This is a genomic window from Actinoplanes lutulentus (genome assembly GCF_003259845.1).
GTDB lineage: Bacteria > Actinomycetota > Actinomycetes > Mycobacteriales > Micromonosporaceae > Actinoplanes > Actinoplanes lutulentus.
In genome coordinates, this window is record NZ_QLMJ01000026.1 from 1 (window position 1) to 56074 (window position 56074).

General features: G+C 69.1%; 56 protein-coding genes and 1 rRNA gene (1 of these 57 cut by a window edge). 20 read left to right on the forward strand and 37 right to left on the reverse strand.

Features of this window, described 5'->3' with window-relative positions; genetic code table 11:
• Positions 1–64 (reverse strand): 16S ribosomal RNA (locus B0I29_RS39910); the annotation flags it as partial.
• Between the two features lie 394 nt (positions 65–458).
• Complete coding sequence (tyrS, locus tag B0I29_RS39915; protein ID WP_111654382.1) at positions 459–1715, reverse strand: tyrosine--tRNA ligase; 1257 nt, start codon at positions 1713–1715, stop codon at positions 459–461.
• A 60-nt stretch (positions 1716–1775) separates the two neighbouring features.
• Between tyrS and B0I29_RS39920 the strand changes: the two genes are divergently transcribed.
• Positions 1776–2558 (forward strand): polyphosphate kinase 2 family protein, encoded by a 783-nt coding sequence (locus tag B0I29_RS39920; RefSeq protein WP_111654383.1) that lies wholly within the window; start codon positions 1776–1778, stop codon positions 2556–2558.
• A 52-nt stretch (positions 2559–2610) separates the two neighbouring features.
• On the forward strand, positions 2611–3141 hold the full coding sequence (locus tag B0I29_RS39925; protein WP_146617045.1) for a hypothetical protein: 531 nt from the start codon (positions 2611–2613) through the stop codon (positions 3139–3141).
• Between the two features lie 89 nt (positions 3142–3230).
• Here B0I29_RS39925 and ptsP read toward each other — a convergent pair whose 3' ends face one another.
• The 12 genes from ptsP to B0I29_RS39980 all read right to left on the reverse strand — a co-directional run bounded on the left by ptsP (position 3231) and on the right by B0I29_RS39980 (position 12623).
• Positions 3231–4880, reverse strand: coding sequence for a phosphoenolpyruvate--protein phosphotransferase (gene ptsP / locus B0I29_RS39930; RefSeq protein ID WP_111654525.1), 1650 nt, complete (start codon positions 4878–4880; stop codon positions 3231–3233).
• On the reverse strand, positions 4873–5148 hold the full coding sequence (locus tag B0I29_RS39935; protein ID WP_111654385.1) for an HPr family phosphocarrier protein: 276 nt from the start codon (positions 5146–5148) through the stop codon (positions 4873–4875). Before B0I29_RS39935 ends, ptsP begins: the two co-directional genes overlap by 8 nt.
• Positions 5149–5160: 12 nt before the next feature.
• Positions 5161–6201 (reverse strand): zinc-dependent dehydrogenase, encoded by a 1041-nt coding sequence (locus B0I29_RS39940; protein WP_111654386.1) that lies wholly within the window; start codon positions 6199–6201, stop codon positions 5161–5163.
• Entirely contained in the window at positions 6198–6641 is a 444-nt protein-coding gene (locus B0I29_RS39945; RefSeq protein WP_111654387.1) for a PTS mannitol transporter subunit IIA, read from the reverse strand. The genes B0I29_RS39940 and B0I29_RS39945 overlap by 4 nt, the downstream gene beginning before the upstream one ends.
• Positions 6634–6942 carry a PTS sugar transporter subunit IIBC family protein gene (locus B0I29_RS47190; protein WP_181558222.1) on the reverse strand — a complete coding sequence of 103 codons (309 nt, stop codon included), beginning with the start codon at positions 6940–6942 and terminating at the stop codon, positions 6634–6636. Before B0I29_RS47190 ends, B0I29_RS39945 begins: the two co-directional genes overlap by 8 nt.
• 18 nt (positions 6943–6960) lie before the next feature.
• Positions 6961–8124 (reverse strand): mannitol-specific PTS transporter subunit IIC, encoded by a 1164-nt coding sequence (gene mtlA / locus B0I29_RS39950; RefSeq protein WP_245973139.1) that lies wholly within the window; start codon positions 8122–8124, stop codon positions 6961–6963.
• Positions 8125–8311: 187 nt separating this feature from the next.
• A complete protein-coding gene (gene pfkB / locus B0I29_RS39955) occupies positions 8312–9253 on the reverse strand; it encodes a 1-phosphofructokinase (RefSeq protein ID WP_111654388.1) in 942 nt (313 codons plus the stop codon).
• Entirely contained in the window at positions 9250–10011 is a 762-nt protein-coding gene (locus B0I29_RS39960; protein ID WP_111654389.1) for a DeoR/GlpR family DNA-binding transcription regulator, read from the reverse strand. The genes pfkB and B0I29_RS39960 overlap by 4 nt, the downstream gene beginning before the upstream one ends.
• 185 nt (positions 10012–10196) lie before the next feature.
• On the reverse strand, positions 10197–10775 hold the full coding sequence (locus B0I29_RS39965; protein WP_111654390.1) for a hypothetical protein: 579 nt from the start codon (positions 10773–10775) through the stop codon (positions 10197–10199).
• 10 nt (positions 10776–10785) lie between these two features.
• Positions 10786–11433, reverse strand: coding sequence for an adenylate kinase family protein (locus tag B0I29_RS39970; protein ID WP_111654391.1), 648 nt, complete (start codon positions 11431–11433; stop codon positions 10786–10788).
• A complete protein-coding gene (locus B0I29_RS39975) occupies positions 11426–12001 on the reverse strand; it encodes a hypothetical protein (RefSeq protein ID WP_111654392.1) in 576 nt (191 codons plus the stop codon). The genes B0I29_RS39970 and B0I29_RS39975 overlap by 8 nt, the downstream gene beginning before the upstream one ends.
• A 58-nt stretch (positions 12002–12059) precedes the next feature.
• A complete protein-coding gene (locus B0I29_RS39980) occupies positions 12060–12623 on the reverse strand; it encodes a type II toxin-antitoxin system PemK/MazF family toxin (RefSeq protein ID WP_245973153.1) in 564 nt (187 codons plus the stop codon).
• Between the two features lie 110 nt (positions 12624–12733).
• On the opposite strand from B0I29_RS39980, the gene speB reads away from it, so the two are divergent.
• On the forward strand, positions 12734–13786 hold the full coding sequence (gene speB, locus B0I29_RS39985) for an agmatinase (protein WP_111654527.1): 1053 nt from the start codon (positions 12734–12736) through the stop codon (positions 13784–13786).
• Here speB and B0I29_RS39990 read toward each other — a convergent pair.
• From B0I29_RS39990 to B0I29_RS40005, 4 genes are all read right to left on the reverse strand, one after another.
• The gene (locus B0I29_RS39990) at positions 13733–14320 is read right to left on the reverse strand and encodes a TetR/AcrR family transcriptional regulator (protein ID WP_111654393.1); all 588 of its coding nucleotides are present in this window, start codon (positions 14318–14320) and stop codon (positions 13733–13735) included. The two genes, speB and B0I29_RS39990, sit on opposite strands and share 54 nt — an antisense overlap.
• Before the next feature lie 24 nt (positions 14321–14344).
• Positions 14345–15121, reverse strand: coding sequence for a CAP domain-containing protein (locus B0I29_RS39995; RefSeq protein ID WP_111654528.1), 777 nt, complete (start codon positions 15119–15121; stop codon positions 14345–14347).
• A gap of 129 nt (positions 15122–15250) precedes the next feature.
• Entirely contained in the window at positions 15251–15460 is a 210-nt protein-coding gene (locus tag B0I29_RS40000) for a DUF397 domain-containing protein (RefSeq protein WP_111654394.1), read from the reverse strand.
• Between the two features lie 14 nt (positions 15461–15474).
• Positions 15475–16356 carry a helix-turn-helix domain-containing protein gene (locus B0I29_RS40005; RefSeq protein WP_111654395.1) on the reverse strand — a complete coding sequence of 294 codons (882 nt, stop codon included), beginning with the start codon at positions 16354–16356 and terminating at the stop codon, positions 15475–15477.
• Positions 16357–16724: 368 nt separating this feature from the next.
• Between B0I29_RS40005 and B0I29_RS40010 the strand changes: the two genes are divergently transcribed.
• A complete protein-coding gene (locus B0I29_RS40010; protein ID WP_111654396.1) occupies positions 16725–16976 on the forward strand; it encodes a hypothetical protein in 252 nt (83 codons plus the stop codon).
• A gap of 701 nt (positions 16977–17677) precedes the next feature.
• Here B0I29_RS40010 and B0I29_RS40015 read toward each other — a convergent pair.
• Together B0I29_RS40015 and B0I29_RS40020 are read right to left on the reverse strand one after the other, a co-directional pair.
• Complete coding sequence (locus tag B0I29_RS40015; protein ID WP_111654397.1) at positions 17678–18541, reverse strand: dioxygenase family protein; 864 nt, start codon at positions 18539–18541, stop codon at positions 17678–17680.
• Positions 18538–19017, reverse strand: coding sequence for a MarR family winged helix-turn-helix transcriptional regulator (locus B0I29_RS40020; protein WP_111654398.1), 480 nt, complete (start codon positions 19015–19017; stop codon positions 18538–18540). The genes B0I29_RS40015 and B0I29_RS40020 overlap by 4 nt, the downstream gene beginning before the upstream one ends.
• A gap of 84 nt (positions 19018–19101) precedes the next feature.
• Between B0I29_RS40020 and B0I29_RS40025 the strand changes: the two genes are divergently transcribed.
• Together B0I29_RS40025 and B0I29_RS40030 are read left to right on the forward strand one after the other, a co-directional pair.
• Positions 19102–19476 (forward strand): DoxX family protein, encoded by a 375-nt coding sequence (locus tag B0I29_RS40025; RefSeq protein ID WP_111654399.1) that lies wholly within the window; start codon positions 19102–19104, stop codon positions 19474–19476.
• A gap of 165 nt (positions 19477–19641) precedes the next feature.
• Positions 19642–20250: a DNA-3-methyladenine glycosylase gene (locus B0I29_RS40030; RefSeq protein WP_111654400.1), complete on the forward strand. Its 609-nt coding sequence runs from the start codon at positions 19642–19644 to the stop codon at positions 20248–20250.
• A 156-nt stretch (positions 20251–20406) separates the two neighbouring features.
• Here B0I29_RS40030 and B0I29_RS40035 read toward each other — a convergent pair whose 3' ends face one another.
• From B0I29_RS40035 to B0I29_RS40045, 3 genes are all read right to left on the reverse strand, one after another.
• Positions 20407–21654 (reverse strand): vanadium-dependent haloperoxidase, encoded by a 1248-nt coding sequence (locus B0I29_RS40035; RefSeq protein WP_111654401.1) that lies wholly within the window; start codon positions 21652–21654, stop codon positions 20407–20409.
• A gap of 105 nt (positions 21655–21759) precedes the next feature.
• Positions 21760–22710 carry an SIS domain-containing protein gene (locus B0I29_RS40040; RefSeq protein WP_111654402.1) on the reverse strand — a complete coding sequence of 317 codons (951 nt, stop codon included), beginning with the start codon at positions 22708–22710 and terminating at the stop codon, positions 21760–21762.
• Positions 22710–23801 carry a phosphotransferase gene (locus B0I29_RS40045; RefSeq protein ID WP_181558223.1) on the reverse strand — a complete coding sequence of 364 codons (1092 nt, stop codon included), beginning with the start codon at positions 23799–23801 and terminating at the stop codon, positions 22710–22712. Before B0I29_RS40045 ends, B0I29_RS40040 begins: the two co-directional genes overlap by 1 nt.
• 206 nt (positions 23802–24007) lie before the next feature.
• Between B0I29_RS40045 and B0I29_RS40050 the strand changes: the two genes are divergently transcribed.
• From B0I29_RS40050 to B0I29_RS40065, 4 genes are read left to right on the forward strand one after another with little or no spacing between them, the layout of a single operon-like run.
• Complete coding sequence (locus tag B0I29_RS40050) at positions 24008–25129, forward strand: polyamine ABC transporter substrate-binding protein (protein WP_220091552.1); 1122 nt, start codon at positions 24008–24010, stop codon at positions 25127–25129.
• A gap of 1 nt (position 25130) precedes the next feature.
• Entirely contained in the window at positions 25131–25982 is an 852-nt protein-coding gene (locus B0I29_RS40055) for an ABC transporter permease (RefSeq protein ID WP_111654404.1), read from the forward strand.
• Positions 25975–26733 (forward strand): ABC transporter permease, encoded by a 759-nt coding sequence (locus B0I29_RS40060; protein ID WP_111654405.1) that lies wholly within the window; start codon positions 25975–25977, stop codon positions 26731–26733. Before B0I29_RS40055 ends, B0I29_RS40060 begins: the two co-directional genes overlap by 8 nt.
• Positions 26730–27809, forward strand: a complete 1080-nt coding sequence (locus tag B0I29_RS40065; protein WP_111654406.1) for an ABC transporter ATP-binding protein — start codon at positions 26730–26732, stop codon at positions 27807–27809. Before B0I29_RS40060 ends, B0I29_RS40065 begins: the two co-directional genes overlap by 4 nt.
• Here the strand turns inward: B0I29_RS40065 and B0I29_RS40070 are convergent.
• Positions 27775–28413, reverse strand: a complete 639-nt coding sequence (locus tag B0I29_RS40070; protein ID WP_245973140.1) for a TetR/AcrR family transcriptional regulator — start codon at positions 28411–28413, stop codon at positions 27775–27777. The two genes, B0I29_RS40065 and B0I29_RS40070, sit on opposite strands and share 35 nt — an antisense overlap.
• 145 nt (positions 28414–28558) lie before the next feature.
• Here B0I29_RS40070 and B0I29_RS40075 point away from each other — a divergent pair, with 145 nt between their 5' ends.
• From B0I29_RS40075 to B0I29_RS40090, 4 genes are all read left to right on the forward strand, one after another.
• Complete coding sequence (locus B0I29_RS40075; RefSeq protein ID WP_245973141.1) at positions 28559–29812, forward strand: glycosyltransferase; 1254 nt, start codon at positions 28559–28561, stop codon at positions 29810–29812.
• Positions 29809–31203, forward strand: a complete 1395-nt coding sequence (locus tag B0I29_RS40080) for an NAD(P)/FAD-dependent oxidoreductase (protein WP_111654408.1) — start codon at positions 29809–29811, stop codon at positions 31201–31203. The genes B0I29_RS40075 and B0I29_RS40080 overlap by 4 nt, the downstream gene beginning before the upstream one ends.
• Before the next feature lie 234 nt (positions 31204–31437).
• The gene (locus B0I29_RS40085; protein WP_245973142.1) at positions 31438–32883 is read left to right on the forward strand and encodes an aldehyde dehydrogenase family protein; all 1446 of its coding nucleotides are present in this window, start codon (positions 31438–31440) and stop codon (positions 32881–32883) included.
• 242 nt (positions 32884–33125) lie between these two features.
• On the forward strand, positions 33126–33641 hold the full coding sequence (locus tag B0I29_RS40090) for a hypothetical protein (RefSeq protein WP_111654410.1): 516 nt from the start codon (positions 33126–33128) through the stop codon (positions 33639–33641).
• Between the two features lie 215 nt (positions 33642–33856).
• Here B0I29_RS40090 and B0I29_RS40095 read toward each other — a convergent pair whose 3' ends face one another.
• Genes B0I29_RS40095 through B0I29_RS40110 form a run of 4 tightly spaced genes read right to left on the reverse strand, consistent with a single transcriptional unit; the run spans position 33857 to position 37754 of the window.
• Positions 33857–34672: an ABC transporter permease gene (locus tag B0I29_RS40095; protein ID WP_111654411.1), complete on the reverse strand. Its 816-nt coding sequence runs from the start codon at positions 34670–34672 to the stop codon at positions 33857–33859.
• On the reverse strand, positions 34669–35526 hold the full coding sequence (locus tag B0I29_RS40100) for an ABC transporter permease (protein ID WP_111654412.1): 858 nt from the start codon (positions 35524–35526) through the stop codon (positions 34669–34671). The genes B0I29_RS40095 and B0I29_RS40100 overlap by 4 nt, the downstream gene beginning before the upstream one ends.
• Before the next feature lies 1 nt (position 35527).
• Positions 35528–36727 (reverse strand): ABC transporter substrate-binding protein, encoded by a 1200-nt coding sequence (locus B0I29_RS40105; RefSeq protein ID WP_111654413.1) that lies wholly within the window; start codon positions 36725–36727, stop codon positions 35528–35530.
• Entirely contained in the window at positions 36717–37754 is a 1038-nt protein-coding gene (locus B0I29_RS40110) for an ABC transporter ATP-binding protein (protein WP_111654414.1), read from the reverse strand. The genes B0I29_RS40105 and B0I29_RS40110 overlap by 11 nt, the downstream gene beginning before the upstream one ends.
• A gap of 139 nt (positions 37755–37893) precedes the next feature.
• On the opposite strand from B0I29_RS40110, the gene B0I29_RS40115 reads away from it, so the two are divergent.
• Entirely contained in the window at positions 37894–38607 is a 714-nt protein-coding gene (locus B0I29_RS40115) for a FadR/GntR family transcriptional regulator (RefSeq protein WP_111654415.1), read from the forward strand.
• Positions 38608–38631: 24 nt separating this feature from the next.
• Positions 38632–39354 (forward strand): cache domain-containing protein, encoded by a 723-nt coding sequence (locus B0I29_RS40120; protein WP_111654416.1) that lies wholly within the window; start codon positions 38632–38634, stop codon positions 39352–39354.
• 429 nt (positions 39355–39783) lie between these two features.
• On the opposite strand, the gene B0I29_RS40125 is transcribed toward B0I29_RS40120, so the two are convergent.
• A complete protein-coding gene (locus B0I29_RS40125; RefSeq protein ID WP_375790597.1) occupies positions 39784–40002 on the reverse strand; it encodes a hypothetical protein in 219 nt (72 codons plus the stop codon).
• Positions 40003–40152: 150 nt separating this feature from the next.
• On the opposite strand from B0I29_RS40125, the gene B0I29_RS40130 reads away from it, so the two are divergent.
• The gene (locus B0I29_RS40130; RefSeq protein WP_111654418.1) at positions 40153–41193 is read left to right on the forward strand and encodes a hypothetical protein; all 1041 of its coding nucleotides are present in this window, start codon (positions 40153–40155) and stop codon (positions 41191–41193) included.
• A 33-nt stretch (positions 41194–41226) separates the two neighbouring features.
• Here the strand turns inward: B0I29_RS40130 and B0I29_RS40135 are convergent, their stop codons facing one another.
• Positions 41227–41466 (reverse strand): hypothetical protein, encoded by a 240-nt coding sequence (locus B0I29_RS40135; RefSeq protein WP_146617046.1) that lies wholly within the window; start codon positions 41464–41466, stop codon positions 41227–41229.
• Between the two features lie 178 nt (positions 41467–41644).
• Between B0I29_RS40135 and B0I29_RS40140 the strand changes: the two genes are divergently transcribed.
• Positions 41645–43978: a putative bifunctional diguanylate cyclase/phosphodiesterase gene (locus tag B0I29_RS40140; RefSeq protein WP_111654420.1), complete on the forward strand. Its 2334-nt coding sequence runs from the start codon at positions 41645–41647 to the stop codon at positions 43976–43978.
• 8 nt (positions 43979–43986) lie between these two features.
• Complete coding sequence (locus B0I29_RS40145) at positions 43987–46398, forward strand: putative bifunctional diguanylate cyclase/phosphodiesterase (RefSeq protein ID WP_111654421.1); 2412 nt, start codon at positions 43987–43989, stop codon at positions 46396–46398.
• On the opposite strand, the gene B0I29_RS40150 is transcribed toward B0I29_RS40145, so the two are convergent.
• The 6 genes from B0I29_RS40150 to B0I29_RS40175 all read right to left on the reverse strand — a co-directional run bounded on the left by B0I29_RS40150 (position 46387) and on the right by B0I29_RS40175 (position 52533).
• Positions 46387–46935 carry a DinB family protein gene (locus tag B0I29_RS40150; protein WP_111654531.1) on the reverse strand — a complete coding sequence of 183 codons (549 nt, stop codon included), beginning with the start codon at positions 46933–46935 and terminating at the stop codon, positions 46387–46389. The genes B0I29_RS40145 and B0I29_RS40150 overlap by 12 nt on opposite strands.
• A gap of 81 nt (positions 46936–47016) precedes the next feature.
• Positions 47017–47979, reverse strand: coding sequence for an ornithine cyclodeaminase family protein (locus B0I29_RS40155; RefSeq protein WP_111654532.1), 963 nt, complete (start codon positions 47977–47979; stop codon positions 47017–47019).
• A gap of 96 nt (positions 47980–48075) precedes the next feature.
• Positions 48076–48993 (reverse strand): ABC transporter permease, encoded by a 918-nt coding sequence (locus tag B0I29_RS40160; RefSeq protein ID WP_111654422.1) that lies wholly within the window; start codon positions 48991–48993, stop codon positions 48076–48078.
• Entirely contained in the window at positions 48990–50033 is a 1044-nt protein-coding gene (locus B0I29_RS40165; protein WP_111654423.1) for an ABC transporter permease, read from the reverse strand. Before B0I29_RS40165 ends, B0I29_RS40160 begins: the two co-directional genes overlap by 4 nt.
• On the reverse strand, positions 50030–51550 hold the full coding sequence (locus B0I29_RS40170) for an ABC transporter ATP-binding protein (protein WP_220091553.1): 1521 nt from the start codon (positions 51548–51550) through the stop codon (positions 50030–50032). Before B0I29_RS40170 ends, B0I29_RS40165 begins: the two co-directional genes overlap by 4 nt.
• Positions 51547–52533 carry a BMP family ABC transporter substrate-binding protein gene (locus B0I29_RS40175; protein WP_111654424.1) on the reverse strand — a complete coding sequence of 329 codons (987 nt, stop codon included), beginning with the start codon at positions 52531–52533 and terminating at the stop codon, positions 51547–51549. The genes B0I29_RS40170 and B0I29_RS40175 overlap by 4 nt, the downstream gene beginning before the upstream one ends.
• Positions 52534–52768: 235 nt before the next feature.
• Between B0I29_RS40175 and B0I29_RS40180 the strand changes: the two genes are divergently transcribed.
• A complete protein-coding gene (locus B0I29_RS40180) occupies positions 52769–53467 on the forward strand; it encodes a GntR family transcriptional regulator (protein ID WP_111654425.1) in 699 nt (232 codons plus the stop codon).
• Between the two features lie 1002 nt (positions 53468–54469).
• Here the strand turns inward: B0I29_RS40180 and pulA are convergent.
• Positions 54470–56074: the 3' end of a pullulanase-type alpha-1,6-glucosidase gene (gene pulA, locus B0I29_RS40185; protein ID WP_221402232.1), read on the reverse strand. 3798 nt of this gene lie beyond the right edge of the window; only the last 1605 of its 5403 coding nucleotides appear in the window; its start codon lies beyond the right edge, outside the window; it ends in the stop codon at positions 54470–54472.

A 56074-nucleotide genomic window follows, 5' to 3' on the forward strand; every position in this document is an offset into this window, starting at 1 on the left:
CGACTTGCATGTGTTAAGCACGCCGCCAGCGTTCGTCCTGAGCCAGGATCAAACTCTCCAACAAAATCTTTGGAAAAGCGTCCCGGCAACAAAAAAGTTGCCAAAGGAATTTCCCTACCCATCCCAAAAGGACAGGCCGGGGTAATGCCATAAATGGCACTGGCTTATCAAGCACCCTGTTGAGTTCTCAAAGAACAACCGCACACCGAATCATCATCGCTTTCGCGACAAGAAGCCGGGGCTTTGTTCAACCCGCTGAACATTACACGATGAAGCACCGTGATCATTTCTTGGGGTGTCCCCCAGGCCGGCCGCGCCGGGCCTCTTTCGAGTCCCGCTCGCTCGCCCGTTTCCCTGGCGGCTTGGAAAACATTACAGGCACATGTCCGGGATGCCAAATCGGCCCGCCGCGACGTGGGTCACAACGGGCCGATTCTGAAAAACCTCAGGTCAGAGCGCTATTTGACGATCTCCACGCCGGCGAATGTGCGCTTGCCGCGGCGCAGCACCAGGAAACGGCCGTGCAGCAATGCCGACTCCGGCACCGCGGCCTCACCGTCGGTGATCCGCTCGTTGTTCAGGTAGGCGCCACCCTCCCCGATCGTGCGGCGAGCCTCGTTCGCGCTTGCCACGAGACCCGCGTCCCTCAACAGGGCGCCCACGGTCGGGAGCTCCCCGCGTACCTCAAGAAGTCCTGCCTCGCCCAAGGCGGCGCGCAACGTGTCCGCGGAGAGTTCCTCCAGGGAGCCTCGGCCGAAGAGCGCCTGACTGGCAGCGACCGCCTGGTTCGCCTCGTCCTCCCCGTGCACCAGCGCGGTGACCTCGAGAGCTAGCGCTCGCTGCGCGAGCCTGGCCTGCGGCCGCTCCGCGGTCGCCTTCTCCAGCTCCTCCAGTTCCTCGCGGGACTTGAAGCTGAAGTACCGCAGGTACTTGCTCACGTCCCGGTCGTCGCTGTTGATCCAGAACTGGTAGAAGGAGTACGGGCTGGTCATGGCCGGGTCGAGCCAGACCGCGCCACCCTCGGTCTTGCCGAACTTGGTGCCGTCGGCCTTGAGCACCAGCGGGGTGACGAACGCGTTCACCGGGCCGGCGCCGCGGCGGCGCACGAAGTCCACGCCGGCGGTGATGTTGCCCCACTGGTCGGAGCCGCCGAACTGCAGCAGGCAGCCGTGCTGGACGTGCAGCTGGTAGAAGTCGTTGGACTGGAGCAGCTGGTAGCTGAACTCGGTGAAACTGATCCCGCTTTCGAGGCGGTTGCGCACCACGTCGCGGGCCAGCATCTTGTTGACCGGGAAGTGCTTGCCGACGTCGCGCAGGAACTCGATCACCGAGGTCGGGCCGGTCCAGTCCAGGTTGTTGACCAGGGTCGCCGCGTTCTCCCCCTCGTAGGTGACGAACGGGGAGAGCTGGGTGCGGATGCGCTCCACCCAGCCTTCCACCACCTCGGGCGGGTTGAGGCTGCGCTCGCTGGACTCCCGCGGGTCACCGATCTGGCCGGTGGCGCCGCCGACGAGCAGCAGCGGCCGGTGGCCGCCCTGCTGGAGGCGGCGGGCGGTGAGCACCTGCATGAGGTGGCCGACGTGCAGCGAGGCGGCAGTCGGGTCGAAGCCCACATAGAACGTGATCGAGCCACCATCGAGTGCTTTGCGCAGCTCGTCGGGGTCGGTCGAGTCCTGGATCAGTCCGCGCCACAGCAGGTCGTCTACAAGAGTCACGCACGGATTGTCCCGCACTCCCTGCTGCGGATCACAGCGGGTTTGACGGATGCTAGGCGCATGGGTCACCTGGGAAGCGCGAAAGCACCGATCGACATCTCGAAGAAGAAGGCCGAGGAGCGGCTCGAAGCCGCGCAGGAACGCCTGCTCCGGCTGCGGCTGCTGGTCGGCGGGCAGATCGGCGAGCAGAAGATCGGGCCGCCGCTCTGCGTGCTCTTCGAGGGCTGGGACGCCTCCGGCAAGGGTGGCGCCATCAAACGGCTGGTCACCATGATCGACCCCCGGCACGTCCGCGTCTCCCAGTTCGCCGCACCCACGTACGACGAGAAGCGCCACCACTTCCTCCAGCGGTTCTGGCAGGTGCTGCCCGGCAACGGCGGGATGACCGTGCTGGACCGTTCCTGGTACGGCCGTGTCCTGGTCGAACGGGTCGAGGGTTTCGCGACGACCGAGCAGTGGAAGCGGGCGTACGACGAGATCGCCGAGTTCGAGCGCACCCTGACCGCCGAGGGCATGGTCCTGATCAAGTTCTGGATGCACGTCTCCGAGGAGGAGCAGCTGCGCCGCTTCGAGGACCGGGCGAACGACCCGCTGCGTTCCTGGAAGCTGACCGACGAGGACTGGCGCAACCGGAAGAAGCGCCCGGAGTACGAGGCCGCGGTCGAGGACATGCTGGAGAAGACCGACAAGCCCCGCGCCCGCTGGAAGGTCATCCCCGGCGACAGCAAGCCGTACGCACGTCTCGCCGTGGTCGAGCACGTCTGCCACGTGCTGGAGAACAAGCTGACGAAGCGCGGCTACGACCTGGGCGCCGCGGATCAGACCGGCAACCCACACGTCTGACTTTTGGGCGTTTTGCCCGAAAGATACCAAGTTAGAGGCTATCGTCGGCGCCATGAGCAGGTTCTCCCTACGCATGGCCACACTGTCGCTGGGACTCGCCGGCGTCGCCCTGACGACCGGCCAGGCCTTCGCGGCGCCGGTCGCGGAACCGCCGCCCACAGCCCCCGCGGTGGTGGCACCACCAGCAGAACCGCCGGCCAAGCCGGTAGCCAAGCCGCCCAAGAAGCCCGCCGGTCCCGCCCAGTCCGTCTCGGTGGTCCGGACCGGCGGCATCGCCGGCGGCACGTCGATCAACACCTTGGTCAGCACCGGGGGCGGCAAGGGCCACAACGCGCAGGTCATCCGGCTCGCGTCGAGCCCGGAGTTCCGCACGCTGAAGTCCCGGTACGTCCCGAAGAACACCTGCTGTGACCGCTTCGAGTACAAGGTCGAGGTCGGTTACCGCAACGGCGTGAAGAAGACGATCACCGTGCTGCAGGGCACCCCGGGTACGCCGAAGGTGCTGCTCGACGTCATCCACCTGATGGAGACGATGCCGGAGCCCAAGCCGATCGTGTTCCCCAGCGGCTTCCCGTTCAACTAGGTCCCACAAAAGCTGACTCCGCTGGATCGGCCAGCGGAGTCAGCAGCTCCAAAGAGGCGGCCCCCAAGAGGCGGCTTCAGCAGAAACCCCTAGAGCACCAGCTTCCGCGCCTCGACAGCATCAGGCGCCGCCACCGCGAGCCGCGCCAGCCGCCGGCATTCCTCCTCGCTCACCCCGGCCAGCGCCGCCCGCACCGCCGGCAGCGCCCTCGGTGACATCGACAAGCTGGTCACACCGAGCCCGACCAGGACCGGCGCGAGCCCCGGATCGGCGGCCGCCTCGCCGCACACTCCGACCGGCTTGTCCACCGCACGGCCGGCGTCACCGCAGATCCCGATGAGCTGGAGCAACGCCGGCTGCCACGGGTCCAGCAGGTCGGCGAGCGCACCGCACATCCGGTCGGCCGCGAAGGTGTACTGGCTCAGGTCGTTCGTACCGATGCTCAGGAAGTCGACCACCTGGAGCAGGTCGGCGGCGCGCAGGGCGGCGGCCGGCACCTCGATCATCACGCCGGCCTTGGGCAGGCCGGCGTCGCGTACCGCGGCCGCGAACGTGGTGGCCTCGGCCAGGGTGGAGACCATCGGCGCCATCACCCAGACGTCGGCTCCGGTCTGCGACCGGGCCTCGGCGATCGCCGCGAGCTGGGTGGCGAGCACCTCCGGGCGCTGCCGGGCGATCCGCAGGCCGCGTACGCCCAGCGCCGGGTTCGGCTCGCCCTCCTGGTTCAGGAACGGCAGCGGCTTGTCAGCGCCGGCGTCGAGGGTCCGGATGACGACCCGGCGACCGGACATCGCGGTGAACACGTCCCGGTACGCCGCGATCTGCTCGTCGAGCCCGGGTTCCTGGGTGCGGTCGAGGAACAGCAGTTCGGTACGGAACAGCCCGACCCCTTCGGCGTGCACCTCGTCGGCGGCCGGCACGTTCTTGGCGGATCCCACGTTGGCGAGGAGCTTGATCCCGTACCCATCGGAGGTCTGACCGGGACCGGTGAGGGTGGAAGCCGCGGCAGCGAGCTGGGCCGCGTCCCGGGTCGCGGCCTGCGCGGCGGCCTCGTCGATGCCCGCGTCGACACGCCCGGCGGCGCCGTCCACCAGCACCAGCGTCCCGTCGGCGATGCCGAGCACGCCGGGGCAGGCCACCACGGCGGGCAGACCCAGCGCGCGGGCCAGGATCGCGGTGTGGCTGGTCGGCCCGCCCACCTCGGTGACCAGGGCTTTCACATAGGCGGGGTCGAGGTCGGCGGTGTCGGCCGGCGCGAGGTCGCGGGCCGCGAGCACGAACGGGTACCCGGGATGCGGCACGCCCGGCATCGGCAGGTCGAGCAGCACCGCGACCGCCCGGTTACGCAGGTCGTCGAGGTCGGCGACCCGTTCGGCGAGGTAGCCGCCGGCGTCGAGGAACATCTCCCGGTACGCGCCGAAGGCCCGGTCGACGGCGTGCACCGCGTCGGCGCCGTCCGCGACGTGCTCGCGGACGGCATCCCGCAACGCCTCGTCGTCGGCCATCATCGCCTCGGCCCGCAGCACCTCGGCAACCGTGGCGTCAGTGGCCCGATCCGCGCGTCGCGACAGGTCGGCGACCACCTCGCCGAGGGCGACAAAAGCGCGATCGATCTCCGCTTCCGAGGAGTCGAAAACACCGACCGGAGGCAACGCCGGCACGTCGGCGATCCGCAGCAGCGGACCCGCCGCGATCCCGGCGCAGACCCCGATGCCGGAAAGGCTGACCACCTCAGGCATCGGAGGCGTCCAGGTCACGGGCGAGCAGTGCGGCGAGACCGTTCAGGGCCTCCTCGGCGCCGTCGCCGTCGGCTTCGAGAATCACCTCGGTGCCCTGTTTGGCGCCGAGGGCGAGCACCCCGAGCATGCTCTTGGCCGGTACCGGCTTGCGGTCGCCGACCCGGATGGTGACCTTGACCGGCGCCGCGGCGGCGGCCTCGACGAACAGCTTGGCCGGCCGGGCGTGCAAGCCGCTGGCGGAGCCGACGGCAACGGTGCGCGTGGGCATGGAAGGACCCTCCTAAGGCTCGATGGTGACCTTGATGGCTTCGCCGCGGGCGACGATCCCGAAAGCGTCGATCGCCCGGTCCAGCGGCAGACGGTGGGTGATCAGGTCGGCGACCGGCACCGCGCCGGTGGCGACCAGCTGGAGCGCCTCGGCGTTGTGTGCCGGGCTGGACCCGTTGGCGCCGACGATCATGAGTTCCCGGTAGTGCACCAGGTTGGAGTCGCAGGTGATCGTCGGGTTGTCCTTGGGCAGGCCGCCGAAGAAGCTGATCCGGCCCTGCCGGGCGGCCATCTCGATCGCCTGTTCCTGCGCCTTGCCGGACGCGGCCGCCGTGATGATCACGTCGGCGCCCCGGCCGTCGGTGAGCTTGCGGATCTCCTCGATCGGGTCCACCTCGGCCGCGCAGATGGCGGCGTCCGGCTTGACCAGGTTCGCCGCCATGTCGAGGCGTTCCCGGTTCAGCTCGACCAGGAACACCCGGGCCGCGCCGCGAGCCCGCGCCAGCCGGACGTGCAGGCAGCCGATCGGGCCGGAGCCGATCACCACGACGTCGTCGCCGTCACCGACGCGGGCCAGGTTCTGCGCGTTGAGAGCGCAGGCCAGCGGCTCGGCGACAGACGCCTCGGCGAACGAGACACCGTCCGGGATCCGGTTCAGCCCGTCGACCTTCAGGACCTCTTTCGGTACGACCATGAACTGCGCGAAGCCGCCCTCGAAGTGGTAACCCATGGATACCTGGTTCGGGCAGACCGTCATCCGGCCGCGCTGACACTCGGCACACTCTCCACAGGGGATCGCGGCGATGACCTGGACCCGGTCGCCCGCCGCCCAGCCCTCGACACCGTCGCCGACCGTGACGATCTCGCCGGCGATCTCGTGGCCCATCACCCGCGGCGGGTGGATGTGGTGGTGGCCGAACTTGGAGATCTTCACATCGGTGCCGCAGGTGGAGCAGTTCCGGACGCGGATCTTCACCTCGCCCGGGCCGGCCTCGGGTTCCGGCACGTCCTCGAAACGGACGTCACCGGGGGCGTGGAAACGGACGACCTTCATGCGGTGCCTTCCTCAATTTTTCCCAATAAACGGATCACGGTGTCGGCGTCCGTCGCGGAGCGCAACGCAAGCGCCTCGTCCTCGTCCAGCAGGATCTCGGCGAGGGCGGAGAGCAGCTCGATGTGCCCGTCGCCGGCGGCGGCGATGGCGACGCAGACGGTCACCTGCTCGCCGTCCCAGTCGACGCCGCCCGGGAAGCGGAGCACCGCGAGGGCGTCCCGCTTCACCAGCGCCTTGCCGTCGAGGGTGCCGTGCGGAATCGCGACACCCTCGCCGACGTACGTGGAGATCGACTTCTCCCGGTCCAGCATCGTGCTGACGTAACCCGGCTCGGCGGCGCCGATCTCCACCAGCGCCGCACCGCACTGCCGGACGGCGTCCTCTTTGTTCGCCGCCTCCTGGTTGAGCAGGATGGCCCGGCGGTCCAGCAGGTCAGACATTGATGTCGGTTCCCTGCTGGATCGCCTTGACGACCTTGGTGACGGCGGGGTCGCCCAGGAAGACCTGGAACGGCACGATCGGCTTGGTCGGCGCGACCGAGCGGGCCCGGGCGGCGAGTCCACTGTGGCAGACCACCAGGTCGGCGTCGGCGGGGATCGAGTTCACCGGGCTGTGCTCCACGGTGACACCACTCTTGCCGAGCTGCTTGCGCAGCGTGCTGGCGAGCATCACGCTGCTGCCCATGCCGGCGTCACAGGCGACGACCAGCTTGTGAATGTCCTTGCCGTTGATGGTTGCCATGAGTGGAACCTCCCTGGTTTAGGCGTTCTCTTTGCTGCTGGCGTCGGTGGTCGCGCCCTCTTCCGAGGAGCGCTGGTGCGGGATCTCCGCCTCGGTAGCCACCTCTTCCTCGGCCGCGTCCAGCTCCTGATCGGACTTCAGCTTGCCGAAACCGAGCAGCAGGGATGCCACACCGAAGGTGACCAGGGCGGCGATGACGACACCGAGGATCATCCCGACGTAACCGTCCTTCGCGGTGACCGCGGCGAAGGCGAAGATGCTGCCCGGCGCCGGGGACGCGACAGTGCCGGTCCCGGTGACCATGAACGTGGCGACACCGGCCATCCCACCGGCGATCATGGCGAGAATCAGGCGCGGCTTCATCAGCACGTACGGGAAGTAGATCTCGTGGATGCCGCCGAGGAAGTGGATGATCATCGCGGCCGGTGCCGACGGGCGCAGCGACTTCGGCCCGAAGAGCAGATAGGCCGTGAGCAGGCCCAGACCCGGGCCGGGGTTCGACTCGATCATGAACAGGATCGATTTGCCCTGCTCCTGCACCTGCTGCACACCGAGCGGGCTGAACACGCCGTGGTTGATGGCGTTGTTCATGAACAGCACCTTGGCCGGTTCCACCAGCACCGACACCAGCGGCATCAGGCTGTGGTCGAGCAGCCAGTCGACGCCGTTGCCGGCGGCTTTGGTGAGTCCCTCGACGATCGGGCCGATCGCGAGTTTGCCGAAGATGGCGAACGCGCCGCCGACGATACCGGCCGAGAAGTTGTCGATCAGCATCTCGAAACCGGGACGGACCTTGTCCTCGATCGCGGTGTCGAACAGCTTGATGACATAGGCGGCCGACGGGCCGATGATCATCGCGCCGAGGAACATCGGCACGTCGGCGCCGACGATGACGCCGAAGGTGGCGACCGCGCCGACCACCGCGCCACGCTGGCCGTGAACCATCCGGCCACCGGTGTAACCGATCAGCACCGGAAGCAGGTACTTGATCATGGGGTCGACCAGCTGGGCGAGATTCTCGTTCGGAATCCAGCCGACCGGGATGAACAACGCGGTGATCAGACCCCACGCGATGAGCGCGCCGATGTTCGGCATGACCATGCCGGCGAGGTAGCCACCGATCTTCTGGACCCGGGCCTTGAAACCGGTCCCGGAAACCTCAGGTGTGTAGGTAGAAGCCATGACGATCTCCATTCGTCGCCAGGGAGGCGGCTCGCTTACGCTTGCCACAAAACCCGATTTGTACGGGTAAATGGGTACGGTTTTGAGTAGGAGGATGAGAGGGGTCCGCTGGTGAGCGGCAATGCACAATGCCGTGACAATCCGGTGGGACGGTCGCGCCGTCCCGGCGCGCGGTCGCCGGTGCGCCTCAGTCGCGGCGCAGCGGCCGGCCCGGGTCGGGGTCTGGATCGATGCGAATACGCGTACGGTCGAGATCGTGGGGGCCGGGCATCCGGCTGCCCGGAAGGCTGACCGCTGCCGCGCCCCACGCCAGGCCTTCGACCAGTGCGGCCTCGCCGCGCGCACCGGCGGCGAGGAACCCGGCCAGCAGGGCGTCGCCGGCGCCGACGGTGCTGCGTGGCACGCTGACCGGCGAGACACCGGCGAGCACGCCCGCGTCGTCGACAAGCACCGCACCGGCCGCGCCCAGGCTGGCCAGGACCGTGCCCGCGCCGGCCTCACGCAGCCGCTCACAGGCGCGGATCACGTCGCCGAGCGTCGCCAGATCGGTGCCGGCGGCTTCGGCGAGCTCTTCCCGGTTCGGCTTGATCAGCGCGGCGCCGGCCGCGACACCGGCCAGCAGCGCCGGACCGCTGCTGTCCACCGCGAGGCGCGAACCGGACTTGACCAGGCGCTCGCACAGATCGGTGAAAGCGGCGATCGTCGGGCCCGGAGGAAGGCTTCCGCAGATCACCACCCAGTCGGCGCTGCCGGCCGCTGCCAGCACCGCCTCGCTGACCTGCGAGAACTCGGCGTCGGACAGGGTCGGTCCGGCCTCGTTGACCTTCGTGACGGTGCCGTCCGGCTCGGCCAGGGTGATGTTGGAACGTGTCCGACCGGCGATCGGCACGGCCAGCATGTCGACACCCTCGCCTTTGAGGAGGTCGACGAGCTGATCGCCCTCGGCGCCGCCGGCCGGCACCACAGCGGTCGAGCTGACGCCGTTGGCGAGCAGCGCCCGGGAGACGTTGACACCCTTGCCGCCCGGGTCGATGTGCGAGTCGGCGGCGCGGATGACCTCGCCGCGGATGAGGGCGTCGACGTCGAGGGCACGGTCGACGCTGGGGTTGAGGGTGACGGTGAGGATCATGCCTGCACCACGCGGACGCCCGCGGTCTCGACCTCGGCGGCGAGCTCGTCGTCCAGGCCGTTGTCGGTGATCAGCAGGTCCAGCTCGGCGAGGCCGCCGAAACGGGCCAGGTAATCGTTGCCGATCTTGGTGTGATCGGCGAGCAGCACCACCCGGCGGGCCGCGGCGATCATCGCCCGCTTGACCGCCGCCTCGGCCGGGTCCGGAGTGGTCATGCCCCGCTCGACGGAGCATCCATTGGTGCCCATGAAGGCGACGTCGACATACATGTCGGCGAGCGGCCGCAACGCCCAGTCGTCCACGGTGGCCAGCGTCTTCCCCCGGACTCGACCACCGAGCAGCAGCACGGTGAGGTTGGGTTTGAGGCCGAGCGTCGAGGCCAGAACCGGCGAGTTGACCACGACGGTCAGCTCGCGGTCGGCCGGCAGCAGCTGAGCGAGGCGTGCCGTCGTGGTCCCCGCGTCCAGGATGATCGCGCCATCCTCGGGGACCTCGGCGAGCGCCGCCTTGGCGATCCGCTCCTTCTCACTGATCAGCACCGCGTCCCGGGTGGCGAGCGCCGGCTCGAACCCGAGACGCTCCACCGGGATCGCGCCGCCGTGCACCCGGCGCAGCACACCGGCTCGCTCCAGAACGGTCAGATCCCGGCGGATCGTCTCCGCGGTCACGCCGAAGGTGTCGGCCAGCGTGACCACGTCGACCCGGCCCTCGGCACGGGCTCGCTGGACGATCTCCTGCTGGCGTTCCTCCGCGTACATCCGCTCACCGCCCGGCTCGTTTTGGCTTTGTCTTTGTTTACGCCCGCTTGTGTCCGAACGCAATATGTCAAAGAGATTTCGGTCTCCTTACGCGGCATATTTTTCGATCGATGTCCGTTCTGTGGCGGAAAACAGAACGGCCGGCGGTCACCGAGGTGACAGCCGGCCGGATGCGACGGACAGGATCAGTTCTTGGCGCGGGCCCTCATCATGGCGAGCATGCCGAGGCTGGACGAGAGCGCGCCGTCCTGGGCGAGGGCCAGGAAGTCCGCCTCCACCTCGGTGAGCAGCAGCGTGCCGGCCAGCACCGCGTGATAGCGGATCAGCGACCAGACGAAGACGTCGAGGTTGTCGAAGCGGGTGTTCGCCTCGATCACTTCTTCCTCGTGGAACCAGACGGCGACCTGGCCGTTGGTCAGCACCACGTAGTAGTTGCCGCCGCCGTCCGCGCCGATCGAGTACACGTCGTCGTCGGACAGGGCCGTCTCGTAGTCCGAGTCCAGGATCCCGCAGTCGTTACCGGCGAAGTCGAAACCGTAGGACCAGTCGGAGATGTCCAGATCCTCGGGGATGCGCTTCGTGCGTACCCGAAGGTCGAAAGCCGCGAGGGCGGCAGCGGCCGGCGGCGGCAGACGGTCGAGGAAGGGAGCGACCGGCTTGGCCTCCCCGACGTCGGCGGGATCCGCGCCGGGGAACCAGCGGGCGAGGTCGGCGTCGAGATCGCGCTCGACGTAACCGGTCAGCGCATCAACAGTGATCGTCACCGGCGGAATGCTAACCCTTGTACGGAGGCAGGCCCAGTGTCGTCCGGATGGCCTGCTGCACCTCTTCCAGCGGCGGGCGACCGTCCACATCGTGCACGACCTCCTTGCGCCGGAAGAGCTCCAGCACCGGCCGGGTCTTCTCGTGGTAGTCGCGCAGCCGGGCCTCCAGGGCCTCGGGTGTGTCGTCCGCACGGGTGACCAGCTCGTGGCCGCAGATGTCGCAGCGGCCCTCCTGCTCGGGGCGGTCGGCGATCAGGTTGTAGTCCATGCCGCAGTTCGGGCAGAGCCGGCGGCTGAGCACCCGGCGCCGCACCTCGTCGTCGGGCAGTTCGAGGTGGATGACGGCGTCGATGTCGTAGCTCTCCATGAAGAACTCGGCCTGCCGCCCGTTGCGCGGGAACCCGTCGATGACGAAGCCGTAGTTCCAGTCGTGGTCGTCGAGGCGCCGCCGGACCACCGACTCGACCAGGTCGTCGTCGACGAGCTCGCCGGCCGACATGATCCGGCGGACCTGCGCGCCCAGCTTGGTGTGGTTGCGCACGTGCCAGCGGAAGATGTCGCCGACGCTGATGTGCACGAGGTCGAACTCCTCGCACAGCAGCTGGCTCTGGGTGCCCTTGCCGCTGCCCTGAACTCCCATGATCACGTACTTACGCATCCAGCGCTCCCAGTCGCAGGGGTCCGGGGGCCACCCCGGTCAACGTGGTCGGGTCGATGCTCCACGCCGCCGCCACCTTGAACACGTCGCGTTCCGCGACCAGCACGGTGGCCTCCTCGTCGAGCTCGCCGGGCAGGCCGGCGTCGCGTTCCGCCGCGTCCGGGTCGCCGAACCACGACGTCACCTCGCCGGTCTGTCCTACGTATCCGAACGATCTGACCAGATCACCATCGGCGGCGCGCTGCCACCGGTGCAACTCGGTGACCCGGTGAGTGGCGAAGAGCTGCACTTCGGTGCCGAGCGTGGCCGAGATCCCGGGCAGGTCGAGCGTGGGCCTCAGCAGGCCGCGGCCGACCGCGAGCACCCAGGAGATGCCGCGGGCGCCGGGCAGCGGCGGGGTGATCGCTATCCGGTCGTCGGTGAGATGCGCCAGGTCGAGCCCGTCGCGCCAGGAGACCGTGCCGAGGTCGCGGAGTTCGAGTGCGGCCAGAACCGCGTCCGGCTCGCCGCCGGCGACGGCGAGCCAGGCCTGTTTTCCGCCGAAACCGGTCATGACGTCCACATCCATGGTGGCAACGCTATCCGGACAACGCGGCGACTGTCCGGTTACGTCGGTTACATAAGGCTCAGGGCCAGCCGTACGTGCGCCGCAGAATGGCCGCGACCCGGTCGAATCGGGCACGGTCCAGGATCGCGCCCTCACGCCGGATGCCGTCCTCGTCGACCTCGACGACCCGGTCCAGGCGTACCCAACTGGGTCGCGACTCGCGGTCCCACTCGCCGGGGCCGAGGGCGAGCCAGTGCCGCTGACCGTCGCGCTCGCTCTGGCTGGACAGCATCAGGCCGAGCAGCGTGCGCGCGTCGCGCCCGACCACCAGCACCGGCCGGTCCTTGCCCTGGCTCGGGTCCTCCTCGTACGGCACCCAGGTCCAGACGATCTCGCCCGGATCGGCGTCGCCGTCGAGGTTGGGGGCGTAGGCGAGGTGCCGCCCGGCGGGCTTGGGAACCACGCGCGACTTGGATCCGGCCGGCCGCGGTTGCGCCTCGGCCTTCGGCCTCGCGGGCGGGGCCGAAGGCTTCGGCGCCGGTTTCGGAGCGGGCTTCGGCGCCGGCTTCTGCGGCCTTGCGCTCGGCTTCGTGGGTACGGGGTCGGGGGATCCCAGCAGCCGCTTCAGGAACGACTTCAACATTTCCAGCACCGCGTCACCTTAAGGGCGCACGATCATGTTCGCTTCTGTACCGCCGTACAGTATGAAGATACAGTCCACCCCGGTGACGTTCCCCGGGAAGGATGACCTGCATGACCCGTTACGGACCCATGTTCGGGCCGGACTACACGTTCCTCGGTGTGCCCGCCTGCGACTGGCAGACACCCGCGACCTACGCCGACACCGACGTGGTGATCGTCGGCGCACCCTTCGACGGCGGCACCTCGCACCGGCCGGGCGCCCGCTTCGGACCCCAGGTGATCCGCGGGACCGATTACCTGCCGCACGACGGCTCCCGCCCGCACATGGCCATGCGGGTCGACGCGCTCACCGGCGACCTCACCGTGAAGGACGCCGGCGACCTGGAGGTGTTCAGCGGCGAGATCCAGCGCAGCTGCACGGTCATCGAGGACGCCGTCGCGTTCATCTCCGCCAACGGCGCGATCCCGCTGATCCTCGGCGGCGACCACACGATCACCTGGCCGGACGCCACCGGGGTGTCCCGTACCCACGGCAAGGGCCGGATCGCGCTCATCCACTTCGACGCGCACGCCGACACCGGGGACATCGAGTTCGGCTCGCTCTACGGCCACGGCCAGCCGATGCGCCGCCTGATCGAGTCCGGCGCGGTACGCGGTGACCGGTTCCTGCAGCTCGGCCTGCGCGGGTACTGGCCCGGCCCGGAGACCCTCGACTGGATGGCCGACCAGCGGATGAACTCGTTCCACATGAGCGAGATCGTCGAGCGCGGCCTGGACGCGGTGCTGGACAGCGCGTTCGAGATCGCGATGGACGACTGCGACGGCGTCTTCCTCTCGGTCGACATCGACGTCTGCGACCCGGGCCACGCGCCCGGCACCGGAACGCCCGAGCCGGGTGGTCTCACCGCGCGTCAGCTGCTCGACGCGGTCTCCCGGATCTGCCAGGAGCTGCCGGTGGTCGGCATGGACATCGTCGAGGTGTCGCCGCCGTTCGACCACGCCGAGATCACCGCGATGCTCGGCAACCGGGTCGTACTCGAAGCGCTGTCCGGGATCGCCCGGCGGCGCAAGGACGGCGACGGGCCGCGCTGGAAGCGGTCCACTCCCCTGCTAGAGGGCCGTGGAACCCGGCCGGAGCAGCCGGGACAGTCCGTCGGCGAGTAGGTCCCGCGCGGCGGCCCGGGACAGACCCGGGTCGCCGAGGACCACCGGCAGCGCCAGCCCGTCGATCAGCGCGAGGACCAGGCGCGCGGTGTTCATCGGGTCGTCGACACCGCAGGCCCGCACCTCCGCGGCGATCAACTCGTGCCATTTCCGGTAGTCGTCGAGCACGTCCGCGCGTACCGAAGAATCGCGGGACGCCCACCGCCAGCTCTCCACCCACAGGCGCCAGGCAGCATCGCTGCCGACGGCGCCGGTCAGATGAACCGCGACCGTGAGCAACCGCTCCCAAGGGTCGGTGAGCGCCGCGAGGCGCTCGCCGACCAGGTCGAAGTCGCGCTGCGCGGCGTGCCGGAAGACCGCGATGAGCATGTCCTCGCGGGTGCCGAAGTAGTACTGGAGGGTGGAGACGCCGACGCCGGTCGCCTCGGTGACGTCGCTGAACCGGGTGGCGTCCGCGCCGCGGGCCGCGACCACCTCACCGGCGGCCGCGAGCACTTCGGTACGCCTGCTCGCGGACCTGCGGCGATCGCTCACTCAGTGATTTTGTCAGGTGTGTTCTCAACCCACGAAATCTTGGGTCATCCAGGTGATGCCGTCGGCGTCGCGGACCACGCTGAGTCCGATCCGGGTGAAGCTTCCGTTGAGCAGGTTCTTGCGGTGGCCGTCGTTCGGCGGCACCTCGGCCAGCATCGAGTCGGTCAGGCCGTTCGCGGCCTTCACCTTCGCGGCGTCGCTGCTGCCACTGGAGCCGTACCCGATGTTCTCGCCCGCGGAGCTCCACTTCACGTCCTGGGCGGAGAAACGGTCGCCGAGACCGGCCTCGCCCGAGCACTGATGCGACAGGCCACAGCCGTCGATCATCAGCTGGGTGTGGATGGCGGCGGCCTTGGAGAGGTTCTCGTCCAGGGTCAGCGCCTTGAGGCCCTCCGCGACGCGCGCGTCGTTGATGTGCGCGAGAACCTGTTCGAGGACGCTGCCACTGGTCGACGCGGCGGTCACGGTCTTCTCCGCGGTCGGGGTCGGGGACGCGGTCTTCGTCTTGCTGGGGCTGGGCTTCGCACTGGGCGACTTGCTCGGCTTTTTCGTAGCCTTAGCCGATTTGGAGGGTGACGGTTTCGCCGACGGCGACGTCGTGTCCGCTGACGGGAGAAGGTCCTCGCCCTCGCCGCCGCCGGGGGACGCGGCGGCGGCGAGCGGGACGTCCACCGAGGTGGGGGATGGGGTCTCGATGGGACCTCGCGTCAGGCCCGCCACCGTGAAGGCAGTACCGATCACGACTGCTGTCGTGCCCGCCACCAGGGTGTAACGGAATTTGGCAGCAGCGGTTAACGGCACAGGGGGATCCATCTCAGTGAGGCGGGCAGAGTAACGCCCGATCACTATGCGCGAGGGTTACGCCGGGATCGCTCCCGCAAAGGATTCCTTAAGGTTGCACTCAACGAGTTCTAAGCCTGGCCATGATTTTTATGGCTGGATGTCGAATTCGCCGTCGCGGACGCCGGCCAGGAAGGCCTTCCACTCCGCGTGGGTGAAGACCAGGGTCGCGCCGTCCGGGTCCTTGGTGTCACGGATCGCCACGATGCCTGGGAGATTGCCGGCGACCTCGACACAGTCGCCTCCGTTGCCGCCGCTCCGCGTGCTCTTGTGCCAGACGGCACCGGTCAGGTCGACCACGGCTCCCCCTCTTTCTAGAGGTCACTGTCGCTGGTTTTGATGATCTCGCCGATCAGGTCGTCCGAGTCGGCCTGGCTCAGCGCAGCCGCTTCGAGTTCGCCCCAGACCGACTCGTACGTCTCCACCTCTGCGAGCTTATCCAGGTAGAGCGCGCCGGTGAGGTTCTCGCAGTAGATGGTTGTCGGCTCCGGCGAGGCGGTGCCGACGGCCGGGAACTCCAGGATCGTGAACTGCCCCGAGCTGGCCGCCTTGTGCGGCCCGGCACCGAACGGGATGACCCGGACACCGATGTTCGGCCGGGTCGAGGCGTTCACCAGATGGGCGAGCTGCTTCTGCATGCCGAGGGTGTCCGGCGTGGCCCGCCGCAGCACACCCTCGTCGATGATCACTTCCAGTCGCGGTGCCACGGGGCGGCGCCTGTTCAGCAGGGACTGCCGCTCCAGCCGGACGGCCACCGCGTTCTCCACGGCCGCCTCGTCCTCGCCGTGCCAGCCGCGGAAGACACACTCCGCGTACTCCCGGATCTGCAGCAGGCCGGGGATCACGCTCGGCGCGTACGACCGGAGCTGGCTCGCGGCCTGCTCCATGCCGACGTAGAGCTCGAACCAGGCGGGGACCACGTCGCCGTACGCATGCCACCAGCCTTTCGCCTTGGACTCGGCGGCCAGGCCGATCAGCACCTCGGTCATGTGGCCGGGGGCCGCGTAGACCGAGCACATGGCGATCACGTCGTGCTTGCGGACCGGCACTTCGCCGTTCTCTATCCGGTACATCCTGGCGCGGGAGAACTCCAGCTCCTGTGCCGCCGCCATCAGCGAGATGCCGGCTTGCTCACGCAACTCGCGCAGCAGCCGGCCGACCTGCCGCCTCGGTACGGTCGACCCGATCTCGGTCATCGTTCTCCTCGTCCCAGCCCGGCCGGTGTTCCGCCCGGGCCTCAGTCCGGCCGGTGTTCCGCCCGGGCCTCAGTCCGGCCGGTGTTCCGCCCGGGCCTCAGTCCGGCCGGTGTTCCGACCGAGCCTGCGCCCAGCGGGTGTGTCGACCGAGCCTTTAGCCCGGCGGGTGTGTCGACCGGGGCCTCAGTCCGGCGGGTGTCTCGACCGGGCCTTAGCCCGGCGGGTGTCTCGAACGAGACGATCCGATCGCTCCGCGCGAGACGGCGAGAATCCATTTCCGGGATTCTCGCCAGCTGCGCTTGAGCCCGAGCCTAAGGCAAGCGAGGCTCCATTGTGTAGTCGGTGAATCGCTCATGGTGAGGATTGGCATGCTGGTTCCGCGGACCGAACACGTCGGAGACCGCCCGTCGTGGGACTGCCGGGTCTGCGGCAAGCCGTGGCCGTGCGCCACCGCGAAGGTCGAACTCTCCGAGCAGTACCAGAACTTCCCGCACGGCCTGGCCGTCTATCTCGGATCCTGCATGCTCGAAGCGATCGACGACTGGGCCGCCGGATCGGGCGGCCCGCCGGCGGACCTGTACGAGCGTTTCCTCGGCTGGAGCGGCAGCAGCCTCAACTGAGGCTGTTCGCGCTGGGTTTGTGCTGGGTTTTCGTGCCGGGTTTGTGCCGGGCTTCGCGCTGGGTTCGTGCCGGGTCTTCGTGCTGGCTTAACGGTGTGGTCGCCGTAGGTGACAGCTGGCAGCCCTGTTTACGAGAGCCTCGAAGCTGTCTGAGCTGTCTTGAGCTACGGCGCGCTCAATGTTCGGCTCGCCAACGGTCGGCTCGGCCAGTGGTGGGGCCTGCTTTCCGCCAAGCCGAGGCCGACGTTGAAGCGCCGTGGACGAATCGCCGTTGCGTGTCGAATTCGGGTGCGTATCGAACCTGAAGTCGACACGGAGCGGGCTACCTGCGGTGTGCGTGTCGAATTCGGGTGCGTATCGAACCCTTAATCGACACACTCGCACTGGCCGGCGCGATGTTGGGCCGCCATTCCCACTCCGCTGTGGTCAGGGGACCAAGATCGCGGAGGAAGGACAGGAGGGCCGACGCAACGGGCTGCGGGAGGGCGCGGTGGAACGGGCTGCCGGTAGGGGCGCCCTCCGTGCGACGACGCTTCTACCTGTGAAAACGTCGATTTGTCAGTAACGCCAGCCAGCCGCCGCACGTGCCAGCCGACGGCTCCCGGTGACCCGCAAATGCCCGCAAATGCCCGTCAACACCCGCCAAGAATCGCAAAACCGCCAAGAACTCGCCCCGGCCCGCCTACCAAGACCCCGCCCCATCACGGCAGCGTCTGGAACGACCTCCTCGAAAACCCGATCATGTACCCGTCGATCGTCGTCCGCACCCCGGCATCCGGACGATCCGCCGCACCCAGCGTCACAAACAACGGCGTGAAATGGTCCGGCGTCGGATGGGCGAACGGCATCCCCGGTGCCCGATTCTGATAAGCCGCCAACTCGTCCACATCCCCGCGCCCCAGCGCCTCCGCCGCCCACGCGTCAAACTCCGACGACCACGCTGGGACAGCACCGTTCAGCACCATGTCACGCGTCACGAACGGCAACCCGTGCACCATGAACCCGGACCCGATCACCAGCACCCCCTCGGCGCGCAGCTCGCGCAGCCGCGCGCCGATCTCCAGCAGCCGGCTCGGGTCCTGGGTGGGCATGCTGAGCTGCCGGACCGGCACGTCGGCCAGCGGGTACATGGCCATCAGCGGCACCCACGCTCCGTGATCGAGACCGCGGGACGCGTGCTGGTGCACCGGCAGCAACGATGACACCTGACGGGCCAATGTGGACGCGTCCGGGGTGTCGTACCGCATCGAGTAGTACCGCGGGTGGAAGCCGCCGAAGTCGTAGACCAGCGGCCCGTCGGCGGACAACGACAGCGGCGCGCTCTCCCAGTGCGCGGAGACGATCAGGATGCTGCGGGGTTTCGGCATCGTCAGCGCCCAGTCGAAGAGCTGCCGCAGCCACGGACCGTCGTCGAACAGCGGTGGCGCTCCGTGACTGAGGTAGAGCGCGGGCAACGGACCGTCGGCCGGCTCCCAGGCCCGCTGCGCGCGGGCGCGGGGCAGGGCTTCGAGCAGAAACTGATCGTACGCACCCGCGGGCACCGCGGGGTTCAGGACCGAACTCATGAGGGGCATGCTCCGTCCGGGTCGACGGCGCTCATGATGCGCCGGCCGATCTCTCGCAATTGACGTACTTGACTCTTGGTCAGCTGATCGAAGACCAGTGCGCGGGCCGCCTCGACGTGGCCGGGCGCGGACTCGACCACCTTGTCCCAGCCGGAATCGGTCAGCTCGGCGAGCGTGTAGCGCCCGTCGGTCGGGTCCGGGAAGCGGCGCACCCAGCCGCGTTTCTCCAGCCGCCCGACGGCCTGCGAGAGCCGGGCGAGCGACCCCTCGGCGAACGCGGCGAGCACGCTCATCCGCAGCTGGCGGCCGGGTGATTCGGAGAGGCCGGCGAGGATGCCGTACTCGAAGTGGCTGACGCCGGCGTCGCGCTGCAACTGGGCGTCGAGCGCTGCCGGAAGGCGCATGAAAACGCTGGTCAGCGCCATCCACGCGGCCCGCTCCTCATCGTCGAGCCAGCGCGGCTCATTCGTCTCCATCACCTCATCCTAACGCTTGCATGTTTAAGTCAACGTACTCTACGTTTCACTCAACTGTTGAAGTCAAATCCTGAAGGAACCGATATGAACATCGCCCTGTGGATCGTCGCCGGTCTGCTTGCTCTCGCCTTCCTCGCGGCCGGCGCGATGAAGCTGCTGCAGCCGAAGGAGAAGCTGATCGCTTCCGGACTGGGCTGGACCGAGAACTACAGCGCCGGCGCGGTCAAGGCGATCGGCGCGGTGGAGATCCTCGCCGCGATCGGCCTGATCCTCCCGGCCGCGCTGGACATCGTCCCGATCCTGGTCCCGCTGGCCGCGCTCGGCCTCGTGATCATCATGATCGGCGCGATCGTCGTGCACGCGCGCCGCAAGGAGAACCAGGCCCTCGTCCCCAACATCGCCCTGCTCCTGCTGTCCGCGTTCGTCGTCTGGGGACGCTTCGGCCCGCACGCCTTCTAAGCCAAGGTCAAACCCCAAGTCAAAGGCCGCTTTGCGTACGCACGAAGCGGCCGCACACCACGGTCACCATGAGCGACAGCCAGCAGCCGTGGCGTACAGCCGTCCCGCGCGGCGATCATGCCGACCCGGCGGTCGAGGCCGGGGGTGGCGTGATTGGGTTGCCGGGTGACCTCGTGGTTCGACCTGCCCGCAGCCCAAGTGGACAAAGCGGCCAAGCTGCTACTCAACTGGCAGCTGTCCGCCAACGACGTGACCGTACGGATCACCGAGGTCGAGGCGTACAGCGGACTCGGCGAGGATCCCGCGAGCCATGCGCACCGCGGGATGACCAACCGCAACGCGGTGATGTTCGGGCCGGCCGGGCGGCTGTACGTCTACCAGATCTACGGCATGCACTTCTGCGCGAACGTGGTCTGCGGTGAGACCGGCCGGGCCGCTGCCGTGCTGCTCCGCGCCGGCGAGGTGGTCGACGGCCTGGAGATCGCGAGGCAGCGCCGCCCGGCCGCTCGGCGTGACACCGACCTGGCCGCCGGTCCGGGGAAGCTCATGCAGGTTCTGGCGCTCAACACCACCGCCACCGACACTCCCCTGCTGGACGGCTCCGGCCCGGCCACCCTGCACTCACCCGCAAAGCCGGAGTACGCCGCAAAAATCGAGTCCGGCCCGAGGGTCGGAGTGACGTCGGCCCACGACGTGCCGTGGCGCTTCTGGATCAGCGGCGACCCGACCGTGAGCACCTACCGCCGCCACACACCCCGCCGCCGCGTCGGCTGAGCCCGGTAACGCCGGCACCGAACCGGCAACGGCGCCGACGGGTGACCGATCTTGTGAGCTTCGGCCCTCACCGCAACCAGAAACTCACAAGATCCACAACCGCCGCCCGATCGCGCCAGCCACACCGTCCACGCCAGACCCCGCCGGCCGAAAACCCTACGAGCGACGGAACTCGTGCGTGAACACGTACGTGCTCGCCTCGATCCCGACCCTCGCCCCCTGAATATCCGCGCTGCGGAAGTGGATCCCACCCCACACCCGTGCGTTGATCAGCTCAGTCAGCGCCTGCGAGAACGCCCCATACGTCCGCGTACTCCCGGTATCCGCGCTGGTAGCACTGAACCCGATCCGATCACGCCCGAAGAACAGCAGCAGCGCGGTCATCGACGCACCGGTCGCGCAGGCGTGCCCCGACGTGTAATCCGGACTACCCGGCGTGACGAGCAGCGGCGTCCACTCAGGATCAGCGACCGTAGCCGCGTTGCCATCGGTGTCCGCGAGCCGCACCGCGGTGACCGGACGCCAGAAACCCCAGTGCCGCTTCTCGTTGAAGCACGCCGACGTGGCATCGGTGACGGCCATGTTCACCAGAGCCAGCAACCGGGCGGCCTGCACGCCACCGAGCCGCTGCGAGACGATCAGCTGCCGGTTGATCTCCCATTGGGTCATCCGCCGGTCGTGCCACCAGCGCGCGGCGTCAGCCTGGTCGGCGGTACGGACCGTGCTGTTCACGCCTCCGACCTCTTTGACCTCGTTCAGATCACGGGCGTACGCCGCGCTGCCGAGCGCCGGCGGCCCAGCGGTGCGATAGATCGACGTGCTCGGGATCGAGAACGGCTTGAGGTCGGCGGTCCACGCACCGAGGTTCGCGAACGTCGGCGGCGTCGGACGCCACTGGCCGGGCAGCGTCCCGACCGGGAACTCCTCGACCCCGAACGCGCCGTCACCCTGCCGTTCGGCGAGCATGGCCGCCGCGGTTCGTTCGCCGATCGCGATCCCGCCGCGCTCGGCCGCGCCGTCCGGGATCCCGGCCAGGAACGTGTCGTACTGCGCGCGGATCCGGTCGTGCTGCTCCGGGAAGATCCCGGTCAGGACCTGGTACGCGGCAGCGGCAACCGCCGCACCACCCGACTCCCGCCCGGTCGCGGGCACCGCGGTCAGGTACGGCCGGTACGGCTTACCCGCGATCGAGTTGACCGCGTCGTAGACAGCGCCCTGCACCATCGAGAAGCTGCGCCCCTGCACCCACGGGTTCTGCCGGGCGACGGTCCAGATCGCTTCCTCGGCATGCAGGTTCCAGGTGATCACCGCGTCCGCCGGGATCGCCCGCCCGGACGCCTCGACCGGTGCCGGTGTCAGGACCAGCGCCGCGACTACAACGGGCACGAACAGAGATCGAGCCATCTTTTCCCCCTGTGTAGACGGTCGTCAGACTCATCGAACCTGACGCCGGCACCACAGGAACATCGATAGCTATAACTTGTAGCGGCCTTCGGGGAACCACACGTTTCAGGCCGCCCACCACGTAGCGGCCACCAGCTCCGCCACCAGCGTCTCGGTCAGCAGCCGGACGTCCGCGTCGTCGTCGTGCGGATAACGGATCACCCCGGCCGCGCCCTCCACCGGCCCGCCCACCGACAAAACGGTCGAGCCCCGCTGCCGGATCCACTCCATCGCCTGCTCGTCGTACCGCGACCCCGGGAACAACAACGCCCGATAGTCCAATGTCTTGGTCAGGTAGACGTCCACATGCGCCCAGTCACCGGTTTCGGTCGCGTCAGCCCGGCGACGCGGCCCCTCGCGGACCATCAGCGCGGACTGCTCGGCCGACGAGATCCGCTCCACCGGCGCGATCGTGTAGAGGTCCCCGTCGAGCATTTCCAGCGCCATCGGCAACCAGTCACGACGCGTGTCGAGCAGATGCGCGGTCGCCTCAGCGGCACGCCGCAACAGTCCCGCACCATCGAAGGCCACCCCGGTGAGCTGCGCGTTCATCATCAGCAGCAGCGCCAGCGTGTGCTGAAAACTGCGGCACGCCACCCCACCGCGCTCCGGCCCGGCCAGCATCGGCACGGTCAGCAGCGCGTCTTCGGCGATCGGCGTCGGATCAGCGCTGTTGGTCAGCGCCACGATCGGCGACGTGCCGCGATACCGCGCGACCGCGTCGACCGTCTCGCGACTGCCGCCGGTCGCGGAGATCGCCACCACGAGCGTCTCCGGCGTGGCGGGCAGCGATGCCTCCGCCGAGGCGTACTCCGCGATCGCATCGATGCCGGCGGCGCGCAGCCGCAGCGCGCCCACCCGCGCCGCATAGCGCGAGCTGCCCATTCCTAAGATCAAAACCCTTCTTGGGTACGCGGAAAGCCCTGCGAACGGGTCAGCGCCCACCAGCGAGCCGGCGAGCCGGTCCAGCGCCTCCGGTTTCTCCTCAAGGTCACGCAGGAACAGGGCGGCGTCCATCAAAGCTCCTCGGTGAAGCGCGAGTCGGTGCGGTATCGGTAGTGCAGAACTTCCATCGGTGCGTATCGCCACCGGGGCAGAAACCGGGCCGCGTAGATCAGCTCCCGGCACAGTTGCGCGGCCTCGAACCCGGCCAGCAGAGCCTCGTCGAACAGCCCTCCGGCAACCGGCCGATAGGCGCCGAGCAACGCGTCACGTTCCCGATCAACCCACGCCGCGACCTGCGCGGAGTACGCATGGCCGGTGCGCTTGTTGGCAATCGCGCCGACGTTCCCGAGGCTGACAAGCAACTGCGCGACGTCCCGCGCGGCCGGCTCGGCAGAGTCCTGCGGCGCGGCCGGATTCCCGTCAAAGTCAACAACGGCATACCCACCGTCCCACCGCAGAATCTGCCCGACATGCAGGTCCCCGTGCAGCCGCTGCACCGGCGTCCCGCCGAGTCCGGCCCGGATCGGCGGCAGCGCGAGATCGGCCCGGATTGCCTGCGCGACCGAGTCCAGCCACTCGCCGTCGTCACCGTCGGTCAGCTTGAGCGCCTCGTCGAGAGCGTCGAGCCCCTGCGCGGTCCAGCCGGCGACGTCAGCCGAGGTGGCCGCTCCGACGGGGTCCGGCAGCACGGACGACGGCGCGGCAAGGGCGACGTGCAGCTCAGCGGCCAGCTCACCGAGCAGCCCACCGATCACCGCCGGTGCACCACCACCCAGCTCAGCGAGCAGATCGTCGACAGCCCACTCCCACCCGTCCACCGCCCCCGGCAGAAACGCGACGACCAGAGCGACGAGATTCTCCTCGTCGTAGAGAGCAGCGAAGGGCTGCGGCGTCCGCCCGAAACCCACCTCCGCGAGGTGGGCCAGCAGCTCGGGCGTGCGCTGCGGCGCCGGCAGCGGCGGCTGGAGCCACTTCACGACCACGCTCTCGCCGACCACGACCGAGCGGTGCGTCTGGTCGACGGTGATCGGCCGCTCGACCGGCGAGCCCAGCACCGGCTGCGGACCGGGGAAGCGATGCAGCCACCCGGGCGACGACGCCTGACTGCCGGACGCGATGAGACGCACCAACGCGACCGAAGCGCCCGTTTCGTCGGCTTCCATGAGCTCCCTCCCCCGTACCGAATTGATCTTTGACTGACACCCTGCCAGGTGGAGCATCACCCTCGCAGGTCAGGCCATGTTTCTGAATCGCGATTCAAAGTAAAAAGGAAATTACCAGGTCAGCAGGCTGGTTTTTAGTCTTGTTTCCGCTGACGCGTGCTGCAACACTCGGCGGCCAGGCCGGAACTCCACCTGGAGGAAACCACGTGTCACGCATCCCCCCGATCCGCCGAGCCCTCGCCGGCGCGGCGGCAGCCGCCCTCGTTCTGGCGGCAGCCGCCTGCGGTGGCGGCGACTCCGGCGCGACCGCGCAGGCGACGCCCGACGCGCTGAACCCGAGCGCTGACCTCACGAAGCAGACACTCACCGTCTCGAACTGGGACGCCTACATGCCCGAGGATCTGCCGACGACCTTCGAGAAGGCGGTCGGATCCAAGGTCACCGTCACGAAGCACGCCACCAACGAAGAGATCATGGCCAAGCTGACGGCCGGCGGGGACAGCGGCATCGACGTCGCGTTCGTCTCCGGCCCGTTCGCTCAGGCGCTCGCCGAGCAGGGTCTCGTCGAGCCGATCCACGCCGATCTGATCCCGAACCTCGCGAACCTCTACCCGGAGGCGACGAACCTCGCCTACGACCCGGGCAACAAGTTCTCCGTGCCCTACACCTGGGGAACCACCGGGCTCTGCTACCGCAGCGACCTGACCGGGTACGAGCCGGACAGCTGGAACGACCTGCTCAGCCCGAAACCCGAGCTGGCCAAGAAGATCACCATGCTGCAGACCGACCGGTGGCTGATGCTGCCGGCGCAGAAGTCCCTCGGATACTCGGCGAACACCACCGACCCCGCCGAGCTGGCGAAGGTCAAGGAGAAGCTGACCGCCGCGAAGCAGTCGCTGCTCGCGTTCGACGACACCACGTTCTACTCCCGGCTGGTCTCCGGTGAGGCGGCGCTGGTCGAGGCGTGGGACGGCTGGTGCAACTACGGCATCACCGACAACGACAAGATCAAGTTCACAGTGCCGAAGGAGGGCAGCGACCTCTGGGTGGACACCATGGTCGTGCTCAAGACCTCCAAGAACAAGGAGGCCGCACACGCCTTCATCAACTACATCCTGGACCCCAAGATCCACTCCTGGGCCGTGCAGAACATCCTGTACAAGGTGCCGAACAAGGCCGCCATGGAGTCGATCGACCCGGCCCTGATCAAGCAGTACCCGAACCTCGCCACCACACCGGCCGACCTGCTCAAGGGCGAGACCCTGGTCGACCTCGGCGAGGGCGCAACGGATTACAGCCGGATCGTCACCGAAGTGGCGGCCAGCTGAGATGAAACGGTCGCTGGAGCGGCTCACGCTGCTCGGCCCCGGGCTGGGATACCTGACGGTGCTCATGGTCGTGCCGCTGGCCCTGGTCCTGAGCTACACCATCTTCCAGCGGGGCCGCTTCGGCGGGCTGGTCTACGAGCCCACCACGGAGAACTTCCTCCGGGCCGTCGACCCGCTGTACCTGGACGTGCTGGTCACCTCGGTGGAGATCGCCGGGGTGACCACAGTGCTCGCGCTGCTGCTCGGCTTCCCCACCGCGTACGTGATCGCCCGCCTCCCCGGCAAGTGGAAGACGATCGCCCTGGTCGGGCTGGTCCTGCCGTTCTGGACCAACTTCCTGATCCGTACGTACGCGTGGATCGTCCTGCTCAGCCCGGCCGGGATGATCAACGACGCGCTGACCGGATGGGGCCTGATCGACGAGCCCCTCCAGCTGCTCTACACGAAGCCGGCGATCGTGGCCGGTCTGCTGTACGCGTACCTGCCGCTCATGGTCCTGCCGCTCTTCGCCGCGCTGGAGAAACAGGACGACCAGCTGCTGGAAGCGGCGGCGAACCTGGGCGCGCGGCCGGCGAAGGCGTTCCTCACCGTCACGCTGCCGCTGACCCTGCCCGCCGTGATCACCGGGTGTGTCTTCGTCTTCGTGCCCAGCATCGGCAACTTCGTGGTGCCGGAACTGCTCGGCGGCGGGCAGACCGCGATGGTCGGCAACCTGATCCGCGACCAGTTCCTCAAGGCCCGCGACTGGCCGTTCGGCGCCACCCTCGCGCTGATCCTGGTGGCGATGCTGATGCTCCTGCTGATGCTGCAGGCGTGGAGCGCCCGCCGGCTGACGGGAGACAAGAATGCTTAAGAAGATCCCGTTCTGGATCACGTACGTCTTCCTGTACGTGCCGATCGTCGTGGTCGTCGCGATGTCGTTCAACGCGGGCGACTCGCCGTACAGCTGGAGCGGTTTCAGTTTCAGCTGGTACGCCGAGCTGGCGAAGGACGAGCAGATCCGCATCGGGCTGGGCAACACGCTGCTCGTGGCGACCGGCTCGACAGTGATCGCCACCGTGCTCGGCACGCTGCTCGCGGTCGGCCTGGCCCGGCACACCCGCTCGAAGATCCTGGACGCGATCGCCACGCTGCCGGTGATCCTGCCGGACATCGTGCTCGCGATCGGCCTGCTCGCGTTCTACTCGCTGATCCAGCTCACCCTCGGGCTGTACTCGGTGCTACTGGCGCACGCGGTCTTCGGGACGGCCGCGGTCGCCGCCGTGGTCCGTACCCGGCTGAACGGCACCGATCCGTCGCTCGAAGAGGCCTCGCGCGACCTGGGCGCGAACGGATTCACCACGTTCCTGCGGATCACCCTGCCGACGCTGGCACCGGGCATCGTGGCCGGTGCGCTGCTGGCGTTCACGCTGTCGGTCGACGAGTTCGTGATCGCGTTCTTCACGGCCGGGCCGCAGTCGCCGACCCTGCCGATCGTCATCTACTCGATGGTGCGTTTCGGCGTCACCCCCGAGATCAACGCCCTCGCCACGGTGCTGCTCGCGGTCACGTTCACCGCGATCATCGCCGCCGCCCGATTGACACGACTGACGGAGCGCCGATGACCGCCTTCCTCTCCCTAGACGGCGTGCGCCGCAGTTTCGGCGACGTGACCGCCCTGGACGGCGTCAGCCTCGACGTCGCCGAGGGCGAGTTCTTCGCGCTGCTCGGACCGAGCGGCTGCGGCAAGACCACGCTGCTGCGCATCCTGGCCGGATTCGAGACGCCGGACAGCGGCACGGTCACCCTGGCCGGCGAGGACCTCACCCGGGTGCCGGCGCACCAGCGCCCGGTGAACCTGATGTTCCAGTCCTACGCACTCTTCCCGCACCTCAGCGTCGAGAAGAACATCGCCTACGGCCTGCACCGCGAAGGCCTGCCCAAGGCCGAGATCACCCAGCGGGTCGGCGAGGTCCTCGAACGCGTCGGTCTCGCCCCGGCGGCCAAACGCCGTCCGCACCAGCTCTCCGGCGGCCAGCGGCAGCGGGTGGCGCTGGCCCGCGCCATCGTGAAACGACCCCGGCTGCTCCTGCTCGACGAGCCGCTCTCCGCCCTCGACCGCAAGGTCCGCGCCGAGATGCAGCTCTGGCTCAAGCAACTGCAGCACGAGGTCGGCATCACCTTCGTCGTGGTCACCCACGACCAGGAGGAGGCCATGTCGATGGCCGACCGGATCGCGGTGCTCCATCAGGGCGCGGTGGAACAGGTGGATTCGCCGGTCGCGCTCTACGGCGCACCCCGCACCTGGTTCGTCGCCGACTTCATCGGCGGAAACAACTTCTTCTCCGGTACGGCGACCGAGGCCGGCCTGTCCTCCGAGGCGCTGGGCCAGCTCCCCGGCACGACGAGCGACCAGAGCGCGGTCAGCGTCGGCGAGCCGGCGGTGCTGGCCGTGCGCCCGGAGCAGATCACGCTGAACGACGGTGACTCCGTGCTCAGCGGCACCGTGCTCGACGTCAGCTTCTACGGCGGGACGTCGCGGATCGCGGTCGAGGTGCCGGGGCACGGGACGCCGGTTTTGGTACATCGACACGGGGCCCCTGTCGTCGTACCCCAGCAAGCAGTTGATCTGAGCTGGGGGACGGCAGATGCGGTGCTGGTGCCGCCTAGCTCCGCGACCGCGGCTTCCGCCGCGGCGTGACGGGCAGCGGATGTCCGGTCATGCCCCGCGCGTAGCTGAGGATCAGTTCCTCGGCCTCGGCGACGCCGATCGTCGGGTGACGCGCCACGATGCGGTAACCGTAAGCGTCCTCGAGCGCGACCAGGTTGCGGCCGATCGTGGTCGAGCTGTCGGCCAGGGTGAAGGCGCCCTGCGTCGCGCCGGATTCGAGAATCCCCTGGTACATCGAGACCTGGCGGTCGTAGAGCGTGGTGAGCAGGGCGGCGTAGACCCGGTTGCGGCCGGCCGCGCCGCCGAGCTCGCAGAGCAGGCGCACGTCGACGTCGTCGGAACCGGCAGGCAGGCCGGAACGGACAGTGACGACGAGGCGCTCGGCCGGGTCCTCCACCGCTTCGATCTCCCGGACCCGGTGCTCGTAGAAACGCTCCATGCCCGCGTGGTGCGCGTCGAGCAGCAGGTCCTGCAGGTCGGCGTAGTGGTAGAGCACCGCGCCGGACGTGAGGCCCGCCTCGGCGGCGACCTGCTTGAGGTGCACGCCGTCGGTGCCGTGCAGAACCATCGCCCGCTGAGCGGCCTCGATCAGGTCCTGCTGCCGGTCGGCGCGGCGCTTGCGGGGAGTCGTCACTGATGTTCGTCCTGCCTGAAGAAAAGTTGACCTCAGTTAGCCTACCGGCCGCCCTTGACGGCCGGAGCCCACGCTATTTGAATTACAATTCAAATCCGAGTCAGGACGGTGTCGCATGTCGGAACGCAAGCTGACCATACTCTTCATGCCCGAGAGCGCCTACGGACCGACCAATAACTGCATCGGGATTGGAGACATCCTGCGGCAGCGCGGACACCGTGTGGTGTTCGCCGCGGAGGCCTCCTGGAAAGGCAAGCTGACCGCCCTCGGCTTCGACGAGGACCTCGTCAACCTGGCGCCCCCGCCCGAGAACCCGGACGAGCAGGACGCCGGTCAATTCTGGAAGGACTTCATCCGCGACACCGCGCCGGAGTTCCGCAAGCCGACCATCGAGCAGCTCGACACCTGGGTGAAACCGGTCTGGGAAGAGCTGATCGTCGGCGCGAAGTACTGCCAGCCGCAGCTGCTGGAGATCATCGAGCGGGTGAAGCCGGACGTCATCGTCGAGGACAACGTGGTGGCGTTCCCCGCGCTGAACACGGCCGGGGTTCCGTTCGTACGCATCGTCTCCTGCAACCCGCTCGAGGTCCGCGGCGACGGCATCGCGCCGGTCTTCTCCGGATACCCGCAGGACGACCCGTCGGGCTGGCCGGCGTTCCGCGAGGAGTACGACCGTACCCATCGGCAGCTCTGGACCGACTTCAACGCGTGGGTCGTCGAGCAGGGCGCGCCGCCGCTGCCCGACCTGGATTTCATCCACCCGGGTGACCTGAACCTGTACGTCTTCCCGGAGGCCGCCGACTACACGGCTGCCCGGCCGCTGGACTCGTCGTGGCATCGGCTCGACTCGTCGGTGCGCGAGACGGACGCGGTGTTCTCGCTGCCGGCGGCGATCTCCGATCTTCCGGGCAAGCTGATCTATTTCAGCCTCGGCTCGCTCGGCTCGGCCGACGTCGAGCTGATGCGCCGGGTGATCAGCGTGCTCGCCAAGACCCCGCACCGCTACATCGTCTCCAAGGGCCCGCTGCACGAAGAGATCGAGCTCGCCGACAACATGTACGGCGCCGAGTTCCTCCCGCAGACCTCGATCCTCCCCCAGGTCGACCTGGTGATCACCCACGGCGGCAACAACACGGTCACCGAGGCCCTGCACTTCGGCAAGCCGATGGTGCTGCTCCCGCTCTTCTGGGATCAGTACGACAACGCCCAGCGGGTGCACGAGCTCGGCCTCGGCGTGCGGCTGGACACCTACGGGTTCACCGACGAGGAGCTTTCCGCTTCTCTGGAGAAGCTGCTCGGTGACACCGATGTGCACGCACGCCTGGCCACGATCAGCGCCGACATCCGCGGCCGCGACGGCCTGCGCAAGGCTGCCGACCTCATCGAGAAGCTTCCGTGACCGATATAGATCGCGCCCTGGCCGATGCGGCTCCGGCCGTCTTCTGGACCGATCGGCCGGGCGCACCGGATCGTCGACCACCCGTACCGGACGGCGCGAGCGCGGATCTGGTGATCGTCGGCGGTGGATTCACCGGCCTGTGGGCCGCCATCCAGGCGAAACACGACAACCCGGACGCCGACGTGCTGCTCCTGGAGGGGCAGCACGTCGGTTACGGGGCGAGTGGCCGCAACGGCGGGTTCGTCAGCGAATCGCTCACCCACGGACTCTCGCACGGCCAGGCCCGCTGGCCGGGCGAGTTCGAGCAGCTCACCGAGCTGGGCCGGCGCAACCTCGCGGAGATCGCCAAAACCGTCGCGGAACATTCCATCGACGCCGACCTACGCCTGGTCGGCAAGACGACGCACGCCACCGCGCCGCACCACCTCGCCGAATTGGCGTCGCTGGCTGAGGTGCACGCCGCGGCCGGTGATCAGGTCACGTTGCTCGACGCGTCGGCCGCGCAGGCCGACGTGCACTCCCCCACCTACCTCGGTGGCCTGCGCATTCACGAGTCAGGCGGCCTGGTCGACCCGGCCGCGCTCACCTGGGGCCTGGCCCGCCTCGCCGACTCACTCGGCGTCCGCCGCCACGACGAATCCCCGGTGCTCACTCTCCGGCGTTCCGCCGGCGGCATCTCCGTGGGTACGCCCAATGCGACGGTACGGGCCGGCAAAGTACTGATCGCCACGAATGCGTACCCATCGCCGCTGCGTCGAGTCCGGCCCTGGGTGCTGCCCGTTTACGATCACGTGCTCGTCACCGAGCCGCTGACCGACGCGCAGTGGGATTCGATCGGCTGGGCGTCGCGGCAGGGTTTGACGGACAACGGCAACCAGTTCCACTACTACCGGCCGACCGCGGACGGGCGCATCCTCTGGGGTGGCTACGACGCCATCTATCACTTCGGTGGCCGGGTCGCCGCGTCCTATGAGCAGCGGCCGGCGACGCATCAGCTGCTCGCCCGGCACTTCTTCGAGACGTTCCCCCAGCTCGACGGGCTGCGGTTCACCCACCGCTGGGGCGGCGTGATCGACTCCACCAGTCGTTTCACGCCGATCTTCGGAACGGCGCACGGCGGGCGGGTGGCGTACGCGGTGGGCTACACGGGCTTGGGCGTGGCGTCGTCGCGGTTCGGCGCGCGGGTCGCGCTGGATCTGCTCGCCGGGGAGCCGTCGCCGCTCACCGAGCTGGCGATGGTACGGCGGCGCGGCATGCCGTTCCCCCCGGAGCCGGTTCGATATCCGGTGGTGGCGCTGACCCGTCACCAGATGGTTCGCGCCGACGTCGACGGTAGGCGGGGCGCGTGGCTGCGACTGCTCGACCACTTCGGGGTCGGCTTCAACAGCTGATCCAACGGCCGCATCCGCCAATCAAGAATTGCCGGGTCAACACATGAGCACGTGTCGACCCACCCGCCAACCACCAAGAGTCGACCAGTCAACACAACTCCACAGGTTGATCCGCCCGTCCACCACCAAGAGTTGACCCGTCAACACGTCTGCACATGTTGACTTGCCTGGTTGACGTCAACTGTTGACTCGTCAACGCGTACATCTGAAAGGGCTGCAACCATGTCGCCTCGCGTGATTATCAATCCGGCCGATGGCGGCGTAGCCGCCGAGGTCGTTGACACCGACCCCGCGGATGTTGCCGCAGCGGTGGCTCGTGCCCGCGACGCTTACCAGATCTGGCGTGACGTGACGCCGGGTGACCGAGCGCGAGTGTTGCTGCGACTCGCCGACCTGGTTGAAGCCTCTGCCGACGAGTTCACCCGGCTTGAGGTCGCCGAGACCGGTAAACCGGTTCCGGTGTTCGCCGAGGGTGAGTTGCCGTTCGCTGTCGACAACCTGCGGTTCTTCGCGGGTGGGGCGCGTTCGCTGGACGGCACCGGCGCCGGAGTGCTCTCAGCCGGATATACGTCATTGATGGTTCGCCGCCCGATCGGTGTCATCGGGGCGATCGCGCCGTGGAACTTCCCGCTGATCATGGCGATCTGGAAGATCGGGCCGGCGATCGCGGCCGGCAACGCTGTCGTCATCAAGCCGGCGCCGCAGACGCCGAGCAGTACGATCCTGCTCGCCTCGTTGATCGAGAAGGCCGGCGCTCCGGCCGGGCTCGTCACCGTCGTCACCGGCGGTGGCGACGTCGGCGAAGCCCTGGTCACCGACCCGGGCGTCGACATGGTCAGCCTCACCGGATCGTCGGAGACCGGCCGCCGGGTGATGTCCGGCGCGGTCACCGGGCTCAAACGGCTGCACCTCGAACTCGGCGGAAAGGCGCCGGCGCTGGTCTTCCCGGACGCCGACCTGACCGCGATGGCGACCGGCGTGGCGATGGGCGCGACCTACAACACGGGGCAGGACTGCACCGCGGCCACCCGGGTCTACCTGGAACGCGGCATCTTCGACCAGGGCGTCGAGGCGCTGCGCTCGGTGCTCGCGTCGATCAAGGTCGGCGACCCGGCGGCGAGCGGAACCGATATCGGGCCGATGATCTCCGGTGCTCAGCGTGACCGTACCCACGGATTCGTCACTCGCGCGCAGGCGGCCGGCGCCACCGTGGTGACCGGCGGTGCCGTGGCCGACGGGCCGGGCTTCTACTACCCGCCGACGCTGGTCGTCGACGCCGATCAGGCCAGCGAGATCGTGCAGCGTGAGGTGTTCGGGCCGGTGCTGGTGGCGGTGCCGTTCGACGGCTCCTCGTCCTCAGCGTCTTCCTCGGCGTCTTTCTCGGCCTCCTTCGAGGACGAGGCCGTGCGGCTCGCGAACGACACGCCCTACGGCCTGGCGTCGTCGATCTGGACGCAGGACGTGTCCCGGGCGCTGCGCGTCGCGCACCGGCTGGACTTCGGCGTGACCTGGATCAACGACCACCTGCCGATCGCCTCGGAAGCTCCGCACGGCGGTGTGAAGGGCAGCGGTTTCGGCAAGGACATGAGCCAGGAAGCGATCGGCGAGTACTCGGTCACCCGCCACCTGATGATCAAGCACGCGGCTCCGGAGCCGCACACGTCGTTCCGCCCCGCCTGACCCGGCGGGTCCTGCCCTGACCCGACGGGTCCCGCCTGGCACGGCGGTCCCGCTCGGCACGACGATCCAGCTCGGCACGACGGTCCCGCTGCGGCGGGTCCCGCCTGACCCGGCGGGTGATCCGCGATTTTGGCGAGGATTGGTCGTGATGTGGGCGGTGGTTGCCTGGATCGTGGCTATTGGGGCTACCGGCGCGGGGAAAAGGCCACCGGGGGATGCGCGGGACACTAGCGTTTCTCTTGATGATCTCGCGTCGGGGACTCTTGCTGCTCAGCGTGATGTGTGGGGCCGGTGTGTTCTGGTCGGCCGGTCTCATCATCGCCCTGGCCGCTGGCGCGCGCCCGTTCGACGCCGCCGTCGCGGTCGGGGTCGCCGCGTTCCTCACGGTGCCCGGGTTCGCGGCCGGCATTCTCAGCAACCGGCGTGGGTACCGCACCCAGCAGCCCCGGCGTGCCTGGCGGCTGGCTTCGTGGGTGCCGCCGCATGTGCCGCACTGGGCGGCGATCGCTGCCGGGGTCTTCGTGTTCGGGTTCTGGCTGACCGTGGTGCTGGCGTTCGCGTCGCTGGACGGGAACCCGTCGATGCGGGACGGGCGGTACGTGCTTGAGGATCATGACCGGGTGATCGAGGTCAACCAGGTCACTTATGACCGGCAGACCGATCACCAGCAGCAGATTTCGCTCGGGGTGCTGGGCGCGTTCGCGGTCGGAGGCTCATTCCTGTGCGCCGCCCGCGCGACAGATCACGAGCACCACTGAAGCGCCGCGAACCAATCGCCTAGCTCGGTGCCGGAGCACCGAGCACCGAGCACCGAGCACCGAGCACCGAGCACCGAGCACCGAGCACCGAGCAGATCTTGTGAGTTTGCGGTCAGCGTGACGGCACAAACTCACAAGATCGCCCCCGCAACCCCGCAACCCCGCAACCCCGCGACCCCGCGGCCCCGCGGCCCCGCGACCCGCGACCCCGCGGGTCAGGTTCGGCTTGTGCCTGCTGATGGGCCGGCCAAGCGCTGAGCCAACCAAACCGGCAACACCGACAGAACAATCAAAACCGCCGCCACCACGTTCACCACCGGCGCCTGATTCGGCCGGAACAGATTGTTGAAAATCCAGATCGGCAGCGTCGTCACCCCCGGCCCTGCCGTGAACGTCGTGACGATGATTTCGTCGAAGGACAGGGCGAACGCCAGCAACCCGCCCGCGAGCAGCGCCGACCGGATCATCGGGAATGTCACGTACCGAAATGTCTGGAAGGGTGACGCGCCGAGGTCGGCCGAGGCGTCCTCGAGGTTCGTGCCGGTGCGGCGCAGCCGCGCCAGCACGTTGTTGTAGACCGTGACCACGCAGAACGTGGCGTGGCCGACCACCACCGAGAACAGGCCCTTGCTGACGCCGAGGTCGCCCATCACCGAGCGCCACGCGCTGTCCAGCGCGATGCCGGTGACGATGCCGGGCAGTGCGATCGGCAGGATGATCAGCAACGAGACGGTGTCGCGGCCGAAGAAGGCGAAGCGTTGTACGGCGAACGCCACCATGGTGCCGAGCACCAGAGCGATGCCGGTGGCGGCCAGGCCGGCCTGCACCGAGGTGAACAGGGCCGAGCGGGCGCCCTCGTTCTCCCAGGCGGCGGACCACCAGCGGGTGGTCCAGTCGTGCGGCGGCCAGGCGAAGGTGCGGTCGCCATTGAACGAGTTGACCAGCACCAGCATCAGCGGGACATAGATGAACAGCAGGCCGAAGCCCATGAACAGGCGCAGCGCCCAGCGCGCCGGCAGGGACAGCGTCACAACTCCTCCAGAGCGCCTGAGCGGCGGACCGCGACCAGGTAGATGACCATGATCAGGACCGGGATGGTGGCGATCGCGGCGGCGAACGGCAGGTTGTTGGCGGCGCCGATGTTCGCGTACACCAGGTTGCCGATCATCTGGGTCTTGCCGCCGACGATCTGGACGGTGATGTAGTCGCCGAGCGAGAGCGAGAACGTGAAAATCGATCCGGCGATCACCGAGGGGATCAGGATCGGCAGGACCACGGCGCGGAAGGTACGCCCGGCGCGGGCGCCGAGGTCGGCCGAGGCTTCCAGCATCGAGTCCGGCAGGCGTTCCAGACCGGCGTAGATCGGCAGGATCATGTACGGCAACCAGAGGTACGACAGCACGATGATCGTCGCGAACAACCCGTACCCGGGACCGTTGCCGGGACCGCCGAACAGCGTGTCGATCGGGCCGCCGTTGGCGAGCAGAATCCGCCACGCATAGGCCTTGACCAGGTACGAAGCCCACAACGGGGTGAGGATCGCGATCACCAGCCAGTTGCGATACTTCGACGAGGCCACCTTCGCCATGAAGAACGCCATCGGCGTCGCGATCACCACGCAGATCCCGGTGACCGCCGCCGCGACGCCGAGGCTGCGCAGCGTCACGGCCCGGTAGACCTCTTCGGAGAGAAGGGTCCGGAAGTTCTGCAGTGAGAACTCCCGGACCACCTCTCCGGTGAAGCCGTTCACGGTCCAGAACGCCGACACCAGCAGCACCGCGAGAGCGCCAAGGTAGGCAACGACCAGCCAGAGCAGGGGCGCTGAAAGAAGGCCGGCCAGCCGTAGACGCGGATGCCGGTGCAGGTAGGAACCGAGAACGGACACGTTATCCCTTGATCGTCGTCCAGGCCTGGGTCCAGGCCGCGTAGTCCTTGCAGGTCACGTCGGTCCGGCCGTCGACACACTGCGCCAGCGGGGTGGTCCAGTACCAGATCTGGTCGAAGTAGGCCTCGTCGTCGGCGTGGAACGTGGCGCAGTGGCTCTTGTCCGCGGTCAGCGCGCAGGACAGCTTGTTCGACGGCGCCTCACCGAACCACTCGGCGACCCCGGCGTTCGCCTGCGGGCTGATGATGTGGTTCATCCAGAGGTACGCGCAGTTCGGGTGCTTGGTAGAAGCCGAAACCATCCAGGTGTCCGACCAGCCGGTCGCACCCTCGGTCGGCAGGATCGCCTCGACCGGCGCGCCGTCCGCCTTGGTCAGGTTCGTGATGACCTGCCAGGTGGTGCCGAGCACGGAGTTGCCGGCCTTGAACGCCTGCACCTCCTTGGTGTAATCCGACCAGTACTCGCCGATCAGCTCGTTCTGCGCCTTGAGCAGGTCGACGGCCGCCTGGAACTGGGTGTCGTCCAGCGCGTACGGGTTCTTGATGTTCAGTTCCGGCTTGGTCTTCATGAGATAGAGCGCCGCGTCCGCGATGTAGATCGGCGAGTCGTACGCGGTGATCTTGCCCTTGTACGGGGAGTTCGCGTCGAAGACCGCGTTCCACGAGGTGGGCGCCGGGGTGACCGAGTCGGTGCGGTACATCAGCAGGTTGGCGCCACGTCCGTGCGGGACGCCGTAGGCGGCGCCGTCGACCGAGTTCCACTGCTTGTTCTTCAGGCCGTCGAAGACGTCCTTGTAGTTCGCGATCAGGTCGGTGTTGACCGGGGCCACGTCACCGCCGTAGATCAGCCGCAGCGACGCGTCGCCGGAGGCCGAGACCACGTCGTACTCGCCGGTCTTCATCAGCGCGACCATCTCGTCCGAGGTGCCCGCGATCTTGTTGTTGACCTGACAGCCGGTCTCCTTCTCGAAGCCGGTGACCCAGTCGACAGCCTTGTCGGTGGAGCCGTCCTCGACGTACCCCGCCCAGGACACGATGTTGACCTCGCCCTCGCCGGCACCGAGCGCCGCGAGCTTGTCGATCTTCGGAACCTCAAGGCCGCCGGGCCCCGACGCCGAACCACCCGAGTCGCCGCCACCACCACACGCCGCGAGCGTCAGCACGCCCGCCGCCAGCACTGCCGTCATCCATCTATTCCGCATGCGCGTTCTCCTTCAACTGGGGGATTTCGATCACGTGCTCGTCAAGCCAGTCGAGCCGCACCCGCTGACCACGCAGCTCGGAGAGCGCCGCGGTGCCGGTGCGACGGTTCTGCTCCACCACGACGACCCGCGCCCCCGCGTCCAGGTCCACCACATACCTGGTCACCGGACCCGCATAGATCACCTCGGCGACGACCCCGTTCGTCTCTTGCGCTTTGCGCAAATTGATCTTTTCCGGGCGTACGGAGAAAGTGCCCGCACGACCGAAAAGCGTCCTCGCCGTCTCGCCCGCAAACACATTGGAGGTCCCGACGAAACCCGCCACGAACGGGCTGGCCGGCTTCTCGTACACGTCCTCCGGCGTTCCCACCTGGACGATCCGTCCCGCCTCGAAGACGGCGACCCGGTCGCTCATGGTCAGCGCCTCGTCCTGGTCGTGCGTCACGAAGACGAACGTGATGCCGACCTCGCGCTGGATCGCCTTGAGCTCGACCTGCATCTGCTCACGCAACTTGAGGTCGAGGGCGCCGAGCGGTTCGTCGAGCAGCAGCACCTTGGGCCGGTTCACCAGGGCGCGGGCCAGTGCCACGCGCTGCCGCTGACCACCGGACATGGCTGCCGGTTTCCGATCGCCGAAGCTCTCAAGGCGTACCGAAGAAAGGGCTTGCTCGGCGCGCTCGCGCCGCTCCTTCCTGCCGACCTTGCGGACCTTGAGGCCGTATTCGACGTTCTCCCGGACGGTGAGGTGCGGGAAGAGCGCGTAGTCCTGGAAGACCGTGTTGACGTCGCGCTCGAACGGCGCGAGCCGGGTGACGTCCTTGCCGCCGAGCTCGACCGTGCCGGCCGTGGGCAGCTCGAAGCCGGCGATCATCCGCAGCACGGTGGTCTTGCCGGAACCGGACGGGCCGAGCATCGAGAAGAACTCGCCGTCGGCGATCTCCAGGTCGACGCCGGCCACCGCATCGACGTGGCCAAATGATTTGCGGAGTCCGGTGAGACGGATCGCCGGGGTGGATGACTCGGTCACGTGAGGTCCCTACCTGATCTGTCGCCCGGTCTTCGGTGCTGTCGCGGAGCGAGGTGACGAAAAGGTATGGCGTTAGACTTTAAAGGTCAAGGCTCCCCGGTAACCGCTTCGTTAACAGCCGTAAGGAACAATCAAGGCCATGGGGACGGACCGAGCGAGCGCGCGATCCGTGGTCTTCGCGCCACTCGACCCGCACAGCCGCGCCGAGACGGTGGTCCGCCGGCTCAGCGACGCCATCACGTTCGGGCTGCTCGCCGACGCCGAGCAGCTGCCCAGCGAGTCGGACCTGGCCGCGCAGTTCGGCGTCTCCCGGGTGACCGTCCGGGAAGCCCTCGTCTCGCTGCGCCACCAGAACCTGCTGGAGACCCGGCGCGGGCGCGGCGGCGGCAGTTTCGTGCGCGCGCCCGCCGACTCGTCACTGCGCGCAAGGCTCTCCGAGCTGAGCCTGCCCAGCCTGCGCGACTCCACCGACCACTATGTGGCGATCGCCGGGACGGCGTCCCGGCTCGCCGCGCTACGGGCCACCCCGGAAGACGTCAAGCGCATCGAGGACGCGGCCAGCGGGCCCCCGCACCGGGTCGAGCGCACGTTTCATCTTGACGTCGCCGCGGCCGCGCAGTCTGCCCGGCTGGCCCGCGAAGAAGTACGATTCGGGGCGGAGCTGGGGACGCTGTTGTGGTCACCGGTGATCCAGCCCGATCAGGCGACGTGCGATCCACGCGACGAGCATCGGGCCATCACCGCCGCGATCGCCGACGGCGACGGGGACCTGGCCCGGCGGCTCACCGAGGAGCACATCGAGCGAGCCGTCGAGCGACTGGTAAACCTGCATCTGACATTGGTCGAGCCCTAACGCAAGGTGGGTCCCGTGGGACAGATGACTACCCGCACCTCGGCGCCTGCCGGCAGCGCCCTGGCCGACCACCTGACCTCCCTGGTCGAGGAGACGTTCGGCGCTGCCGACCATCTGCGCCGCCAGGTGGAGAGCCTGCTCGGCCCGCATGCCGTCTCCGCCGACCTGGCAGCGGTACGCCCCGAGGTGACCGCCACCCTCGGCGGCCTGATCACCGGCGCCGGCGTGATCACCACCCCGCTCGCCGACGGGCTGCACGGCCTGGAGTGGTGGATGGGCCGGAGCCCCGCGCCGACCCGGCTCGCCCTCGACCTCGACCCGGACGGCGACGACTTCTCCGACATCGGCCGCCAGCAGTGGTTCACCGTCCCGCGCGACACCGGGCGGCGCCACGTCACCGGGCCGTACGTCGACTACGTCTGCGCCGAGCAGTACACCCTGACCTTCACCGTCCCGATCGTCCGCGACGGCACCTTCGCCGGAGTCGCCGGCGCGGACGTCTTCGTCGGCGACATCGAGCGCATCCTGCGCCCGGCCATGCGCGCGGTCGGCGCCCCGGTCGCCGTGGTCAACAAACAGGGCCGCATCGTCGCCGGCAACACGGCCCACCACATCACCGGCTCCCTGATCCGCGAGCCCCACATCCGAGCCGCGCTACTGGCCGGCGTCGCGCAGACCCTGCCCGAGGGCGTCACCCTGGCCCCGTGCGGCGGCGACCTCCCCCTGGCCGTCCTGACCTGGCCATAACCCGGGCACACGCGGAACGCTTTGCGTGCGCTCACCGCCCCCAATCCCGCTTTATACGGATAAATACTCCGGGCGGGGTCGCGTCCGTCACCGAAGGTGAGCGACTGGCATGGGGCGCCGGCTCGATCTTGGAGATGTGTGGGTGCTCCAACCCCCACGGGTTTCCGCAAAGCCAGCACTTTCCACGTTTGCGGTGACAGCGCGTGACCAGAGCATTCGTGGGCTGCCGAAGTCGAAGCGCCGATCTCAGACTTCCCGGAAACTCGTGAGTTTGCGGTCGCTCGAACGGCCGAACCGCACAAGATCCGGATAGCGCCTCGCACTACCCGGGCGCGAGGCAGGCGCGGGCGCGAGGCAGGCGCGGGCGCGAGGCAGGCGCGGGCGCGAGGCAGGCGCGGGCGCGAGGCAGGCGCGGGCGCGAGGCAGGGGTCAGTCGGGGCGGATCCAGCCGAGCATTCGGGAGTAGAGGTTGTCGGGGGATAGGCCGTCGTGGACCGCGTCGGCCAGGACCGCGCCCAGGTAGATCGCGAGGCTGATCCGTTCCGGGCGGTACTGCGCGATCAGCTCGTCGCGCGCCGGGGCGCACGGCCACGGCTCGCCGCAGCCCTGGCAGGACCAGGACGGGCGCAGGTAGAAGTGCTCGCCCACCAGCATCACATCCCCCGGAGGCTCACTCCGTGCACATGCATGAGGACTCTCAGTAATTCAGCATGCACCCGAATCGGCCATAGCGCGCATGTCGCGTACCGGACAGATCGCCCTGGTCTCCGGTGATCATCAATGTCATACCGTGGGCGGATGGAGATCCGCCTCTGGTCCGTCGTCGCTGAGCCGGTCGCGCTCGCCGCCGCCGGTCCGGGCGCGGAGGAGGCCGGCGGCACCGGCGCGTGGTTCGCCGTGGGTCCGGACGCCATCGTCGTGATCGTCGCGGCCGGTGTGCGTACCGCAGAGGATCTGACCGTGCCCGGACCGCTGCCGCGCCTGGTGGAACGGCATCTCGCGCACGGCGCGTCACCGATGATCCTGGCTTTCGCGCGGCTTCCGGAGGGGTGTCTCGCGCTCGGCGCGGCCCAGGTCACGCGGCTCGGCCGGCGTCGCGGCGCGCTGCAGGACCTCGGCCTCTGCCTGGACGCGCCACTGCCTTACGAACTGCTTGATCGGGTACGCCCTACCGGCCCGCCCGGGCCGCAACCGCCCATCGACTGGGTGAACCTCCTACCGGGTGACCCCGGCACGGCACTGCGGCAGTTCGTCGACGGCTGGTACGCCGACATCCCACCCGTCCCCGAGGAGAACATCCCCGCCACCAGCGGGCCCGAGCCGCTGCGGGCGTTCCAGCGCGCCGCCGCCGGCCGACCGGCGGTGCACGGCCGCAGCCTGCAGATCTTCGGCGAGGCGATGGCGACAAGCGAACCCGGGACGATCGCGTTCGGCCAGGACGACGACCGGATCTTCACGCTGCTCACCGAGACCACCGGCGACGATCCGCCGGTCTGGTACCACGGGCTCAGCGATCAGCCGTTGCGGGAACGCGAGCGGCTCAACGCGTACCTTCTGCTCGCGACCTTGACCCACGCCGCGATCGACTCGTCGCCCGGCGGGATGGCTTTCGTCGACCGCGCGCAGGTCAAACGGATCGTCCATCCGCTGCGCCGGGTGCCGCTGCGGCCGGCGCGATGGCCGTGCGCGAAGTCCCGTTTCTACGTGGGGCCGGGCGTGGTGGCGCTGGTCGGCGAGGCGGACGGCGACTGGTACGAGGTCTACCTGGGCGCCCGGCACCGCTCCCTGCTGCGCCGGCTGCGCAAACTAGGCCTGGACTGGGAATCCTTCGACGGCTGAGAACGCCAGAAAAGCAGAAAAGCAGAACGGCCCTCAGGAAACCGGGGCGCAGGCGGTGATCGCCTTCGCCTGGCCGAGCAGCTGATCACGCGTCCGGGTCAGCTCCTCGATCGCGACCCGCATCGACTCGGTGCCGCGGACGTCGCCGGCCAGATCCCGCAGCGTGGTGAGCACATCAACAGTCGCGGACATCTGCCCGGCGGCCGTGGTGAGTCGCCGCACCATCTCCGCACGCGCGAGCGACAACAGCGGGTCCGACGTCAGGGCTTCCACCAGGGCACCTCCGGAATCGTGGCGGCCGACCGGCCGCCGCTGTGACCCCACCGATCGGCCGGTCGAGCCCGGCCCTGAGAGGACGGCCGAGCCCGGCCCTGCGATGACGGTCGAGCCTGGCCCTGAGAGGACCGCCGTTTTCCGTCAAACCCTGCCGACGACGACCGATGAATGGGTCATGCACCTCTGGAGTCGCCGCCCGTTCGACCTCCCGTTCGTGGCGTCGCTCGGGCTGTTCGTGTTCGTGCTGGCCTGGTTCGCGATCGGGCTGGCTCACGTCTGGCCGCACCCGATCATCGGCTGGCTGCCGCTGCCGGTGCTCTCCGCGCTGACCACGTACCAATGCTGGCTGACCGCCCGCAGTCCCGCGCTGGACGACACCACCCGCCGGTTCTGGGGGCAGCTCGGCATCGCCTGCGGTCTGCTGGTCTTCGGCTCGATCAGCAACATCGCCGATGCGTTCGGCGGGCCGGTGATCAGCCAGGCGCTCAGCATCCGCACCCAGTTGATCTTCGTCGCGGCCGTGCTCGTCGTCCTGGTGGCGCTGTTGCGCCTGCCCACCTGGCAGCGGACCTCCGGCGACTGGATCCGGTTCGGCCTGGACACCGGCATCGTCGCGCTCACCGGCACGGTCCTGCTCTGGCACTTCTCGATCAGCCGGATCGATTTCGCCACGTCGACGGACACCTCACCACGCTCGGTCCTGGTGATCATGCTGGTCGCGGTGGTCGCGCTGATCACCTTCGTGAAGGTGGCGTTCGCAGGCGCCGGTCGCCTGGACCGCGGCGCCCTGCACATCCTCTCGGCCGGTGTCGGCCTCTCCGCCTCGACCGGCGTGCTGACGCCGCTGATCGCCGACAAGCCGCACCTGGCGGCCAGCCTGATCGCGTTCCCGATGTCGCAGCTCACCGCCACCCTGGCGGCCCGCCGCCAGCGGCACAACGGTCCGGCGCGCGAGACCTCGCGGCCGGACCCGCGCCGGTTCAGCCTGGTGCCTTACCTCTCGGTGGCGATTCTGTACGGGGTCCTGCTCAAGGTCGAACTGCCCCGAGGCGGCGCGGAGGCCATGATGGCGTGCTCGGTCACCGGGCTCACCCTGCTCGTCGTGCTGCGCCAGATCACCACGCTGCGCGACAACAGCCGTCTGCTGGACACCGTCGACACGAATCTCGAGCAGCTTCGTGCGTACCAAAAGCAGTTGGACCATCAGGTCACGCATGACTCCCTGACGGGGATCAACAACCGATCAGCGTGGGCGGACGAGATCTCGCGGCGGCTCGCCGGCGGCGAGCCGTTCGTGGTCGCCCTGCTCGACCTCGACGACTTCAAGGTGATCAACGATCGGTACGGGCATCACACCGGCGACGTGCTGCTCCAGACGATCAGCAGGCGGCTGCGGGAGCGGCTGCGCCCGGAGGACACCGTGGCGCGGCTCGGCGGCGACGAATTCACCCTGCTCCTGCCCGGCCTGGACGACGAGGGAACCGAGGAGCTGCTGCGCGCCCTGCTGGCCGAGGTGCAGTGCCCGGTGATGGTCGAAGGGCACGACCTGGCGCCCCGGATCAGTGTGGGAGTCACCGCGAGCCGCCCCGAGGACACCGCCGGCGAGGTGCTGCGCCGCGCCGACGTAGCGATGTACGCCGCGAAGCGTGAGGGCGGCGGCCGGTGGACCTGGTTCGACACGGTGATGGACCAACTCGCCGACAGCGACGCCCGGCTCGGCGCCGACCTGCGCCAGGCCATCCTGCGTGACCAGCTCTTCCTGGTCTACCAGCCGATCGTCGAGCTGCCGCACGGCCGGCTCGCCGGTGTCGAGGCGCTGGTCCGGTGGCGGCACCCGGAGCACGGTCTGATCCCGCCGGGCATCTTCATCCCGCTCGCCGAGCGCAACGGGCAGATCGTCGAACTCGGCCGCTGGATCGTCGAACAGGCCGTCCACCAGACCGCTCGATGGGTACGCGAATACGGCGCCGACGCCCCGGAGAAGGTCAGTGTCAACGTCTCCGCCCGGCAGCTCAACGAGCCGGGCTTCCCGGCCGAGATGGCGGCGCTGCTCTCGGCGGCCGGACTTGACCCGGAACGCCTCGTCGTCGAGGTGACCGAGACCGCCGTGCTCGGCACCGGGATCGCCCTGGACGCCGTGCGCGCGCTGCACGATCTCGGCCTGCGCATCGCGCTGGACGACTTCGGCACCGGCCAGTCGTCGCTGAGCCTGCTGGTGGAGTGCCCGGTCACCTGGCTGAAGGTGGACAAGTCGTTCGTCGACGGGGTGACCACGGCCAGCCCGCAGGCGGTGATCGTCGACGGGCTGATCGGGATCACCCGGGGGCTGCGGATGCAGGCGGTGGCCGAGGGCGTGGAGACCGCCGAGCAGGCCGCCCGCCTCTACCAGGCGGGGTACCGGTTCGCCCAGGGGTATCACTTCGCGCGCCCGATGCCGCATTCCGACGTCGAATTGCTTTTCGGAGGGATTCGCCCGGACAACTCATTGCTGGAGATCGCACGCCGATAAGTGAGTTGATGAACGTTCGGCAGAAGCTTCTGGGCGGGTACTTGCTGGTGGCTCTCCTGCTGGCGGCGACCGCGTTCGTCGCCTGGCGCGCCGACAACGCCTCCGCGGAGACGGCAGCCGCCGAGGAGGCGGAACAGCTCGCGATCGGCGTGGCCGCCGACATCGGTTACGGCCTGCCGGTCAACACGCCGGACGCCATCCCGATCCCGCTGTATTACAGCCAGACCGGGCTCGCCAACTATCTGCAGCGGATGCACGAGACCCAGCACCGCGACGTCGTGGTGGTCGACGCCGCCAAGTACATCCTCGGCGACGTGATCCAGGAGAACGTCGGCGACACCTTCGACCACGACACCGGCAACCAGGTCGGCAAGACCATGGAGGACGGCGTCCCCCGGGTCTTCGTCGAGACCAGCGTGGATTACCCGGAGGGCATCAAGCAGGTCGTGGTGCCGCTGCGCAGTGGCGCCGGCGCGATGCTCGGCGCGGTCATCCTCGAGTACACCCCGCTCTACGACCAGATGATGGCCGGCGCCAAACAGGCCCAGAAGATCATCCTCACCAGCTCCGCGATCGCTCTGCTGCTGGTCCTGCTGATCGGTTTCGCGGTGGCCGGCTCGGTCACCGGGCGGATCACCGCGCTCACCTCCGCGGTCCGGGTCATCCGCAGCGGCGATTACTCACACCGCGTCACGACGGACGGCCACGACGAGATCGGCACCCTGGCCCGCGCCTTCAACTCGATGGCCGAGCAGCTGGAACGCTCGGCGCGGGAGATCCTCGCCAAGGAGTACACCGACAGCATCCTCGCCAACGCCGGCGAGGGCATCTGCGGCGTCGACAACACCGGCCGGATCGCGTTCGCCAACGAGGCGGCCGGGCGGATCACCGGTGTCGGCGTCTCCGGGCTGCTCCAGCGGGAGGCCACCACGCTGCTGCCGGAGGCCGCCGGCGGTCTCACGGTCGGCACCCGCGAAGGCCGCCTCCAGCGTCCGGACGGCACCGCGGTACGCGTCGAGTACACGGTCAGCACGATCGAGAAGGAGGACCGCCCGATCGGCGCCGTCGTGGTGCTCCGCGACGTCAGCCGGCAGCGGGCCCTCGAGTACGACCTGCGGCACCAGGCGCTGCACGACGGGCTGACCGGGCTGCCGAACCGCAAGCTGCTGCTGGACCGGCTGGAGCACGCGCTCACCCGGTCCCGGGCGGCCGGCGAGCAGATCGCGGTCCTCTACCTGGACCTGGACGGGTTCAAGCGGGTCAACGACAGTCTCGGGCACAACGCCGGTGACACGCTTCTGCGTACCGCGGCGGAACGGCTCGCCGGGGTGCTGCGGCCGCACGACACCGTGGCCAGGCTCGGCGGCGACGAGTTCGCCGTGCTGCTCGAAGCGGCCGATCTGCCCGTCGTCGAGGCGCTCGCCCGGGCCTGCCTGGACGCCCTGGCCCGGCCGTTCCTGCTGCACCACCGGGAAGCAGTGGTCACGGTCAGCATCGGCGTGGTGCCGGACGCGGCTCAGTACACCGACGCCGACGAGGTGCTGCGCAACGCCGACGTCGCCATGTACGCCGCCAAGGACGAGGGCAAGAACCGGTTCATGATCTTCGAGAACCGGATGCACGAGCAGCTGCTCAGCCGGATCGACCAGGAGGCACGGCTGCGCGAGGCGGTGGGCCGCGGCGAGCTGCGGCTCTATCTGCAGCCGGTGGCCGGCTTGCCGGACGGCCGGATGCACGGCGCCGAGGCGCTGGTCCGCTGGCAGGACCCGCAGCGCGGCCTGCAGCAGCCCGGCTCGTTCATCCCGCTCGCCGAGGAGACCGGGATGATCATCGAGATCGACCGGTGGATGCTGCGCGAGGCCTGCCGGGTGGTCCGCCAGTGGCAGGACCTGAACCCGCCGACCGCGCCGGCCTTCGTCAGCGTGAACCTCTCCGCCGCACACCTGGAGCTGGCCGATCTCACCGAGCAGGTGTCGATCGCCCTGGCCGAGACCGGCCTCTCCCCGCACTGCCTGGTCCTGGAACTGACCGAGACCGTGCTGATGCGCGACGTGGCGGTCACCTCGTCCCGGCTGGAGGAGCTGCGCCGGCTCGGCGTGAAGATCGCCATCGACGACTTCGGGACCGGGTACTCGTCGCTGGGTTATCTGCGCGACATCCCGGTCGACGTTCTCAAGATCGACCGCTCGTTCATCACCGGGCTGGTCGGCAACGGGCGGCAGCAGGAGCTGGTCAGCGCGGTCGTCCAGCTCGGGCACACCCTCGGCCTGCGTGTGGTGGCCGAGGGTGTCGAGGACGGCGATCAGCTGACGCTGCTCACGGTGATGGGCTGCAAGTTCGCCCAGGGATACTTCCTGGGTCGCCCGGAGCCGGCCGCAACGCTGTACGAGCGGCTCAACGCCCAGGTGCTAACGCCGTAGGTACAGGTCCCGCAGCAGCGCGATCTCCGCGCCGTGGTGGATGACCTCGCGGTTGATGTGCAGGATCAGCGCGCCCATCGAGGCGTCGCCGTACCCGTCCTCGCCGCTGGAGCGCAGCAGGCCTTCCTCGCCGAGTGCGGCGACGCCGGCGGTCCACGCCTCGTACCCCGCCTCGAGCTGGGCCAGGGCCTCGGCGGCGCTGCCCGCGTACTCGTGGCGCAGGTAATCCATCTTCACGCCCTGGAAGTGCCGGGCCACCCGGACGCCGAGCACGCCCACGATGATGTGCCCGAGACGCCAGGCGATCGTGGTGACCGGCGCCGGATCCGGTGCCGGGTACGCCCAGTCGAACACCATGTCACCGCCACCGGCCGCCATCGGGGCGCTGCTCGTGCCCCTCGGCCGGACGCTCCACGCGTTCGGAACCGGCTCCCAGAAGTACTCGTCATCGGTCAAACCGTCGAGCCGGGGACGCAGCCGGCTCCGCCAGTGCTGGTCGAGTTGCTGGCGCAGTTGACCGTTCCAGTCCGTGCCCATGTGCTCGACCATATGCGCCCGACCCATGGCCGGGCTGCCCAAATCGACAGCCCGGCCGCCACCCGGGGTCGTTCCGCCGGGTTACGCCGCGAGGTCGACCCTGGTGCCGAGGCCGCGGCGTACCGCCTCGTCGATCAGCAGCCGTGCGGTGGCCAGGTCCTGCAGACCCACGCCGACCGAGTTGAAGAGGGTGATCTGCTCGTGTGTCTGCCGGCCCGCTTCGAGGCCGGCCAGCACGTCACCGAGCTCCAGCCGGAAGTGCTCCTCGGTGACCGCGCCCTCGGCCACGGCCAGCACCGCCTCACCGGATTCGTGCATGGTCGTGGCGTACGAGTCGACGACGACCCGGGCGCGGGCCACGCCGGCCGTGTCGATCTCGCGGTGGTCCGGGCGGGGCGGGGCGCCGACCGCGTTCACGTGCAGGCCGGGCAGGAACCAGTCGCCCTTGACCAGCGGATCCTTGGACGGGGTGAGCGTGCAGAGCACGTCCGAGGCGAGAGTGACCTCACGCGGGCCGGCGACGACCTCCGCCTTGATTCCAAGATCCTTCTGAAGGCGGGCGGCAAGCTCGGAAGAACGAGACGGCGTCCGGCCCCAGAGCACCACCGAGCTGAACGGATGCACGGCCGACAGCGCGTGCGCGTGCGCCTCAGCCAGCGGTCCGGCGCCGATCAGGCCGAGGACACGGGCGTCCGGCCGGGCCAGGGCGCGGGTGGCGACCGCGGTGGCGGCGGCCGTGCGGAACCGGGTCAGCACCGCGCCGTCGATGATCGCCGCGCATTCGCCGGTCGTGGTGTCGGCCGCGAGGACGGTGGAACGCTGCCGGCCGGGCAGGTCGGCGAGGAGTTTCACGGTGGCCAGGCCGGCCGGTTCGGAAGCGGCGGTCATCGCGACGAAGGTGGCGTCGCCGAGGCTCGCCGACGCCGGCGCCGGAAGGGCGGCACGGCCGTGCGCGAGGTCGATGTGCGCCTGCTCGACCGCGGTGATCACGTCTTCGACGCGCAGGAGAGCGAGCACGTCGGAGCGGTTCAGGATGAGGGTCATGCGGAGTTTCTCCAGGTCTACGGCCTCGGGCCGCCGGTGAACGCGGCCGAGGTGGTGGGTTGCGCCAGGCGCGGCGGCTTCCGCGCCGATCAACGCCTATGCGGTACGCGCGAACGGCACGGTCAGTCCGGACGGTGCCCGGCTCCGGCCGACCAGACCGCTCACCGCGAGCAGCGCGATCACGTACGGGATGGTCACCAGCAGCGGCGCCGGAACGTGCAGGCCGACCGCCGGCGCGGCGAACTGGAGCGCCTGGGCCACACCGAAGAACAGGCACGCCAGCACGGTCGGCCAGGCCCGCCAGCGGCCGGCGATGACGGCGACCACGGCCAGGTACCCGACGCCGCCGGTGATGTTGTCGCTGAACGCGTGCACTTCGGCGAGGGCCAGGTCGGCCCCGGCCAGTCCGGCGGTGGCGCCGGTGAGCAGGACGGCGGCGTACCGGATGAGCCGGACCGGCAGGCCGCAACGGTCGGCGGTGAGCGTGTCCTCGCCGACCGCGTCGATCGCCAGGCCCCAGGTGAAGCGCCGGCTCAGACCGAAGGCCAGCGCGGCGGCGACGGCGAAGGCCAGGTACCCGAGGGCCGTCTGCTCGAAGAGCGCCGGGCCGATCAGCGGAATCTCCGACAGCACCGGGATCGGCAGCGCCGCGAAGCCCTCCAGGCTGCTGCCGTCGGTGAACAGCAGCCGGGCGCCGTACGTGGTGGCGCCGAGCGCGAGCGCGTTCGCGGTGATGCCGGTGACGATCTGGTCGGCGCGCAGGGTCACGCTCAGGATCGCCTGGATCAGCGCGACGAGCAGGCCGGCGACGAGCGCGCAGGCCACGCCGGCGACCGCGCTGCCGGTGACCATCGCGCCGGCCGCGCCGGCGAACGCGCCGGTCAGCATCATTCCCTCGACGCTGAGGTTGAGCACTCCGGCCCGTTCGCTGACCAGCTCGCCGGCGCTGGCCAGCAGCAGCGGCGCGGCCAGGCGTACTCCTCCGGAGAGGATCTCTTCGAGGACGGCACTCATCGGGCACCCTTCCGAGTCCAGATCATCGAGGCGGCGATCAGCAGCACCAGCAGGCTCTGCACGACCTGCACGCTTGCGGCCGGCACTCCGGCGGCCAGCTGCAGGTTGATGCCGCCGTTGGTGAGCAGGCCGAAGAGCAGCGCGATCGCCAGGACCGCGGTCAGCGATCCGCGGGCCAGCAGGCCGACGACCAGACCGGTGAAGCCGTACCCGGACGAGAAGTGCTCGGCCAGCACGTAGGGCGCGGTGGCGACCAGGCATGCTCCGGCCGCACCGGCGAGGCCGCCGGCGACCGCGAGGCCACCCACTTCGAGGCGGGCGACGCCGAGGCCGAGCCGCGCGGACGCGGCCGGCGAGTGACCCACAGCGGTGAGCCGCAGGCCGGTCGGCGTGTGCCGCAGCACCAGCGCGACGATCAGGGCGGCCGCGACGGCGAGCACCACGATCAGCGTGGCCGGTGACTCGATCGAGCCGATCAGCGGCAGCCGCGCGCCCGGTGGCAGCGGCGCCGACTGCGGCAGCGTCTCGGCCGAGGTGACCGGCTGGCGCAGCAGCGCCTCCTCGTGCACGGCGAGCGCGAGGACACCGGCGCCGACGAAGTTCAGCAGCAGCGTGGTGATGACCTCGCTGGTCCCGCGCTTCGCCTTGAGCAGCCCGGCGATCGAGGCCCAGGCCGCTCCCCCGGCGAACCCGGCGATCAGCACGACGGGCACACCGATCCAGCCCGGCACGCCCTGCGGCAGGGCCAGGCCCGCCGCCGCGCCGGTCACGCCGCCGACGCAGAGCTGACCCTCGCCGCCGACGTTCACCAGCCCGGCGCGATAGGCCACGGTGAAACCGGCCGCGATCAGCGCGAGGACGGCTGCCGTGTTGAGCGAGCTGCCGATCGCGTACGGGGTGCCGGTCATCCCCTCGACCAGGGCGTCCACCGCGACCGCCGGCGAGGTGCCGGCGCCCGCCGCGAGCAGCAGCCCGGCGCAGGCCGCCACGATCGCCGCGACGGCACCGACGAAGACCGGATGCCGGACCGCCGCGATCATGCCGTCGCTCCGATCATCAAGTGCGCGATCTTGTCATGGGCGCCGGGAGCTGCCGCGACGATCGCTTCGGAGAGCTTCCCTCGGTACGCGACAACGACCCGGTCGCAGAGCGCCAGCAGTTCGCCGAGTTCACTGGAGACGACCAGTACGGCGGCACCGGCCGCGGCGGCGGCCCGGATCCTGCCGAGCACCGCGTCGACCGCGCCGACGTCGAGTCCCCGGGTCGGCTGGGCGGCGGCGAGGCAGACCAGCGGGTCCAGGGCGAGTTCCCGGGCGAGAACCACCTTCTGCTGGTTGCCGCCGGAGAGCGCGGACATCGGCGCGGCCGGGCCGGGCGCACTGATCCCGTGCTTCTCGATCACCGCGGTGGCGGCGCTCCGCATCGCCTTCTTGTCGAGCAGGACGTGGAAACGGCGGTACTCGCCGAGCCGTCCCAGGTAGAGGTTGGTGGCCACGTCCAGCTCCGGGACGCAGCCCTCGTGGTGCCGGTCCTCCGGGACGACGCCGAGCCCGGCCGCCGTACGCCGGGCCGGGGTGGCCCGGGTCAGATCCTCACCGGCCAGTTCGACGGTGCCGGCGTCCGGAACCAGGGCACCGCTGAGGACGTGGATCAGCTCGGTCTGTCCGTTGCCTTCGACGCCGGCCACCCCGACGATCTCGCCGGGAGCGATATCGAGATCGACGTTCTCCAGCAGGTAGCCGCCGCCAGGCCTCGTGACCGAGATATCCCTCAGTGACAGAACGGGCGCTTGATCGATCGCGCGCTCATCACGCACCACCACCTCGGAGAGCCCGAGCGTCCCCGCCAGCACGGGCGCCAGGTCGTCAGCGGGACGGCCGATCATCAGCGGTATCAGGTTGTCCGCCGACAGGTCGGTGAGGCCGGAACCGGCGACCTTGCCGCCGCGCAGCACGGTGGCGACGTCGGCGACCCGGGCCACCTCACCCAGCTTGTGCGTGACGAGTACGACCGCGCCGCCGTCGTCGGCGATCCGGCGGCAGGTGGTGAGCAGGGCGTCCACCTCGGCCGGGCCGAGCACCCCGGTCGGCTCGTCGAGCACCAGCAGGCGCGGCTCACGCAGCAGCGCCTTCACGATCTCGACGCGCTGGCGCACGCCGAGGGGGAGATCGCCGACCGTCTCGTCCAGCGGAACTGCCAGGCCGTATCGGTCCGCCAGCCGCTCCAGCCGCGCTGCCAGCCCGCCGACCCGGAGCAGCCGCAGGTTCTCGGCCACGGTCAGCGTCGACACCAGGCTGAAGTGCTGGTGCACCATCGCCACCCCGGCGGCGATCGCCTCTTTCGGGCGGCGGGGCGCGTAGCGCGTACCGAAGAGGGACATGGACCCGGCAGAAGGGGTGAGAGAGCCGCCGACCGCGTGGCAGAGGGTTGATTTGCCGGCGCCGTTCTCACCCAGCACGCAATGCACCGTTCCGGCTTCGACCGTCAGGTCGACGCCGTCGAGCGCACGCACGCTGCCATAGGTCTTGGACAGGCCGGCGATCTCCAGAGCGATCACAGCGTGTTGATCTTCCCGGCCGTGATGTCCGCCTTGATGGCGTCCAGCTTGGCCTGGATCGCGGCGTCCGCCTCGCACAGGGTGATGTCGTTGTGCGGCGTGGCGGCGGTGAGGCCGAACTTGACGTTCTCGGGCTTCCAGGTGCCGGCGACGACGTGCTCCAGCGCGAACTCGATCTCGGCGCCGACGTCGGTCTTCACGAAGCCGGCATAGGCCGTGTCGGTCGCGCAGTCGTGCGGGATCGGGCCGCCGATCAAAGCGGTCTTCTCCTGCGCGGCGGCCTGCGCGAGACCCTTCTTGCCCAGGTTGAGGATCTGGCCGAGTACGTCGGCGCCGGCGCTGTAGTCGGCGAGAGCGGACTGCTTGGCCTTCGCCACGTCGTTGAAGTCGCCGACGTACTGCGGGGCGAGGACCTGGACCTTCGGGTCCGCGGCGGCGGCACCGTTGGCGTATTCCTTTGCCGCGTTCACGATCGCCGGAAGCTCGGCGCCGCCCACGAAGCCGACCTTGCCGGTCTCGGTGAGCAGAGCGGAGGCCGCGCCTGCCAGGAACGCGGCCTGCGCCTGCTGCGGGTCGTAGAGCGCCAGGTTCTCCAGCGGCTTGCCGTCCGCCGGGCCGCCGATCTCGACGAACTTGACCTTCGGGAACTTCGGCGCGACCAGCCGGACGGCCGCGTCGGTCTGGCCGCCGAGCGAGATCACCAGGTCGCTCGCGCTCGCGAACCGGACCAGCGCGGCCTCGAAGTCGGCGGTCGCGACCTGCTCCACCTTGCTGAAGGTGGCCTTGTCGGCGTAGGTCTTCTCGGCACGCTGGTAACCGAGGTAGGCCGACTCCATGAAGCCGTCGTCGGAGAGGGAACCGGGGAAGAGGACACCGACGGTGAGCTTGTCGGCTTTCTCCGTGGTGGCTTCCTCGGCTGAGCCGCATCCGGCCAGCACGACCGCCACGGACAGAGCTGCGATAAGAGGAACGGTACGCGCCATCAGAACGCCTCCGAGAGTTAGTGGTATACCGTTACGGCAGTCAGTTTCGGGGCGCTCTGTTTCACGCTTGTTAGCCGGTCGTTAGCAGTTGCCACGCCCCCCCAGGGCCTGTCCTGCCGATCTCGCGAGTGCGAGGCGAGGTCCAGGTGTCGGCTGGCGGCGGCTGGGCCACGCCGCAGCCCCGCGAGATCGGCAGGACAGGCCCTAAGGTGGGCTTGCGACTCTGGGGGTTTCGGTGACATCACTGCGCGACCGCGCATACGAAGAATTACGACGGCGCATCCTCGCCACCGAACTGGCGCCCGGCCAGCGCCTGATCGAGCGTGACCTCGCCGCTGAGCTGGAGGTCTCCCGCATCCCGCTGCGCGAGGCGCTGCGTCTGCTCGAAGCCGACGGGCTGGTCCTGCTGGTGCCGGCCAAGGGCGCGCTGGTCGCCCCGTTCACCCCGGCGGACGTACGCGATCTGTTCGACGTCCGCGAGTCCCTGGAAGCCCTGGCCGCCCGCCTGACCGCGTCCCGGCGCGACGACTCGGGCCTGGCTCGCCTGAAGGACCGCCTGGCGGCGGCTCGGGCCGCCACCGTCGCCGGCGACTCGAACGGTGTCGCCGCCGCGAACGCCGGGTTCCACACCGACCTGGTCGAACTCTCCGCGAACCCGCTGCTCAGCGCCATGATGCGGCCTCTGGAGGCGCGTACCCACTGGCTCTTCCGGCTGACCGCTCAGCGCGACCCGGCACAGCAGTGCGCGGAGCACGAGGAGCTCTACGCGGCGATCGAGGCCGGCGACGAGGACCGGGCGGCGCGTCTGGCCCACGAGCATGTGACCAGCGGGCGGGAGACGAGCATCGCCCAGGCGTCGCTGTGGTCCGAGCCCGACGTCGACCCGGAGGCGGTAGCGGCCCGCCGGCGCCGCAGGCCGGCCCCGCGGTCGTAATAGCCGGCCCGGTCCTGCGCTCGCAATAGCCTGCCCGGTCCTGCGGTGTGTCGAGTTCGGGTTCGGATGGGCTGTGTCGAGTGGGCCGGCTCGCGAGGGGATGGGCCGGTGTTTCGCGATTTCACCGTCCACCGCCGCAAGCGCGAGTTCTCCAGGCCGGGCTGCACACCGTGGCCGCCATACGCGGCAGCCGGCAGCCGGCAGCCGGCAGCCATATGCGACAGCCGTCGTGTCCGGCTCGTGCTTACGGTCGTGGTGTCGGCCCACGCACGACCGTAAGCACGAGCCGGCCCCGGGTCAGCCGGTGCCGGGTTAGCCGGTGCCGGGTTAGCCGATATCGGGTTAGCCGGCCCCGGATTGGCCAGTGACGCTTGCTCGGTGGCGAGCTTGCCGCAGGCGAGCCGTAGCTCAGATATGTCATGGGACTCGGATTACAGGTCTGGACTACGGCTCGCCGCCCTGAGCCGTCGTCCAGGATTGTTCTGGGACCTCGATGACAGGTCTGAGCTACGGCTCGCCACGGCGGCTCCAAGATCCGCGACCCACGAAGGGGGTCTCACGGGTTCGCGGCTGGCGGCGGCTTTTGTCACGCAGAGTAGCGACACTTCGAAGATGCAGGCAGATCTTGGAGGGCCGCTGGTGCTCTGGCCACAGCAAAGTTCCACGAACCGGCGATTCGTCCGCCGCCGCTCAATCGTCGGAGGCAATGCGTAACCATGCGAGCCCGGCGGCGGCGGGGCACGGCCGGCTTGTGCTCGTGGTCGCGCTGACGCCGGAAACACGACCGCGAGCACAAGCCGACCAGAGCGCACCGCCCGCAGCCGGCACACCACCCGCAGGCCGACGACCCGCCCGCAGCCTTCAGGCCGCCCGCAGACCGCCCGCAGACCGCCCGCAGACCGCCCGCAGACCGGCGACCCGCCTTCTGTCCGGCTAAAAAGGAACGGCCACCGCCCACCCGGGCTGATCGGGTGGACGGTGGCCGCGCTGGGGTGGTGCCGGCTAGCTCTGGACGAACACCGAGACCGTGCGGGCCGGGACGGTGAGCGTGCCCGTCGCGGACGTGAAGGACGCGGTGCGGACCAGCGCGTCGGCCGACTTCTGCTGGATCGGGTGCAGGGCGACCTTCTTGCCGGCCAGCGCCGTGACCTTCTGGGTGACCGCCGACGGGGTGGCGTTGAAGACCACCGTCACCGACTTCCACTTCGGGTCGAGGCCCCGGCCGTCCAGCGTCATGGTGATCACGCCAGGGGTCTCGTTCGCTCCGGAAAGCGGGAACGAGAGACGCTGCTGCACCTGCGCGGCGGTCGGCAGGCCGAAGACCGGTGATGACTTCCGGATCTTCAGGAGCTCCTGATAACGACTGTCGGACAGGCTGATCGCCTCGCAGGACGGGACCAGTGCCGGGTCGGCCAGCAGGGGCTTGGCGTACGCGTACTTCGACTCGTTGTCCGGCTTGGGCGGCAGACCCTTGCCGAAGCCGTTGCCCTTCGTGCAGTCCCACTCGATGGAGTTGAACCAGTCACCGGAGTTGTACGAGTTCCGGTCCAGCGACTTCGAGCGCAACCGCTCGCTGCCGGTGGTCACGAAGCCCACGCCCTGCCCGAGCACCGTGGTGGCCAGCGCCACCGACTGCGCCCTGGCCCGTTCGAGTGCCGTGGTCTGTTGCGGCAGCTTGAAGGCGAGCGAGTCGTACAGAATCTCGTTGTCGTGCGCGTCGACGTAGGTGATCGCCTCGCCGGGCGCGGCGTTGTAGCCGGCCGGTGAGCCGTTGTAGTCGATCTCCGCGCCCGTCGCGGTGACCCCGGCCGAGGAGGTGAACGAGTAACCGGCCAGGTTCCCGCTCAGACCCACCTTGATCAGGTCCTGGTAGTGCAGCAGGCGCGCCTTCTGCTCCGCCTCGGTCCCGTTCGCCGCGTCACCGTTCGGCGCCGTGAGCAGGCCGGATGCGAAGCCCTGCACCCGCGGGTTCTCGTCGAACGGGCCGCCACCGCGGACCGCGTCCCGGAGCCGGTCGTTGAACGTGCCGATTCCGGTTCCGGCCATCTCGGTCTGCGACGCCTGCACGAAGCGCGCGTTGTTCGCGACCTCGCCGAAGTTCCAGCCCTCGCCGTAGACGTAGATGCTCTTCCCGTCCACGCCGTCACGCGCGAGGGTGAGCCTGTCCAGCGCCTTGCGGACCGCCAGGATGTTCTCCTTGGGGTGGTGGCCCATCAGGTCGAACCGGAAACCGTCCACCTTGTACGCCTTGGCCCACGTCACGATCGAGTCGACCACCAGCTTGCCCATCATCGCGTTCTCCGGCGCGGTGTTGGAGCAGCAGGTGGAGTTGGCGACGGTGCCGTCGTCGAGCAGCCGCTGGTAGTACCCGGGCACGATCTGGTCGAGCACCGACTTGCTGTCGGTGCCGGACGCCGATGTGTGGTTGTAGACGACGTCCATCACCACGCGCAGGCCGGCCTTGTTGACGCCGGTCACCATGTCGCGGAACTCGCGGGTCCGGTTGGCCGGGTCCACGGCGTATCCGCCTTCCGGAACCGTGTAGTGCAGCGGGTCGTATCCCCAGTTGTATCCGTCGGTCGCGGCCACCGCGGCGACGCAGGCCTG

What these genes read in the sequence shown, in the direction of transcription:
- B0I29_RS39920 (WP_111654383.1), top strand. Translation starts at nt 1,776, where the DNA reads ATGGGTCACCTGGGAAGCGCGAAAGCACCGATCGACATCTCGAAGAAG.
- B0I29_RS39925 (WP_146617045.1), top strand. Translation starts at nt 2,611, where the DNA reads ATGAGCAGGTTCTCCCTACGCATGGCCACACTGTCGCTGGGACTCGCC.
- ptsP (WP_111654525.1), bottom strand. Translation starts at nt 4,880, where the DNA reads ATGCCTGAGGTGGTCAGCCTTTCCGGCATCGGGGTCTGCGCCGGGATC.
- B0I29_RS39935 (WP_111654385.1), bottom strand. Translation starts at nt 5,148, where the DNA reads ATGCCCACGCGCACCGTTGCCGTCGGCTCCGCCAGCGGCTTGCACGCC.
- B0I29_RS39940 (WP_111654386.1), bottom strand. Translation starts at nt 6,201, where the DNA reads ATGAAGGTCGTCCGTTTCCACGCCCCCGGTGACGTCCGTTTCGAGGAC.
- B0I29_RS39945 (WP_111654387.1), bottom strand. Translation starts at nt 6,641, where the DNA reads ATGTCTGACCTGCTGGACCGCCGGGCCATCCTGCTCAACCAGGAGGCG.
- B0I29_RS47190 (WP_181558222.1), bottom strand. Translation starts at nt 6,942, where the DNA reads ATGGCAACCATCAACGGCAAGGACATTCACAAGCTGGTCGTCGCCTGT.
- mtlA (WP_245973139.1), bottom strand. Translation starts at nt 8,124, where the DNA reads ATGGCTTCTACCTACACACCTGAGGTTTCCGGGACCGGTTTCAAGGCC.
- pfkB (WP_111654388.1), bottom strand. Translation starts at nt 9,253, where the DNA reads ATGATCCTCACCGTCACCCTCAACCCCAGCGTCGACCGTGCCCTCGAC.
- B0I29_RS39960 (WP_111654389.1), bottom strand. Translation starts at nt 10,011, where the DNA reads ATGTACGCGGAGGAACGCCAGCAGGAGATCGTCCAGCGAGCCCGTGCC.
- B0I29_RS39970 (WP_111654391.1), bottom strand. Translation starts at nt 11,433, where the DNA reads ATGCGTAAGTACGTGATCATGGGAGTTCAGGGCAGCGGCAAGGGCACC.
- B0I29_RS39975 (WP_111654392.1), bottom strand. Translation starts at nt 12,001, where the DNA reads ATGGATGTGGACGTCATGACCGGTTTCGGCGGAAAACAGGCCTGGCTC.
- B0I29_RS39980 (WP_245973153.1), bottom strand. Translation starts at nt 12,623, where the DNA reads ATGTTGAAGTCGTTCCTGAAGCGGCTGCTGGGATCCCCCGACCCCGTA.
- speB (WP_111654527.1), top strand. Translation starts at nt 12,734, where the DNA reads ATGACCCGTTACGGACCCATGTTCGGGCCGGACTACACGTTCCTCGGT.
- B0I29_RS40005 (WP_111654395.1), bottom strand. Translation starts at nt 16,356, where the DNA reads ATGACCGAGATCGGGTCGACCGTACCGAGGCGGCAGGTCGGCCGGCTG.
- B0I29_RS40010 (WP_111654396.1), top strand. Translation starts at nt 16,725, where the DNA reads ATGCTGGTTCCGCGGACCGAACACGTCGGAGACCGCCCGTCGTGGGAC.
- B0I29_RS40015 (WP_111654397.1), bottom strand. Translation starts at nt 18,541, where the DNA reads ATGAGTTCGGTCCTGAACCCCGCGGTGCCCGCGGGTGCGTACGATCAG.
- B0I29_RS40020 (WP_111654398.1), bottom strand. Translation starts at nt 19,017, where the DNA reads ATGGAGACGAATGAGCCGCGCTGGCTCGACGATGAGGAGCGGGCCGCG.
- B0I29_RS40025 (WP_111654399.1), top strand. Translation starts at nt 19,102, where the DNA reads ATGAACATCGCCCTGTGGATCGTCGCCGGTCTGCTTGCTCTCGCCTTC.
- B0I29_RS40035 (WP_111654401.1), bottom strand. Translation starts at nt 21,654, where the DNA reads ATGGCTCGATCTCTGTTCGTGCCCGTTGTAGTCGCGGCGCTGGTCCTG.
- B0I29_RS40040 (WP_111654402.1), bottom strand. Translation starts at nt 22,710, where the DNA reads ATGGACGCCGCCCTGTTCCTGCGTGACCTTGAGGAGAAACCGGAGGCG.
- B0I29_RS40045 (WP_181558223.1), bottom strand. Translation starts at nt 23,801, where the DNA reads ATGGAAGCCGACGAAACGGGCGCTTCGGTCGCGTTGGTGCGTCTCATC.
- B0I29_RS40055 (WP_111654404.1), top strand. Translation starts at nt 25,131, where the DNA reads ATGAAACGGTCGCTGGAGCGGCTCACGCTGCTCGGCCCCGGGCTGGGA.
- B0I29_RS40060 (WP_111654405.1), top strand. Translation starts at nt 25,975, where the DNA reads ATGCTTAAGAAGATCCCGTTCTGGATCACGTACGTCTTCCTGTACGTG.
- B0I29_RS40065 (WP_111654406.1), top strand. Translation starts at nt 26,730, where the DNA reads ATGACCGCCTTCCTCTCCCTAGACGGCGTGCGCCGCAGTTTCGGCGAC.
- B0I29_RS40075 (WP_245973141.1), top strand. Translation starts at nt 28,559, where the DNA reads ATGCCCGAGAGCGCCTACGGACCGACCAATAACTGCATCGGGATTGGA.
- B0I29_RS40090 (WP_111654410.1), top strand. Translation starts at nt 33,126, where the DNA reads ATGATCTCGCGTCGGGGACTCTTGCTGCTCAGCGTGATGTGTGGGGCC.
- B0I29_RS40105 (WP_111654413.1), bottom strand. Translation starts at nt 36,727, where the DNA reads ATGCGGAATAGATGGATGACGGCAGTGCTGGCGGCGGGCGTGCTGACG.
- B0I29_RS40115 (WP_111654415.1), top strand. Translation starts at nt 37,894, where the DNA reads ATGGGGACGGACCGAGCGAGCGCGCGATCCGTGGTCTTCGCGCCACTC.
- B0I29_RS40120 (WP_111654416.1), top strand. Translation starts at nt 38,632, where the DNA reads ATGACTACCCGCACCTCGGCGCCTGCCGGCAGCGCCCTGGCCGACCAC.
- B0I29_RS40130 (WP_111654418.1), top strand. Translation starts at nt 40,153, where the DNA reads ATGGAGATCCGCCTCTGGTCCGTCGTCGCTGAGCCGGTCGCGCTCGCC.
- B0I29_RS40140 (WP_111654420.1), top strand. Translation starts at nt 41,645, where the DNA reads ATGCACCTCTGGAGTCGCCGCCCGTTCGACCTCCCGTTCGTGGCGTCG.
- B0I29_RS40145 (WP_111654421.1), top strand. Translation starts at nt 43,987, where the DNA reads ATGAACGTTCGGCAGAAGCTTCTGGGCGGGTACTTGCTGGTGGCTCTC.
- B0I29_RS40150 (WP_111654531.1), bottom strand. Translation starts at nt 46,935, where the DNA reads ATGGGCACGGACTGGAACGGTCAACTGCGCCAGCAACTCGACCAGCAC.
- B0I29_RS40155 (WP_111654532.1), bottom strand. Translation starts at nt 47,979, where the DNA reads ATGACCCTCATCCTGAACCGCTCCGACGTGCTCGCTCTCCTGCGCGTC.
- B0I29_RS40160 (WP_111654422.1), bottom strand. Translation starts at nt 48,993, where the DNA reads ATGAGTGCCGTCCTCGAAGAGATCCTCTCCGGAGGAGTACGCCTGGCC.
- B0I29_RS40165 (WP_111654423.1), bottom strand. Translation starts at nt 50,033, where the DNA reads ATGATCGCGGCGGTCCGGCATCCGGTCTTCGTCGGTGCCGTCGCGGCG.
- B0I29_RS40175 (WP_111654424.1), bottom strand. Translation starts at nt 52,533, where the DNA reads ATGGCGCGTACCGTTCCTCTTATCGCAGCTCTGTCCGTGGCGGTCGTG.